This window comes from Paenibacillus sp. MMO-177, assembly GCF_037147795.1.
Taxonomy (GTDB): Bacteria; Bacillota; Bacilli; order Paenibacillales; family Paenibacillaceae; genus Pristimantibacillus.
Genome location: NZ_JBBCUR010000010.1, coordinates 114572 through 171233, shown reverse-complemented (window position 1 = coordinate 171233; position 56662 = coordinate 114572). Strand labels below are relative to the sequence as shown.

The following is a 56662-nucleotide window of genomic DNA, read 5'->3' as shown; positions in this document are numbered from 1 at the left end:
CGGAGGCCGAGGAGGCCCGCAAGAAGGAACAGAAGCGCCTGGAGAGCGATATGGGCTATCTGCTGGAGAACAGCAAGCTGGATTGGCGGAAATACAAATAAAAGCAGGATAAGGGCCTCTAAGCCGCGAGACATCGTGGTTTGGAGGCCTTTTCGTTTTTTGGGTAAGGCAGAATCGTGCTTGCCATCATATAACTATTAATAATAATATACAACTCCTTTCGCATAGGCATGGTATAGAAGAACGGATTTAGGCGATTGCTGAAAGAAAGGGCTGAAATGTACATTGTACAGGTGACGACGATGAAAAAAAATCCGGGTAACAAGCTCCTTCTACCGGAAGAGCTGAGGTTCCAGAACGTGACGGAGAGCAGGCTTACGATTCATGAGGTGTATGACCGCATATTGAATTTTATGGCAAGCGATCCAAGGGCGGCGTATCATTTTGTCATTGGGACGGACAGCCAAGGGTTTAACGGATATACGAAGTTCGTAACAGGCATCATTATCCGGCGGATGGGGAAAGGCGCATGGGCTTGCTACAGGCAGGTTGTTGTCCCGCGCGAGCTGACCTCCCTGAAGGAGAAGCTGACGATGGAAACGGCTTTGTCCCAGGAGGTTGCCTATTATTTCGTGGATGGCGCAATTCAACGGATGGAAGAGGTGCTGCTGCCATTTGTATACCAGGGAGCATCGCTTGATTTGTTTATCGATATCGACGCAGGTACGGAGCCAACGATTAATAAAACCTCGCTTTACGTAGAAGAGATGATCGACCGGGTAAAAGGAATGGGAACGTATGCGGCAAGGGTGAAGCCGGATTCGTATGCTGCTTCGGCTTATGCCAACCGCCATACGAAGAAGCCTGTACGTTTTAAAAAGCGCCAGGGCTTCGTGTAAGCAGACGGCTTTTCTTTTTTTGTTTAACATAAAGAGCTTGGTTTAGGTTATCCCAAAACAGGACAAGTTGCTTAATCAGCCACAGGCCTTACAGCCTGCGGCTTTTTTGCGGTTCGGAAGGTTTTTTTTCGATAGCTGTAGAATGAAATACGTATAGGGGAAGGATGGGATGTCATGGGAAAGGAAAGGACGCTAGTCATTAGCGATATTCATGGTTGTTATGATGCATTTAACCGGCTGCTTGAGCGGGTAAATTACGAGCCGGTTAAAGATCAGCTGATTTTGCTCGGGGATTTCGTCAGCAAAGGGCCGGACAGCAAACTTGTAGTGGAGCAAACGGTGAGCCTGGTCAGGGAGCATGGTGCCATCGCGGTTCAAGGCAATCACGACGAGCGCTTCGTTGATATTGTCCGTAACAAGACCAAAGAAGCAAGGGAGAAGTTCTTCCGTCATGGCGGCCGTCAGACCGTCTATAGCTATCTGAAGGGAGGCGACATGACAGGAAGCGAGGAGGATCTGTTGAACAGGCTTAGAATTACGGTCCTGGAACATCATCCTTATCATGCCGACTTTTTGGAGCAGCTTCCTTATTACTATGAGGACAAGCATTTTATCTATGTGCATGCGGGGCTTAATCCGAGATATCCGAATTGGAAGGAGCAGCCGAAAAGGGACTTCTTATACATCAAGGATTCGTTTCATAAAGCGGATACGGTCGTTGATAAAGTTGTCGTGTTTGGCCATACGAAGACCGTTGATCTGCACGGCAGAGCGGATGTTTGGTACGGCAAAGGCAAGATTGGAATCGACGGCGGCTGTGCCAGCGGTCTGCAGCTAAACGCGCTGGAGATTATTGGCGGCGAAGAGGTCCGGGCGATTTCGGTACCCTCAAGAAAAGCCGCAATCTGAGTAAAAAGAGCGGATGTTCCGCTCTTTTTTTATTTTAAGATTTTTAATATAAGAGAGAAAGGTGAAGGATATGATCGAAAAATGTCGAACCTATGAGTAATAAGAACTATTTTCCAATATTTGAGGTGTAAAGATGAAGGCGATTCTGAAGTATACGATTTATATTCTTTTATCTATAGCAGTCATGACTTCAATAAGCCCGACAATCACCTTTGCGAATACACTAGAGGCAGCTCCGAAGATACCGATTACAGAGTGGCAGATTCATCCGGGCAATGATGAGGATAGTAAGACACCGCCGGCCGACGGCTGGATTACCGTAAAAGAAAACGAGAAAGAGCCAATATTGCCGAAGGGGACAAGCTCGTTATGGGTTAAGATTGAATTGCCTGCAATCTCTTATTCCCATGCAGGGCTGCTTGTGAATAAAGCATACGCTCAGAATGTTATTGCATATATGGATGGAAAAAGCGTTTATGAGACGAGAAGAAATCATTCATATGATGTTAATCGATTTGTAATACCGATTGAGCATTCCTCTATTGATGAAACAATTTACATCCATTTGGTGAACCATACGGGTAATATAGGAATTGCAGCTATTACACTTGGTGATTATTCCAAGCTCTACAGAACGATGCTTATGGGTGATGTTGATAATATTATTCTTGGAACTGCGTTTATTTTCATAGCTGCTCTCATGTTTATTTGTATGATCTTTCTGAAAAAGATCCATGTATCCGGTTGGAAATCACTTAGTTTAATTATTTTCTCAATTGGTTGTATGTTGATTTTTTACTCTCCATTTTTGTATATGGTAAATGAAAATTATGGTTGGCTTTATGCCACAGGTTTTGACCTGTCGTCCAACCTCTTTCTACCGGCACTATTTTTCTTCCTGGAGACATTCTTTGGTAGAGGGAAGTTTGGAATTATTCGTATCTTCAAGATATATGCTTTAGGTTCGATGATATTATCCACGATTGGTTTACTTTTAAATATTATGACCAACAATGCTTTCTACTCTCTTTACTATTCCGTTGCAACAGTACTGTTTGTGTTGGGAGTCTTGGGCGGATGCAGCATAGTCATTGGCGTTCTAGTTGTTCATTGCTTCAAGAAGAATAGAGATGCAATTATTTTATCTGCAGGCTTGAGCTTTTTTATATTGTTTGCAGTAGCGGATATTATTCAATATTATTCCCTTTCAAAAAATTATGAGTTTGTATATTGGAAATGGGGAACGGTATGCTTCGTGTTCACCTTAGTGGTGATGCTTGGCAGGCAAATTGTAATCGGCTTCGAAAAAGTTGTAACGTATTCTCGTCAGCTTGAGATTTTTAATAATGAACTCCAGCGCTCTGAAAAGATGGATATGATTAGTCAACTTGCGGCTTCAGTTGCACATGAGGTGCGAAATCCGTTGCAGGTTACACGGGGATTCTTGCAGCTTCTTGAAGAGAAAAGCGGCAGCAATAAAGAAAAAAATTATATGCTTCTTGCAATTAACGAGCTGGACCGGGCTTCCGAAATAATTACAGACTTCCTGACCTTTGCCAAGCCGCAGTTGGAGCATGTTTCCGTATTGAATATAGCTAATGAGTTCAAACATATTGGTACCATTCTAATTCCGCTGGCGAATATGCAAGGCGGGCAAATCAGGTTGAATATACCCGACAATTTGCAAATAAATGGAAACTCATCAAAATTCAAACAAGCCTTTATAAATATGATTAAGAATAGTATTGAGGCTTTAAAAAACGAGGGCCGAATTGATATAACCGGATATATGGAGGGAAATAGAGTTGTTATCTGCATAAAGGATAATGGAGAAGGCATGACGGAAGCGGAAATCGCCAAACTTGGAGAGCCCTATTACTCCAACAAGTCTAAAGGTACAGGCCTCGGCCTTATGGTTACCTTCAGCATTATTGAAGTGATGCAAGGTGATATCGTATTTAACAGCATCAAAGGAATAGGGACGGAAGTTACGGTTACCTTTCCGACCGCGTAAAAAAGAAAAACCACTCCGTAAACTGGAGTGGTTTTTTGGATTTCGATTATTACCAAGATGGAAACTCTTCTGCAGATGCAGTTCTTAATGCGGAGGGCTTCGGCGGGATCACCAGGTAGGCGTGATCTGGCGTTTCTTCAACGGCTGTAACTTCGATATTGTCTGGAATGTCTACGCCAAATGCATCTTTGATAGCCGCTTTAGGATCATTCAATAACTGTTGCTTGAATGAATCGTCTTCCCAAGCCTTTTGAATAATTTGATCCTTAGTAATCTGATTCGACAAAATTACCCCTCCAATTATGCTAATAAATTACTACTCGAGTAATAGAATTATAGCATAACTATTGGTTATATTATACTATTTTATCTGAAAATTCGACAAAATATAATCAAATCCTCCTGATAATAAAGTCCTCTTTGTATTCTCTACTTGATTCGTAAAACCAACAATACCTTCATGAATCGAGCGGGAGAAGGAGAGCAGCGGCGCCATGCCGACTTCACTGTCGCCTAAGATGTCGAGAACCTGCTTACTACGGGCGCAATAGTCCGTCATGAGACCACGGTCATAGATATAAGACTCTACTTCTTTTGCATAAAGCGGGAGAGCCGGCTGGCGTTTGGCATGAATCATGGATAGCAGGCAATTATAATTCCCTTCCGAGAGATCATCCTCCCAATCGGTCAGGTCATCCGCCATTTGGAGAAGAACAAGGCTATAGTCAACCAGCTCCTCCATGGATGCAATTTTTTCCGGCTGATCGGCCAGCAGCAGAACCCCGGTACTTGCTAATTTAAGAGGGGAGGCTTTTTTCGCAACCTGCACAATATCCGTCATGAAATAATCATGCCGGTCCTCGCTTACAACGGCGGAGGCCCATTCGTTCACATAGTGCCGGCGATAATTCCAGAAAGGAGAGTCCGCGGCAAACAGCTCCCGCAGTATGTCTTCCATCTCGGAATGGCATAGATGCGCGAGCGCAAGCTGCTCCTTCCAGGCAGCAGGATTCTCGTCCATCACGTCGTCCTGCAGGAAGTAATAGAGCATGCTGAATACATTGGATAGAGAAAGCAAACGGCATTGGCTGGGTGGAATGGATACAGAATCACTTACCCAATAAGGCAGCAGATAACAAATATAGTTTTTGGAGCTTTCCCGTTCAAAAACATTGAATTTGCGAAGATAAGCTAATCCCGCCTCATTAAACGGCTCAGTGAAATTGGCGATTCGCCGCTCAGCTTCAGAGAATACAAGCTGCAGCTCTGCGCGATACGGATCGAAATAGTTCATTTGTTGTATGCTCCCTGATTGCCCACTCTATTCATCACGCTTCATAATTTCCATCAAAGCGACAATCTTGACGGAGTTAAACTCCTCGGGAGAAAGACGCGAGAGAAGAGTTTCTTTAATGGATTTCTTCTCTTCAGGCGACAAGCCATCCTTTGCTTTATCGGCAAGTTCGGTCAGTTCCTTCATGGAAAACTTGCTGAGCAGCAGCTGGGCAGCTTCATCCTTGTTCTTCACAACAAGCTGGCCGCCCGCGGAAGGCTTGTCCGCCGGCTTTGCGTCATCCTTTGTGCCGGTTGACGCGCTTCCGGAATTAGAGCTTGATTTATCCGGCTTTACAGCACTTGCATCTTCCGTTTTGCCGCCGGTACCGGCATTCGCAGGGATAGAGCCCTGAAGAGCCTCAACAGCTTTTTTATCGAAATATTTGGAGTTATCGGCAATGATCTGCTGAACGGCAGGATCCTTCTTGAATGCTTCGATTTCATCGGAGGTCAGAATTTGATCGGCCATCTCGTTCATCATTTTATTGGACAGGTAGTGGAGTCCGATCTTGTAACCGGCAAATCCGATGACACCAACGATTACGATAATGGTCAGCAGCCTTGTCCATATAATCGTGCTCTTCTTAATTGGCTTTCTGGAGCCGCCAGGATACTTGATCCAGGTTCTTCCGTCCTTGCTCCTGTACTTTTGAATACCTACGAGACGGAGGGGCGTATTCATCTTTTTGAATTCCATTAGTATCGAAATCTCCTTTATATCCCATCTGTAATGTGGCTTATTATACCATATAAAAGGAGATTACTAGAAACCGTTCTAGTACGAATTCCTCACCTGATCATTCGATAGAACTAGCCTTGAACTAATTTACACTTTTCCGCCTATTTGTTAAGTTTTGATTGAGAAATACTAATAATTCCATTAAGATAGAAGGAAGATTAGGTAAATTTTCCAAAACAGGACCAAGGTCGTGGAGAGGACTGTACCTCAGCAGGTTAATGAAGCCATGGCTCCTGCATTAAAGTTAGAGGAGAAGCGTTACTTCTTTAATGTGGAGGTTGTCGGGCATGACAAGAGAGTTGGAGGTTTATGTTGTTTTAACGGATACGGGAACTTTATTTACAAGAACGATTAAATGGTTTACGAAGGATCCGCTTAATCATGCGTCGATTGCGTTTGACAGCGGGTTAAACGAGGTGTACAGCTTTGGCCGGAAAAACCCGCAAAATCCGTTCTTCGCGGGCTTTGTAAGGGAGAACATGCGCGGACAGTTATTTGCCGAAGCCAGTTGTGCCTTGTACCGGTGCCGGATACAGCCGGCTGCTTACGCCAAGATGCGAGGCGTTATTGCGGAGATGGAACGGAACAGGGAGCTGTATCGATATAATCTGATCGGTGTTATTGGCCTGCTGTTTAACACAAGGCTCATGAAGCGAGATTACGCTTATTTCTGTTCGGAATTTGTGGCATCGGTATTCGAGAAGAGCGGAGTCCATCTTGTTAATAAATCTTCGTTTCTTGTGACGCCGGGCGATCTTGAAAATACACCAAAGCTGGAGCTTGTGTACGAGGGCAGGCTGCAGCACTTATTAGATAAATGCTTAAACGAGGAAGTTGGAAAACGCCTTGCGTAGTCGCCGCAAGGCGTTTTTGCTTTTCTTAACCGTTTACAACTTCGCCGCCGTTAATATGAATGAATTGGCCGGTTACATAGCTGGAATCCTGGGAAGCCAGGTATACATACGCCGGCGCAAGCTCATACGGCTGTCCGGCCCGTTTCATTGGCGTATCGGAGCCAAAGGTGGATACGGATTGCTCATCGAAAGTGGACGGGATCAGCGGAGTCCAAATTGGACCGGGGGCAATGCCGTTGATCCGAATGCCGCGTCCGGCTAGGTTGGTTGCAAGCGCTCTTGTAAAAGAAACGATAGCTCCTTTGGTAGCGGAATAATCAATAAGGGTCGGATTGCCTTTATAGGCGGTGATTGATGCCGTATTAATAACGGAAGCGCCCTGCTTCAAATGAGGGAGGGCGGCTCTTGTCAGAAAGAACATCCCGAAGACGTTGGTACGGAACGTCTTCTCAAGCTGCTTCGCCGTAATATCTTCAAGCCGCTGCTGCACATGCTGCTCGGCGGCGTTATTAACGAGAATATCCAGCTTCCCAAAGGTCATCACCGTCTGCTCAACGGCATTGCGGCAAAAGGCTTCATCCCCGATATCTCCGGGAATTAACAGGCAGCGTCTTCCGGCTTGCTCGATCTCCTGTTGAACAAGCTTGGCATCCTCATGCTCATTATAGTATACGATGCTTACGTCGCAGCCTTCACGAGCGAACGCCACCGCTACCGCACGGCCGATACCGCTGTCTCCTCCGGTGATTATGGCAGCTTTGTTCTCTAGCTTGTTTGCCGCTTTATATTGATCGGTTTTATAGACCGGAAGCGGATTCATCTCGGATTCGATACCTGGCTGCTGATTCTGATGCTGGGGCGGGAATACCGCGCTTTTATTGCTTGATGATTGTGACACAGGGTAAAGCCTCCTTTTTTGGGTATCCGTTCATGTCTAATAGTGTGGGATGTTTGGAGGTCTGCTATACACTATGCATCAGCGGAGGCGGGGGATTAGGCGAATGCCTGTCTGGATGGGAGAGGCAAGCGAAGAACGCAAAGCACTAAAAATCTAATTGACAATGATTATCATTATGAATATACTCATTGGTAGTTCATTGCGGAAATATATTAAATGGGTGAGGGGTTAAGGATTCATGAAAACCAAGTTAGCTGCCGTTATATTGGCAAGCGCGGTTGTATTTGCCGGATGCGGCTCGAACAATAACAAAGCGGATCATTCGAAAGAAACTTCCGTGAATACGACAAATACGGAGCAAGCGGCTCCAAAGGTTGAGAACTGGGATGAGATTACCGGCCAGTATCGTCAGTATGCTCTCGAGCAAACCGATAAGCTGGTTGCCGAAACGGATAAATTTGTTCAAGCGGTGAAATCCGGCGACGTAGAGACGGCAAAGTCGCTGTATGCGCCAACCCGGATGTATTACGAGAGAATTGAGCCTATAGCGGAAGCGCTTGGCGATCTGGATCCTAACATCGATGCCCGCGAGAATGATGTGGATGAAAAGGACTGGCGCGGCTTCCACCGCATCGAGCAGTCGCTTTGGGTGAACAACTCAACTGCCGGGGCGGAGGGCTATGCTTCCCAGCTTCTTGACGATACAAAGACTCTTCGCGCCTTGGTCGAAACGGTAGACGTAGAACCAAGCCTGCTCGTAACGGGAGCGGTGGAGCTGTTGAACGAAGTGTCCTCTTCGAAAGTAACCGGCGAGGAAGAACGTTACTCGCATACGGATCTTTATGATTTCGCGGCCAACGTGGAAGGCGCGAAAAAAATCTACGAGCTGCTGAAAACCGAGCTGAACAAACAGGATGCTGACTTGGAAGCCCAAATCGGCACAAGCTTTGACAACCTGGAGCAGGCTCTCGCAGCGTATAAGAGCGGGGACGGATACGTCTCTTATACCGATCTGAAAGAGGAAGACACCAAGAAGCTGAGCCAGCTGCTTGATGCATTAGCTGAACCGTTGTCGCAAATGGGAACGATTCTGGGAGCGTAATGAGATGACAGCAGACAATAAGAATAATCAAGCTGGAGACAGCATATTGGAGAAACCGATCAGCCGCCGGGATATTTTGCGGCTGGCCGGAGTTGGAGGCGCCGGGCTATTGCTTGGCGCTTCAGGCGTTGGAGCTATATTTGGAGCAAAAGGCAGCGCCGTCTCGGGTTCGGCAAAGCCGAATAGCGAGGACAGCATAGAATTTTACGGCAAGCATCAGGCAGGCATAACAACCCCTGCGCAGGATTTTTTGATGTTTGCCGCTTTCGATCTGACGACGAACTCGGTTGACGAAGTCCGCAAGCTGTTTAAGGCATGGACGGAAGCTTCCGCGTCCATGGCCAAAGGGGAAATGATCGGGGAGGTAAACGATAATCCGCATCTTCCTCCTGCCGACACGGGAGAAGCCGCAGGGCTAAATCCTTCGAAAACGACGATTACGTTTGGCGTGGGGCCTTCCTTTTTTGACTCAAGGTTTGGTCTTGCCTCCAAACGGCCGGCTGCGCTAGTGGATCTGCCGGCTTTTGGCGGCGACGAGCTTCGCGAAGAATGGTGCGGCGGCGACATCGGCGTTCAGGTCAATGCCGATGACATGCAGATCGCCTTTCATGCGATCCGTAATCTGGCCCGCATTGCAAGAGGCAAGGCGGTGCTGCGTTGGACGCAGGAAGGCTTCCAGCGTACCGGCGGAGCCGATCCGAAGGGAGCAACTCCCCGCAACCTGATGGGCTTTAAGGACGGTACCGGTAATCCCGATACGAAAGACGAAGCGATGATGAACGACGTCGTATGGGCGCAGAGCGGAGACGGCACGCCGTGGATGGCAGGCGGCAGCTATATGGTTGTTCGCCGTATCCGGATAAGGGTTGAAGTATGGGACCGATCTACCCTAGGCGATCAGGAGGCGACATTTGGCCGGCATCGCGACAGCGGCGCGCCTATCGGCTCGAAGAATGAGTTTGACCCGGTTGACCTCGGCAAGAAGAACGAGAAAGGGAAACCGCTTATCCCTGTAAATTCCCATGTCGCGCTGGCTCGCGGGAACGGCTCGGTCAAAATTTTGCGCCGGTCCTATTCCTATTCCAGCGGCATGGATAACCGGACAGGACAGTTTGACGCCGGACTCTTATTTATTTGTTATAACCGCGATACAAGAAAGCAATTTATACCGATGCAGCAGAAGCTTGGACAAATGGATGCCCTGAACGAATATATCGTTCACAACGGCAGCGCCGTATTTGCCTGTTTCCCCGGCGTACGCGAAGGCGGCTATATCGGCGATACGTTATTGTAGAAGGGAGAATGACTTGATATGGCTGGACAACATCAACCTAAAGCTATACTCTCCCGGGTATTGCTGCTTCTAATCGCGATATGGATCGGAACGTTTGCCGCTGCCTCAACGATTAGCCTCAGCAACACGGCTCATGCCGCAGGAGCCTCGTCGCAACAGTTCGACAAGCTGCTGCCGCTTGTAGGCGGCGCTCTTGCCGCGGCGGGCGAAGGAGACTGGCAGGATGCGAAGGATCATATCCGCCAGGCTAGCGAGAGCTGGGAGCAGCTGAAGACCGAGGCGAAGGCGGATTCTGCCGATGTATCCTCGGCCATTGCTCACGCTGCGGAAGCGTTGGATCAGGCCGCGCAAAAGCCGGATGAGGCGAAGGCGGCTTTATCGGCTTTAGCGAAAGCGATCAATACGTTTGTGAAAAGCGAGAAAGCAGCCGAGGTGCCGGGGCTGTCCGGGAAAGACGCTGCCGCAACCCTGCTGCCGCTGGCGGAGAAGCTGCTCAGCAGCATTGAGGCCGGACAATGGGAGCAGGCGAATGCCGCTTACAAGCAAATCAATGACGGCTGGCCGCCGATTGAGCAATCGATCCGGGGCGAGAATTTTATCGTCTATGGCAAGCTGGAGACGACTATGAGCATGATCCGGATTGCTCTGCAGGCGGAACCGCCTCGCGAAGATGATGCCAAGAGCTATACAACAAACCTGATTACTCTGATCAACGACTACAAAGACGGGAAGATCGCAGCGGCAAGCACGAATTCCGAAGGGCTGACCATCGCGGATTTAATCGCGATATTGAATCAGGCTTCGAAAGATATTGCAGCGAACCATTACGCGGAAGCAGACGGTCAGATGCAATCCTTCATCAGCAGCTGGCCTGCCGTTGAGGGGCAGGTGCAAATCCGGTCCGCCGCGGCCTATCAGAACATTGAGATCAAGATGACCGATGTGTCCAAATACCTGCTGGCAAGAGCTCCGTCGCCGGATAAGGCGGAAGCGGTTATCGAAGAGATCCGCAGCCAGCTTGAGCCGATGACGTCGGAGGCTAAATATACGGCATGGGATGCCGGCATGATTTTGCTGAGGGAAGGACTTGAAGCGATTCTTGTTCTGGCCGCATTGCTTGCTTATTTGAAACGCACGGACAATCAATCCAAAAATGTATGGGTGTGGTCGGGCGTATGGACAGGATTGCTCTTGAGCATTTTCTTGGCGGTTCTGCTAACAACGGTCATCGCGGAGGCAACCGCGGGCAGCGCGCGGGAAGCGATGGAGGGAATTACGGGACTTGTATCCGTGCTACTGATGCTTTCCGTAGGCAACTGGCTGCACAAGAAATCGAATCTGCAGGCCTGGAACAAATTTATCGACGACCGCATGGGCAACGCGCTTGCTAAGGGAAGCTTATGGTCCCTGTTTATCGTTTCGGGTCTCGCGATTTTGCGGGAAGGCGCGGAGACGACAATCTTCTACATCGGCATGGCGGGCTCCATCGATCCCGTTCAGATGATCCTCGGAATCGGAGTCACGTTCCTCCTGCTCTTAATTATCGGCTTTGCGATCATCCGTTTCAGCGCGAAGCTGCCGATCCGGCCGTTTTTCCTTACGGCTTCGGCTTTAATCTATTACCTGGTAGTCCGTTTCCTCGGGGAAAGCATTCATTCGCTTCAGGTAGCCTCATGGCTTCCGGCGCATTCCTCGGAATCGCTTGCTACCGTTGGTTTCCTGGGCGTCTACCCGACATGGGAGACAACGATTCCGCAGCTGTTCGTGCTTGCGGTCATCTTAACAAGAATCGGAATTGCGCAACTTCGCAAAGTCCCGGCCAGGGGGCTTGCCGATTGACGCTTCACTTGATATGCTGAGTACATTAAAGTGAGGTGATCATATGTCCGCCAATGAACATAACGAGGTTCAAGCTGAGGCGCCAGCGCAAGCTAAGCCGCTTACGCAAGCTGAACGCGCGAAGCAGCTTCTTGCTCAGAAGAAGCAAGGGCAAAACGGTGCAGCCGGTCAGAAGCATCAATCGACTTCTACGCAGGCTATGAAGAGCCAGAATACGAAGAAAGTAAACAACCAGCGCAAAAAAATGGGTGTTTAATAAAAACATGCAGGGGCTGTCTTTAGCTAGTCTAACCGGACTAGATAGAGGCGGCCTTTTTCAATAAGATAGTCTGATCCGCCAAAATACGTATAAATGCCTCGCCTTTGCCTCATCCTTGGAATAGAGAAGAGGAGGAGGTTCCCCTGCTGAGCTATTGGTTAACTCATCGCCGCAAGCTGCCCGGCTTGATGCTCGTTTGTGCTCTCATCGTCATGCTGGAAGGGGCGGAAAGCGCGGCTAGAAAACAGAATCCGCTTGCCAATCCCGGTGCGTATGAGGCTGCTGTTCATGGCGAAGAGGCGCGTTATTCGGATTGGACGATTCATGTCACATTCTCGCATCCCAATTACAAGCTGGGGAAAGCCGAGCCGGAGTCGGGAGCTTATTTAGGTGCCTACGTGCTTCAGAACTCAACCATCCATAACAGCATGGAGGAGTTTAATAACTTAGCGGGGAAGCGGCATGCCAGTTTCTTCAAATATGTCGGTTACGGAGAGCCATTCCCGTCCGAGTGGGTGTCGGAAGTGAAGGAAGCGGGCGCCTTTCCCCATATTGCCTGGGAGCCTAACGATGGGCTGGCCAAGGTGAAGGATGATTCTTACTTGAGGAGATTTGCCGAAGCGGCGCGCAAGGCCGATGTACCCATTTTCCTGCGTTTTGCATCCGAAATGAACGGAACCTGGACCAATTACAGCGGAGACCCGGATCTTTTTATAAAGACCTGGAGAATGGTTCATGATGCGTTCGAGAAAATCGCTCCCAAAACGGCAATGGTCTGGACCGTCCTGAACGTGCCGGAGCGTCCGATAGAGGCCTATTATCCGGGTGATGATTACGTAGATTGGGTAGGAATCAACGTCTATAACGTAAGATATCATAACGGGGATATCAAGCAGCCATCCGCTTTCGAGGATCCCCTTCAGATGATCGATTACGTATATAACCGATTCAGCAGGACAAAGCCGATTCAACTGTCGGAATATGGCGTGACCCATTATACGGTAACCGATGGAGTGAAGGATAACGCATTTGCCATTGCGAAAATCAATCGTCTGTATTCCAGCCTTCCCGAGCTTTATCCGAGGGTCAAGGCTGTATTTTATTTCGATGTGAACAATCTTGCAGAATATAACGAGGTACGACGTATTAATGATTATTCGATCACGGATGAATCTCAGATTGTTGAAGCTTATAGACAGGCAACGGCTAGTCCTTATTATTTAAGCCATCTAGAGGATAACGCAGCATCCGCAATCGTAAACCAGCCGTTCACCTACCGCGGTCATATCTTCGAACTTGACGGGGAGCTGTACGTGGACGAAGATTTCTTCAGCCGGATCCTTCAGGCGGATGCGGAGACGATGAAGGACGGGACCGTCCAGTTGATCCGGTGGGATAACGGAATACCAAGAGTGGCGCGGGTACCGTTCGTTTCGCATAAAATATGGAGCGGATACAAATTGAACGGGATCACCCCTTTATGGAGGGACATAAGGGCCCTGCCCCTTGTTCTGGCAGCGAAGGAGCTTGGCTACCGGATCAGCTGGAATGGAATTCACATCTACCTGGAGGAATGAAACCGCTTATCCCCCCGCATAATGAAAGTACACAATTCCAATACAACAGCATGAACGGAGGGATGAATCATGACAGCGATCAGCGGCTCACCGATACGGATTTACCTGCTTGCTGGCGTTGCTACTACCAAAGGCTACTTTGATGAATGCCGTAATCAGCTTGACCGGATGTTTCGGGCGGATGGCCGCGAGCCAATCATTCATATTTTGCACCCATACGGAGATGTCAGCCGCAATCTGTACCGGCAAATTGTTGAAGTCGGCACGGATCTGACCAACCGGTTGTCCATTGGCCGTATTGGCGGACGTGCGGCATTCCAGCAAGTGAAGGAAACGATGAAAAGCGAGGAGGAGCCAATCCTTTTTATCGGGCATAGCGGAGGAGGGGCAGCAGCCTATCAGGCGGGGAAAATGCTGCATCAGCAACGCCTGAATCGGAACTTCCGAATTGTGCAGGTGGGCTCGCCTCGTATTCCGATTCATCCGGAGCTGCGGGACAAAGTGTGCTTTCTCCATTCCGTTGACAAGGAAGGGAAACTCACCGATCCGATCAGCCGGATTGGCACCTGGGGAGGATGGTCGGCGCAAGGGGCATCCGTTCCCCGCTGGAACCGGTTCAAATATTCTCCGTCTATTGTGGAAGGGATTCCGTTAATCGGCGGACATGCTCATTATTTCTGTCATCAGACGCCATACGTGGATCAGGACTCGGTATGTAATCTGGATAAGACCATTAACCGGGTACGGAACTGGCTTCTTCAATCCTGGACCTGAAAAACGCAAAAAACTCCGCGGGTACGCGGAGTTTTTTGTTTACCATAATAGCAACGCGGTCGCCCATCTTCGAGAGGACGCGATAGAGTTTTTCTCAAGGTAACGGGCACCATCCCGGAGGCTCCGAGCATATCGCTTCGGCGAACTGCGGCTCCTCGCCGTACAAGTCGGCAAAATAGCTGCTCAATATATGATTGCCCGATACCGAGCCCATCCGGAAGGCGCGTTTAATCTCGCCTTTGACATGCATATAGAAATACGTCTTCTTCGTATCCGGAGACTGGTACACAAGCGGCGGCAGATGGGGAACGATATCGTATTCGTTCTGCAGACGCCAATGCGTCTCTACCGTATTGTTGTACAGCTTGACGAAACGCGTATCCCCGACCCTTGGGGCGCCAAAGGTATAGACGATTGGCGCGGTAAACGGCGTGTTGACGGCGATGTCGAGGGCGGCAAGGGTAGCCAACGCCCCGCCTAAACTATGGCCGGTAATAAATAACGGTTTTTCTACCGGCAGCTGCCCGATCAGATCAAGCACCTGCGAGCGGGTTGATGTATAAATGTCGGTAAAGCCTTTATGGGTTTGGCCGGCATTTTTAACAGGACGGTAAGTCGTCTGCTGGGCGATAAAGTCCGATACCCAGTCCACGGCTGAACCGGAGCCCCGGAAGGCCAGAACGGAGGAACGGTCCGATTGCAGAACAAAGCCAAAGCGTTCTTCGGTATCGTCATAAGCTTTGGCAGAGAAGGCCCCCACTAATTCATACCCTCGGGGGACAAGGAAAAGGCCGTCCTTATTCTCGAATTGCGAGTAAGTCTGTCCAGCGATACCGGCAAGAAACAGGGCGATTCGGAAATCAAAAGACTGCGGCTGACCTTGTCTCATAGGCCTTGGCAACGCGGTTGTTGTATTGGACCTTCTCGTTGTTTTTGCCATATACGGATCCCTCCGCTCTTATCTTGGGCTGGTTATGTATACTATGTATGGGCGCTTGTATGGGGAACCGATTCCTCTTGACTTTTTGAAATAAAACAATGTAACATAATAACAATTTCATACGAAGGCAATGACCAAAGACATGATCCCATTCCCTAGATCCGCCCAGAGAGAGAAGCCCCGGCTGAAAGCTTCTTCGGTGAATGAACGGGATTACCGCTTTGCAGCCGTCGCCTGGAACCCGCAAACGAATTGCGGCAGTACATGTAACCGACTGATCCCCGTTAACGGATTCCAATGAGCATCGTCGCGCCGGTAACGCGCGGGATGGAATTAGGGTGGAACCACGAGCAGAACGCACTCGTCCCTTGCAGGGAGAGCTGCGTTTTTTTGCGTTCGAAAAATAAGGAAGAATTGGAGGAGCAAAAATGGAGATTCAAGCTGTTTGGCCAGACGGAAGCATAAGGAGGGTATTGCAAGGCACGACCATTGCGCAGGTAGCGGAATCAATGGATGCCGATTGGAAGAAAACAATAATAGCGGGGGCAATCAACGGCACGACGGTCGATCTTGATGAGCCGTTTGGCGACGGCAGCCGAATCGACATGATTGCTCTGGACAGCCCGGAAGGGCTTTATATTTCCCGGCATAGTACCGCACATGTGCTTGCGCAGGCAATCAAACGGCTGTACGGCGGCGAAGCGGTGAAGCTGGGTATCGGACCGGTAATAGAAGACGGCTTTTATTACGATGTAGACCTTGCTCATACGCTTTCGACAAAGGATCTGGAAGCCATTGAGAAGGAAATGTGGAGCATCGTTAAGGAGAACTTGCCGATTAGGCGGAGGGTTGTATCGCGGGAGGAAGCGCTGGCTCTTTTCGAGGAAAGAGAAGAGCCGCTCAAGCTGGAGCTGATCCGGGATTTGCCGGAAGGAGAAGTGATCCGTATTTACGAGCAAGGGGAATTCTCGGATCTGTGCCGGGGACCGCACTTGCCTTCCACCGGCCGGATCAAAGCCTTCAAGCTGCTTCACGTGGCAGGTGCTTATTGGCGGGGCAATTCCGACAATAAGATGCTGCAGCGCATCTATGGTACAGCGTTCCTCAGCAAGACTGAGCTAGCCGACCATTTGTACCAGTTGGAGGAGGCAAAGAAGCGGGACCACCGCAAGCTGGGCAAGGAGCTGGAGCTGTTTATGTTCTCGGAGGAAGCTCCGGGAATGCCGTTTTACTTGCCCAAAGGAATGGCGATAAGGACTGCGCTGGAAAGCTTCTCCCGGGAGCTGCTTAACCAGAACGATTATGAAGAGGTCCGCACGCCGTTTATGATGAACAAGCGCATGTGGGAGCAGTCGGGACATTGGGACCATTACAAGGACAATATGTATTTCACCAAGGTTGACGAGGCCGAATTTGCGTTAAAGCCGATGAACTGCCCGGGGCATATGCTGATCTTCAAGAACAGCCTTCGCTCTTACAGGGAGCTCCCGGTACGTCTGGCGGAGTTCGGCCAGGTACACCGTCACGAGCTGTCGGGGGCACTAGGCGGCATGATGAGGGTGCGTACCTTCTGTCAGGATGACGCCCATCTCTTTGTCCGTCCGGATCAGATCGAAGAGGAGATCGGCAAGATAATGGGTTTGATCGGCCAGGTGTACAAAGTATTCGGATTCTCTTATACCGTCGAGCTGTCGACCCGGCCTGCCGATTATATGGGCTCGGATGAGCTGTGGGATGAAGCGGAGCAATCTCTTAAGAACGTATTGGATGCACTCGGTGTGAAATATCGCATTAATGAAGGAGACGGTGCCTTTTACGGGCCGAAAATCGACTTCCATATCGTTGATGCCCTGAAGAGAAGCTGGCAGTGCGGAACCATCCAGCTCGATTTTCAGATGCCGGAGAAATTTGATCTGTCCTATATCGGCGAAGACAATAAGAAGCAGCGGCCGGTTGTTATCCACCGCGCGGTTTACGGTTCTCTCGACCGGTTCATTGGTATTCTGATCGAGCATTACAGCGGGGCTTTCCCGATCTGGCTCGCCCCGGTGCAAGCCAAGGTCATACCGGTATCGGAGCATGAGCTCGATTACGCGCTTCAAATCAAATCGCGGCTCATTGAAGCGGGGATTAGGGTAGAAGTGGATGCCCGCAGCGAAAAGCTCGGCAATAAAATAAGGAAAGCCCAGCTCGAGAAGGTTCCTTATATGCTTGTGGTCGGAAAAAACGAGCGTCTAAGCGGCAGTGTGTCGGTCCGCAAACGAGGCGAGGCGGAAGGATCCGTGCAGCAGCCGGAAGAGATCGCCGCAGCAATTGCAGAGGAACTCCACAGACGGAAATAGAAATGAAAAAAAGGCGCTTCCCGACGATGTTAGATCGTCTTGGAGCGCCTTTTGCGCGACAGCTTGGACAGGTCCGGCTCCGTCGCAATGCTCTCGCTTCTCTCGGTCAATTGTTCTTCGGACATCGCAATTCGTGTCTGGTTTTTCTTGTTCTTGTTGGAATCCCGTCCCGTGAGCAGATCGCCGGTCCAGCCTTTTTGCCATAACCAGACATAAATCAGGATGGTAATAAACAGGATAACGACGCACATTCCCGCAAAGCCCAGCTGATGATTGTCCCAAGGAAGCGGTTTGAAGTTTGTTCCCCACAGGGCGCCTATAACGGTTGCGGGCGTAAAGATTACGGTGAAGATTGTCAGCGTCTTCATAATATCGTTGCCGCGGAAGCTGGATAGCGCGTCGTCCATTGAAATCAGCGTATCGATCTCGAGCGCGTAATGCTTCAGCAGGGAATCAATCCGGTCCAGCTTGTAGGTGGTTCGTTTGAATACTTCCGTTTCGGTCAGCGTGTCCATAAAAGCCTCTTGAGCAGCACCGTACAGTTCCCGAATAGGGATGAAAAGATGGCTCCAATGCAATAAATCATAGCGGCGTTCAAAGATGACGTCGAGGAGTCCCGTTCTGTTCGATATCCGCATAGCCTGCTCTAACTCGCCCAGCCTTTTTTCAAAGCCGTCGAGTCCCGCATGGAATGGTCCAAGCAGCTGCCCCAGCATAATAAAGAACGCTTCGGGAGCGGATGAGCAGTCCTTGAGCCGGGAAGTAACGGAATCATCCTGCAAACGAATCATGAGACGCAGGTCTGTGTGAAGCGTAACAAGCTTGCCGGCGGTAAGCCAGAAATGAAATGGCTGTACATCGGTCATTTCCTCTGAGGCTTGCAGCATCAAGGTGCCTGATACGATTGTGTCCTGATTGGCATAATGAGCGACGGTCACCTTATTGACCTGTCTGCCCCAGCACTCGTCCAGCCAGCCGGAACATTCGGGAAGGATACGCTTGCAGGCCAGTTGTTCTTCAAAGTCGTCGCCCGTAACAGGAGGTGCGGTAAATGTCATTGATGCCTTGGACGGGTCAGCTTTTTTTCGGTTTTCTTTGCGCTTTGGCAGCTCCTCGGTTGTCTCCAGCGGGGGGCGTTCGAGCTGGAGTACATGCCATTCCCAATCCGCGGGGTAGCGAAGCATCCGATGAATCATTCTGTACCTCCTGTTCGTTTCTGTCTAATTTCCGTTCTCCTTGTCGCTTACTCTTCATCATACCCTGAACCGCTTGCTGACACAACCTTCCATACTACTTCCTATAAGCGAGAATAACCGAGATTGATTGCGGGTGAAACAGGGTATAACTACCTTGAAGAAAGAAGAGGAGGATGATGAGACTATGGCTAAAATAATTGGATCATTTGCTACACAGCAGCAGGTAATCGATACCATTCATTCCCTTGAGCAGGCTGGTTTCGTCCAGGGGGAAATGAAGATCCTCGCGAAGGATAGCGAGCATTCCCGGCGTATTGAAGCCGAAAGCGACATCCATGTCGACGAATTAACGGAGCTGGCGCAAACGACCGACGACATCGAAGGCGATGAAAACCGCGGAAGGGCTTGGACGGGGGCGGCAATTATCCCTGCGATCGGTCTGACGGGAGGCGGCTCATGGAATCCGGGTTTCGCCGCTGCGGGGCTGGTAGCTATGGGAAATACGCTGACCGGAGATTATATTTTCGGCGACGAAGATCATATTGAAGGGGCTATGATGGCGCTTGGACTAGAGGAGCAGGAAGCCGCCGCCTGCCGTGATTCCATCCGCGAAGGCGCGACCTTAGTGATTATTGAGTCTGAAGAGAGCAAATCCTTGCTGGACAAGGATGGAGGCCCGGACTTGTCGCGACTTGGCATCGCAGAGGGCGTCTTTAGGCAGCACGGGGCGAAGCGAATTTTCCACGGCTCCTGATTTACGATACTGAAAAAGGGATTCGGCCCTCGGCTGAATCCCTTTTTGTGCGAGGAATCAAAAATCAAACTCATGCCTTATGCTTGAAGAGTCGGCCGCTTTAGCCCTACGACATCAACGAGCGGATGCTGCTCCCCTTTAATGAGAGTCAGCAATATACGAGAAGCCATCATGCTATATACCGTGCCGTTGCCGCCGTACCCCAGGCAATAATAAACTCCCGGCATAGCGGGGTCTTCTCCGATAAAAGGCAGATTATCGACGGATTCTCCGAAGGTCGCGCTCCATTCATACTCGAATGGGGCGTCCAGCATCGGAAAATGAGCAGTCAGCTTATCGTAAAGCTTGTCTATCCGTTTGCTCCGCGCTCGCTCGCCGTCAACGGGATGCTCGGTTGGTTCATCGAGTCCTCCGATGATCACGCGTCCGTCCATGGTTGTTCTCATGTATAAGTAGGGTCTGTCCGTTTCCCAGATCAGCATTTGTTTATGCCAATGAAGAAGCTTGTTCCTGTCTTGCGCTGCGGTTACGGCGGCAAAGGAGCGGTTCATGACCGGCTTGATTAACTGCCCCCGAAGCTCTTCGGGTTCATAGCCCACCGCGTATATGACCTTTTCCGCTTTAACGACATGCCCGCCGGCGGTTGCAAGCTGATGCTTGCCGTCCGTGGTGACCTCATGGGACACCACTTCCGTGTGCTCGAATATTCGCGCGCCGTTTGCCGTTGCGGCTTCGGCCAACCCGTGAACGAACCGGAACGGGTTTATTTCGGCATCGCCGTTCGTAATAAGAGCTCCGGAGCGGCGGAAGGGGAAATGCTGCGAGATGGTGTCCGCTTCCCAGAAATCGACATCAAAACCATGCTGTCGCAAGGTTTCGTATTCTTTCCGGAGCTTGGGGAGATCCTGCTCCGAACTGGCGTAATAAAGGCTGCTTCTCGGCACGAAATGGGAATTGGCTTCTAACCGGCCCGCAACCTTGCCAATCTGCGCAACCGCGTCTCTGCAGGCGGCATAGAAGCTTACGGCAGCCTGCCTTCCGATCTGCCCGATCAATTCGCAAAGCATAATATCATTGGAAAACTGCAATAATCCCGTATTGGCGGAAGTGCTCCCGCCCGCAATCGTCTCCCTCTCCATAATCGCGGCGGCGATACCGCTGTTCTGCAACGCATAAGCGCACATGGATCCGGACATCCCGCCTCCAATAATGGCCACCTGCACTTCTATATCTTCCGAAAGAGCGGAATATTTCTTGTAATGCTCCTCGGTAGAGGGCCAGAACAGGCTGCCGCTGTGCAGCTCCTTCATAACGATCACCTCGCCCGTTAATATGCCCCATTTATGGGCTAAGCTTGAATACCCGTTACGTCTTCATTTGACGCATGGATTCGCGGTAGGCGGAAGGGGATAAACCGTAGAAGCGGCGGAATTGCTTGGAGAAATACAAGGAGTCCTGAAGCCCGACAGACGCCGCTATCTGCTCTATAGTTAGTCCTTCGCGTTCCCGGATCATTTGCCGGGCCTTGTCGATCCGGAGCTTGAGCAGGAACGTGCTCGGCGATTCGCCTGTATATCGTTTGAATACCCGAGAAAGATAAGCGCGGTTGTAGCCGAAGGATTCGGCCATCTGCTCGATAGAGACCGGCTGGGCATATTGAGTTGATAAATAATGAATCATTTGCTGGATCAGTTTATCGGTGTCATCCATATTCGTCATAGCGGCATTGTCTTCCGACAACTGATGAACCGTGCAAAATTCAGCCAACAGCAACTGCAAATAACCGGCCGCCTTCAGATGGGCAGCGGGATCGCTTTTGCGAAAGACGCTGAAAATATGGTTGTACAGAACTCCGACGCGCCTGATTTGAGCGGTCTCGGCGACGGGATTGGCCACGGAGAAGCCTGCTGCCTGCACCAGCTCGGCTGCCTGCGGGCCATTAAAGGCCACCCAGCGGTACAGCCATGGCTCATCCGCGTCGGAGGCATAGCTGACAAGAGCTTCCGGCTCGATAAGGAAGGTATGGCCGGCATGAAGCGAATAGCTTTTTCCGCCGCAGGTGAATTCACCCCGGCCTTCAAGCACCGTATGCATGAGGTAAAAATCATATACTTTAGGTCCCCGCTGATGAGACGGTTTGGTTTGGCTCTCGCCTGCAAACAATACATTCATGTGCTCGTTGTACGTAATGACGGGATTTGAAGCCACCTTATAAGTATCTTGCCTCATCTTTGACGGCACCTGCCTTCCGGTGTTGGATTTACAATAATCCCATATTATCATGCCAAGAGGCTTCCTAAAAGTCACATAAATCCATGTGAAAAGCACTTTGCGCCATTTTGCTCGGGCAATCGCTTGCGTTATACTGAAAACAGAACAAAGGCTTCAAAAATTATACAAAAAAGGACTGTTGCAAGCATATGGCCTCTATCGAGCAGCTTACACAACAATTTATACAGCAATTCGGCGGAGAAGCCGCTGAGATCAAAGCTTTTCACGCACCAGGACGCGTTAATCTTATTGGCGAGCATACCGACTATAACGGCGGTTACGTATTCCCGGCAGCACTTACGTTTGGCACAACTTTGCTAATCCGCAAGCGCGATGACCGCCAGCTTGGACTCGCGACGACAAATTTCCCTTCCTCCAAATCGCTTGATATCGACAACATCGCATACGACGAAGCGGATGACTGGATGAACTATCCGAAAGGGATCGTTTACGAATTGGAGCAAAAGGGTATCAAATTCAGCAGCGGTTACGATCTGCTCTTCCATGGCGAAATTCCGAACGGCGCGGGCTTGTCCTCCTCCGCATCGATCGAAGTCGTAACTGCTTACGCTTTGCTTACGATGGAAGGCCAGCCTACGGACACGGTTCAAATTGCGCTCCTGTCCCAGAAGTCGGAGAACGAGTTCAACGGCGTGCAATGCGGCATCATGGATCAGTTCGCCGTGGCTAACGGCAAGAAGGATCATGCGATTCTGCTCATGTGCGATACGCTGGAATACGAACTCGTTCCATTCCAATCCGGCGCTTACAAGCTTGTCATCGGCAACACGAACAAACGCCGCGGCCTGGTAGACTCCGCGTATAACGAACGCCGCTCTCAATGCGAGCAGGCCGTTGTTGACCTCCAGGCGGCATTCCCTGAGCTGAAGCTTCTGGGTCAAATCAACCTGGAGCAGTTCAACGCAAACAAACATTTGATCAAGGATGAAGTTGTCCGCAACCGTGCGCAGCACGTAGTCGAAGAGATCGACCGCGTTCTTCGCTCGATGGATGCCCTGAAAGCAAATGATCTCGAAGCGTTTGGCCAATACATGAACGGCTCGCATGACTCGCTCCGCGATTTGTACGAAGTAACGGGTCCCGAGCTTGACGCGATGGTTGCGGCTGCACGCCAGGTTCCGGGTGTGCTTGGCTCCCGCATGACGGGCGCGGGCTTCGGCGGCTGTACCGTATCGCTTGTTCACGAAGACAGCATCGAACGCTTCAAGGAAGAAGTAGGACGTAAATATACGGAAGCAACGGGACTTACTCCGGACTTCTACGTTTGCAGCATCGGCAATGGTGTAGAACAGCTTCAATAATATAAAACATAGAGAAAGTGGGATGAGGAGTATGGCAGTATTGGTAACCGGAGGAGCGGGCTATATCGGTTCGCACGCCGTGGCTGCTCTTGCAGAACGCGGAGAAGAAATCGTGGTAGTCGATAATCTGCAGCAAGGTCACCGGGAGGCGGTTGTTGGAGGCAAGCTGTACGTAGGCGACCTTCGCGATGCGGAATTTATGGATACGGTGTTTAAAGAAAACAAGATTGACGCGGTTATTCACTTCGCGGCAAACTCGCTGGTTGGCGAGAGCATGACAAACCCTGCGAAATATTATCATAACAATGTGTACGGCACGCTCTGTCTGCTGGAGAAAATGATCGAGCATGACGTGAAAAAAATCGTGTTCTCTTCGACTGCCGCAACTTACGGAGAACCCGAGAACGTGCCGATTGACGAGTTCGACCGCACGCTTCCAACGAACACTTACGGCGAAACCAAGCTTGCGATGGAAAAAATGATGAAGTGGTTCGATGTGGCTCATGGCCTCAAGTATGTATCGCTCCGTTATTTCAACGCAGCCGGCGCTCATGCAAGCGGCAAAATCGGCGAAGATCATAGCCCGGAAACCCACCTGATCCCGATCGTGCTCCAGGCTGCGCTTGGTCAACGTCCACATATCTCGGTATTTGGCGATGATTACGCAACGCCGGACGGCACTTGCATCCGCGATTATATCCATGTGAGCGACCTCGCCGACGCCCATGTCCTTGCCGTAGATAAGCTTCGTCAAGGCTCGGACAGCGCGATTTACAACCTTGGCAACGGCCAAGGCTTCTCCGTCAAAGAAGTGATTGAGATTGCCCGCAAGGTAACGGAGCGCGAGATCAAAGCGGTTATCGAGCCTCGCCGCGCAGGCGACCCGGCTACGCTTGTTGCATCTTCCGCACGTGCCCGCAAGGAGCTGGGCTGGAACCCGTCCCGCGCAAATCTCGAGGACATTATTCGCAGCGCCTGGAACTGGCACGTCAATCACCCTAACGGCTACAGCAACTAAGCAGCCGCTTAGGAACGGAAAGGAGCTTTTTACATCATGACAGTCAAAGAAAACACGACCGTTACCGCATCGGAAGCGCTTGTCCTGATCGACAGGCTTGTCCAATTTGCCCTTCGCCAAGGGATGATTGAGCCGCTTGACGTGAACTACTCGCGCAATGCCTTGCTGGATCTGTTCAAGTTCACGGAGCCTCATGAAGGCGAAATTCCGGATGAAGAGCTGGACAGCCCGGTATCGCTGCTGGAGCCTTTGCTCGATTACGGTTACTCGATCGGCTTGATCGAAGACAACATTCTGACTTACCGCGATCTGCTGGATGCCCGCATTATGGGGCTGCTTATGCCGCGCCCTTCCGAGGCTGCCGCGGCGTTCCGCAGGACAACGGCTGAAGCCGGCATCAAGGCGGCAACGGACGCTTTTTACAAGCTGAGCATCGATTCCAACTACATCCGGATGGATCGCATCCGCAAAAATAAATACTGGGTTCACGAAACCGAATACGGCGAGCTGGAGATTACGATCAATCTGTCCAAGCCGGAGAAGGATCCGAAAGAAATTGCGCTGCTCAAGACGCTGCCGCAGGCGCATTACCCGAAATGTCTGCTCTGCGAGCAGAATGTCGGTTACGCCGGCCGCGCGGATCACCCGGCGCGCCAAAATCTGCGCGTATTGCCGCTGACGCTGGATAACCAGCAGTGGTACTTCCAATATTCGCCGTACGTGTACTATAACGAGCACAGCATCGTGTTTAAAGGCGTTCATGAACCTATGGTTATCTCGCATGGCACCTTCAAGCGTCTGCTCGACTTCGTGGAGCAGTTCTCGCATTATTTCATCGGTTCCAATGCCGATCTGCCGATCGTTGGCGGTTCGATCCTGAGCCATGACCACTTCCAGGCTGGACGCCATACCTTCCCGATGGAGAAGGCAAAGCCGGTAGCTTCGTTCACGGATCCTTCCTTGCCGGGCGTACGCTTCAGCATCGTGAACTGGCCGATGTCGGTAGTCCGCGTAAACGGCACTTCCAAGGACGATGTCCTGCAGGCAGCATGCCGGATGCTTGATGCGTGGCGCGGATACAGCGACGAAGCGGTTGACGTGCTCGCCTTTACGGCGAACGGTGACGGATCGCTTACACCGCATAATACCATTACTCCGATTGCAAGGCTGCTGGATGACGGTGCTTACGAGATTGATCTCGTTCTTCGCAACAACCGGACGAGCGAAGAGCATCCGATGGGCATTTTCCATCCGCATCAGCATCTGCATCATATCAAGAAAGAGAATATCGGCTTGATTGAGGTTATGGGACTGGCTGTGCTGCCGGGACGACTGAAGTCGGAACTCGAGCAGATTGCCGGTTATCTGACAGGGAAGACCGAAGCGCTTCATAACGAGCTGCACAGCCCGGATCATCCGCTTCATCTTCACGCCGAATGGATTGAATCGCTGGTAGCCCGCTATGGCGCATCCAATTCGGAAGAACAGGCTCAGGCTATTGTGGAGGGCGAGACAGGCGCCAAATTCTCCGAGGTATTGAAGGACGCGGGCGTGTTCAAGCAAACCGAAGAAGGCCACGCCGCATTCCAGCGTTTCCTGGCTGCATTCGGCCTGAAGCAAGCCTAATAGTATAGGTCTAAAGCCGTCGTATTGCCCTCGGGACATATACGACGGTTTTTTGGCATGAGGATTGTGCAATAATACAAATCTGTAAAGAAATTAATTTGTAAATCGAAAAAAATTATGGTATTTTTTATATGAAAATATAAACTATTCGCAATGTTATATTTTTGAGAAAAACTTTTATCGAAGTTCTTCGAAGATGAAAAGATATGTGTTCTTTTTTTTTGATAAAGGGGAAAGTCAACGCTTATCTAGAGCATTCCATTTAGGTTAACGGAGGGGTCAAGATGCCGGAAGCAATTATGCCTTTAGATGATTTTTTGCAGCTGAATGCCGAGGAGCAGATCGAAAAGCTGAAGCGCTGGAAGATGGATTACACGCTGAAGGATATTCGGGAAGCTTGGAATTTTAAGCATTCGGCGCAATATTATATGCTGCTGAAGAAGCTGCGGATTTATGAGCGCGTCGTGAATAAATCAGATAAGTTTTATCCGATGCAGGACCAGCTGCTCGTTCAGCAGGGCGGATCCAAGGAGCGCGCTTGGAGAGGCCGTGCGGCGTATGCCCAGCAAGATGAGCAGCCGGCGGACCGATTCAACTACCAGTTGAATACTACGCTTACGGGCTCGGAACTGGCGGAAAAGCTTGAGCGTCTGGCGTTCTTCCTGAAAGGGGAGCAAAAGCCGGTGCAGATCAGCTTGACCATTGAATCGGCGGAAGCTGGGGCTTCAGTCGAATCCGAGGGAACAGACGAATAAGACAGCAAAAGGGGAGCTCTGATTGGGATAGGAGCCCCCCTTTTTATGTATCCTCTGTTATTGAACATATGTCTATAAAATTCTAGTTAATGGCTGTTAGTGGTAAAGATTGTAATAAAGAATGTTACTTTAAGAGTGCTGCTAACATAAAGCTAGGACTTAAGACTTCGTGCTGAAGTCCGATACGCAAAAACGAAAGCACCGGGTGGCCTGAAGCCTGCCGGTGCTTTGCTGTGGACTCTTATTTGACGCGCAGTTTGCCAAGCTCGGATACAAGAGCTTCAACCTCGCTGATGCTGAATTTATCCTTGGATGCCACGACTTCGTATAAATCGCGGATATCCTCGTATTGGTTAACGTTGAAGTGGGAAGCCTGCATCGCTGCTGCTGTCGCCATTCTAAGCTTTGTCTTGATGGTCTCGATCATAAACTCGACGTTTTGCTGGGTTTGTTCTTCCAGATTTACCATGATTAGTCCCCTCTCCGTACTTTAGTTGGTCTTTTTCGTTATTCTCGCCATTGTAACATATTTCACTCATCCCATGCCCTGCAAATTGAACCGGACTGCGTAATTCGGGTACAATGAAAGAAACTACCATTTGAACGAACAACATAAAGCAGGTGTTTGCATGTTAGGGAAGACAAGCGATCAAACGGATAACGGAACGGAGGGACTTCGGGCGTTTTTGACCAAAGTTGCAGCGAGGCATCCTGATCGCAGCCGGATCGTATTCCTATGTATCGGCACGGACCGTTCTACGGGAGACAGCTTTGGCCCATTCGTAGGCACCAAGCTGGAAGAACGCGGCTGGCCTTATGTCTTTGGGACATTACGGCAGCCTTGCGACGCAAAGCGGTTTGCAGATGCGCTGGAACGGTCGGCGGAGCAGGAGAATGCCGTTATCATTGCGGTTGATGCCTGCCTTGGCAAACCGCAGTCCGTTGGAAAGTACGTTACCGCCGAAGGACCGCTTACACCAGGCCAGGCAACGGGCGCCCGCCTGCCGGCTGTCGGCGATTACAGCATTGCCGGTGTCGTGAATGCCAGCAGTCATAAGCCTTATATGACGCTTCAGACGACCTCGCTGTATACCGTCATTCAAATGGCTGAGACGGTTGCTGAGCTGGTCGATCAAGCCTGGAAGCAGGCTCCCGGCTGTGCCGGATAAATGACAGGATTATGCTTTCGAAGCAAGAATCATCACAAAGTGCGATAATTCTTTAAGCGAATGCTTACGAAGCAAGAATCATCACAAAGTGTGACAATTCTTTAAGCGAATGCTTTCGAAGCAAGAATCATCACAAATAGCATATAAATTACGCTATTTGTGTGATAATTCTTTTTAGGAGGTTTAAACAATGACTCAACTTACAATCGCCAATCACACGATTACGCTGCCAGGCGGTATCTCGTTAGCTTATTATGATTCCCAGACGGATCAAAAGCCGGTTGTCGTGCTCCTGCACGGCTATTGCGGAAGCTCCGCCTATTGGGAGCGGGTTGTGGAGCCGATTGCCCGCCAAGCCCGCATTATTGCGCTCGATCTTCGCGGACATGGGCGCTCTTCCGGAGAGACTGGACCGGAAGAGACGAATTCTATGGAATTGTATGCAGACGATCTGGCTGCCATGCTGGATCAGTTGAAAATAGACAAAGCATGCGTTCTCGGCCATTCGCTTGGAGGATATATTACGCTTGCGTTTGCCGAGCGCTATGCAGAGAAGCTGTCCGCTTTCGGGCTTGTTCATTCAACGCCGTTGCCGGACAGCGATGCGGCGAAGGAGAACCGGGATAATGCCGTAGCCGCGATCAAGAAGGACGGCGTAGACGCATTTGTCGAGGGGCTTGTTCCGAAGCTTTATTCCCCGGACAATAAATCGGCGATGCCGGATCAGGTAGAACGTTCGATTGCCATTGGCCGAGGGACAAGCGCGGCTGGTGCGATTGGCGCAGCAAAAGGGATGAAGGAACGTCCCGACCGTACGGAGGTGCTGAAGCAGACTTTGCTGCCGGTGCTGCTCCTTGCGGGCGTGCAGGATCAGATTATTCCCGTGGAACGCACCTTTGTTATCGAGGGGCCAAACGTTTCTCGCGAGAAGCTTGCGGCTGCAGGCCATATGGGCATGGTGGAGCGTCCCGAAGCTTTCGCGGAAGCCTTACTGCGATTCATTAATAAGCTTAATTAGCCATTAGGGGAGGGGAACAGGTTGTTTCGTCGCGACTACTTAATGAACATGATCGAACAGATGACGGAAGCCGTCGGGCAAATATTGCAGTTGAAGCGGGAGCTTAAGCATCAGGACGCCCTGCTCGTTATCGATGAGCTGCTGGATAAACGGTTTGGACTTAGCGGTAAGCTGATCCGTTCCTTGTCCGACAAAGATTTGATGGCGGTGCTGACGACAAACGGCGTGATGGAGACGGACAAAATACAGGCGATAGCCGTAACCTTGAAGCAGGAGTCGGAGCTGCATGCCGAGCTTGGCAACGAAGACGCCAGCTTTGCGTCCGGTTTAAAGGCGCTGCAGCTCTTTATGAGGCTGTCGTTAGTTGACGCCGAGCCTACGCTGGTAAACCCATCGAAGGAAGCGGGACTGCTGCTGGAGCAGTTAAAAGCGTACGAGCTGCCTGATCATGCGAAGCAGCTTCAGGCGGAATGGCTGGAAGGCGAAGGGCAGTTCGCAAGGGCGGAAGATGTCCTGTATGAGCTGATGGAAGATGAAGCGGTATCGGGAGAGGAAGTAGAAGCCTTCTACCGCCGCTTGTTATATTACGATGACGAGAAGCTGGAAGCCGGTTGCTTGCCGCGCGAGGAAGTCCAATACGGGCTGGATTCGTTAGCTTCAAATAAGTAAAAGCAACAGGAGTGACGATTGAATATGACACAGGATTGGCAGCAGTCTATACAAAATATCGTTGATGCGGGGGAACTGCTGCAGGGAACGCTAAGCCAGCTCCGCCGCAAGGATGGGGCGGCAGCTCCCAAAACAGTGGTGCGGCCGGTTCAATTGAAGAACGGGCTTCATTTGCAATTCGAATACCATTACAGCAATAAGGTAACCCATGATAACGTAAAGCCCGAGCTCGCCGGCGCCAGAATCATCGAGCTGCTCGAAGGCGATTACAAGCAGGCGCTGTTTAAGACGCCAGCGGCCGATCTTCAGCTGTTATTCAGCAAGAAAGGGAAGGCCACCATTCTCAGCAAGCCGCCGACCGGATCGGTAAAAGCTTCGGCAGAGCTGCAGCATAACCGCCAGAAAAACCGGATATTGGCCGAAGGAACCGCCGCGCCTTTTCTGGTGGAGCTGGGCATTATGTCGAAGGACGGAGCCGTGCACGCGAAGAAACAGGACAAATACAGGCAGATCAACCGATTCCTCGAGATGGTGACAGACGTGCTGCCGAGTCTTCCGGCGGACAAGCCGCTAACGATTGTTGATTTCGGCTGCGGCAAATCGTACCTGACCTTTGCCCTGTACCATCTGCTAGCTGTTGAACAGAAGCGGGAAATTTCGATAATCGGATTGGACTTGAAGGCGGACGTCATCGCTTTTTGCCAGGAGCTTGCGGACCGGCTTCATTATGACAAGCTGAAGTTCCTGGTGGGGGACATCGCCGATTACGAGGAGTTAAACGAGGCCGATATGGTCGTTACGCTTCACGCCTGCGACACGGCGACGGATGCCGCGCTTGCCAAAGCGGTTAAATGGGGAGCTTCGGTTATTATGTCCGTTCCATGCTGCCAGCACGAATTGTTCCGTCAGGTGGAAAGCGACGTGCTGTCGCCGATTCTGTCCCAGGGGCTGCTCAAGGAGCGCTTCTCCGCCCTTGCAACCGATGCGGCCCGCGGCACGCTGCTTGAGGTGCTTGGTTACAAAGTGCAGATGCTGGAGTTTGTCGATCCGGAGCATACGCCTAAAAACTTGCTGATTCGCGCTGTGCGCGGAGGACAGAAAGGGTCGAAGGAGAAGTGGGAGCAGTACGAGCAATTCCGCAGCTTCCTGCATATTTCCCCCTCTTTGGAGCACATGCTTGCGGACCTTTGGCCTACCCCGTCGAAAAAATAATACGCAGGAAGTCCTATGGAAAGAATTGTCGACTGATATAACATTTGTTACAATGGTAATAGATGGATAGACAATGGATGGGTGAACCGTATTGGAATCGATGATGTGGCTGGATTTTAGCATGTTCCTCGTACTGCTCGGTTTGTTTTTCTACGTGTTTGCAGTTGGTACCATTACCGTGCTGCACAAAATTTATTTTGCGCTGCATCTTGTGTTGATGGTTTGGCCGCTTACTCAATTTATAGCTCAATCGATGCCTGGTTCTCCATACAGGCTTTTTTATCTTTCGGGTTCCTACGCCGGACTGTCACTCGTTGGCGTAGGATGGTTTATCTTTGTTGTATTTATGACGGGACAAGCCCAATTGATACGTACGCGACGGCTTATCATGCTGTCGATCCCGGCGCTGATCTCCGTTGCGTTTGTCATCGTAAATCCGAATCAGCTTTTTCTCTCGATTAACGAAGACTTAGCGGCCAAGCAGCAGCAAAGCGGACCTTTATTCTGGTATATGATCGTTCAGCTGTTCTCGTATATTCTCGTTTCCCTGGTGGTTATGGGCTATACGATCCGCCGCGGCGTATCGGTCCGGCAGCAAATGCTCGTCCGAACAGCCATGAACGGATTATTTGTGCTTGTCTTGTTCGGATTGGGCGATTTTCTCGTCAATATTATTTTTATCAACTATGTGTCCTCCTATTTCTCTATCTTCTCGGTAGGGATTACTTTATCCGCAGTGTATCTTGTCCACGCTATTACCAGACACCGGGTATTCGATATCATTCAAATCGTGCAGCGCGATGTGATGAACACGATCTCGACAGGTATTATCGTCCTGGACGAGAGCGGGGTTGTCCTTGAACTCAACAAAGCAATGAAGCCGATCATGAAGCTTAAGATTGGCGAGCGGTTTACTCCGGAGGCGCTTGCCGTTCATCTATCTAAACCAATTCGGAAACAATTCCGGTTGTTCCTGGAGGAGCAGAAGCTGCGGCCGATGGAGCGGCAGGAGCTGGAGATTTCGCTGCATAGCAACGGCCATTACCGCTACGTCGTTGTGCAGTCCGCCCCCATTCTGAGCCAGAAGAAGAAGGAGCTGCTCGGCCGGCTTCTGACCTTCCACGACGTAACGGAACTGCGCCTCTTGGTGGATGAGACGAATACGCAGAACGAGCTGCTGCAGGACCGGAATCGCGAGCTGCTGGTCATGCAGGACGAGCTGTTCCAGGCCAACAAGAAGCTGGAGCATATGGCGATTACGGACGGATTAACCGGCTGCTATAACCGGAGGTATTTGCTGCAGCAGCTGGAGCATGAGCTTGCGGTTAATGTGCAATACGGCATTCCTTTTTCAATCTTCCTCTTTGATATCGATTTGTTCAAAGCCATTAACGATCAATATGGCCATCTTGTAGGAGACGAAGTGATCTGTTCGACGGTTGAAGCCGTAAAAAACACGCTTCGTTCAGCAGATATTCTCGCTAGGTACGGCGGGGAAGAATTTACGGTCTATTTGCCTCATACGACCCGGGATCAAGCGGATATTATCGCCGATATGGTCAAGGAGTCGGTTGAGCAGAATGTCGTCAGGACCGGACTTGGCAGTCAGTCGGTTAAAGTAACGATCAGCATGGGCGTGGTTTCGGTAGAGCAGTTCGACGAGCAGGCTTTGGACGATCCGAAAGCTTTCCTGAGAGAATTGCTTGCCCAGGCTGACGCGGCATTATACGAAGCGAAATACAGCGGTCGCAACCGTATCGTCAAGCGTAAGCTGGCTTGATGACAGACTCGGCAAACTAAGGGTTAACAGACCCGGTATGCCGAGTTTTTTATTTAATATTTTATTAATAAATGGTAGATATCCTTCCATGATAGTCAGCCCAACATATATCTGATAAAATAGCTTCGTACTGTTGATTGAAGTATGGATCGAAAGAGGTATGGGCGATGAGAAAAGTGCAAATTGGATCGGTCAAACCTGGGGACAAGCTTGCAAAACCGATATTTCAAGATAATGGACGGGTTCTGCTTGGTGAAGGCGTAGAGCTTAATGATCGTTATATAAATCGGCTTCAAAATTTAGGCGTTGACATTGTTTATATCGAAGACGGCATGACAGAGGATCTCATCCCCGAGGATACGCTCAGGGACGAGACTCGCCGGCAGGCAGTGGAAGCGATCTACAAGACGATGAGTTCCTTTAAGGACCAATCGGTTGTGATGAAAGGCCGGGCGATCGCTCCTGATTTAGGACGGACCTTCCGGAATGTGTTTGGCCAGATTATGACGGATTTGACGGCAAGACCAAACATGATGGTGAACCTGACGAATATTCACGTTGCCGACGCTTATTTGTTTCATCATTCGGTGAATGTCGCCATGCTTGCAGGGGTGTTGGGGATTGCAAAGGGCTATAACCGCAACCAGCTGGAGGAGCTTGGCATCGGAGCGTTGCTGTTCGATATCGGAATGACGAAGATTCCGCAAAAGCTGATTGAGAAGGTAGGGCCTCTGACAGCCGATGAACGGGTTATTATGGAGAGCCATACGAAGGAAGGCTTTGATATTTTGCGGAAATATCATGATATTTCCGTCGTGTCGGCGCATTGCGCGCTTCAGCATCATGAACGTTATGACGGCTCCGGTTATCCGCGCCGTCTGAAGCGGGACGAGATTCATATGTACGCCCAGATTGTAGGGATTGCGGATGTCTATGACGCGCTGACCTCTCCGAGGCCGCATCGCAAGCGGTATACGCCATCCGAAGCGATCGAATTCCTGTTTGCCGCAGGCAATACTTACTTTGATTTCGATTTGATCAAGCTCTTCTGCAAGCATATTTCGATATATCCGGTATCGACCACCGTATTGCTCAGCTCCGGCCAGGTCGGGGTAGTATCTCTTAACAGCGAGCTTGCTCTGCATCGGCCGAGGGTTCGGATTATCCGGGAAGCCGACGGCAAGGAGCCGGCTTCGCCGTATGATTTGGAATTGAAGGATGAATTGCACCTGACAATCGTCAAAGAATTGTAATTTTGGACGGACGCGCATAGGAATCTATCCATACCAAGCTATCACTCTCTGAATAACCTAATAAAGAATTAGGAGGGAGGGTGACAGTATGGCTGCCAGAATAAGACCGACTTTAAAAAGTCCTTCCAAAGGCAAAGGAAAAGTGATCAAAAGAACGGCCCAGTTAGCACCGCAGCAATTCGGCCCGATTCTTAGCAGATTGACAGTCGTGTGGGTGAACGAGGAAGGTATCCCGTTTAACACGACCGGTTTTTTTGCTAGATTATCCAGAGGGAACACCGTTGTTTCCACGGCGAACTTTGACCGGTTTGGCGTAGTGCGCTTCAATAATATTACAACTCTTACGACAGCGACGTTTACGCTTCGGATCTTCCGCAGCGCCGACGGAGCGTTGTTCCGTACAAGAACGATACCATCCGGCGTAGAGACGTTTGCCGTAATCGGCTGATTTATAAATAAGAGTGGCTGTGCTAGTTCGTGCACAGCCTTTTTTTTATGATTCAAAGGAATCACGGAGCAATGGCGATCGGAAGAACATTCAAACGCGTAGCTTGCTCATTAACCTGACATCCTATGGGACAAGTTTCGAGGCAGATTGCTATATTCTGCACAGGCTGGTCTTTGAATATCTTGTTTATTAAGGTAAAATAATCGTAATTAGCGTGTTCGGGGGGAGGAACAAGCTACATATGACGGGACATGCACAGCACTTGAAGCTGCCTAAGCTGGAGCTGCTTCGCAGGATCTTATTTATTACGCTGGGAGCGACTCTGGTTTCAGTGGGGTTGGAGATTTTTTTGGTCCCCAATCACATTATTGACGGCGGGATCGTCGGGATATCGATTATCGTATCCCATCTGACGGGACTGCCCCTGGGTATTTTCCTATTCCTTCTTAACCTGCCTTTTCTGGTGCTCGGCTACAAGCAGATCGGCAAAACGTTTGCGATGTCGACCTTGTACGGGGTAAGCGTGATGTCGCTCGGCACTTTCCTGCTTCATCCGGTTCCGCCTTTGACAGAAGAATATTTTCTGGCCTCGATATTTGGCGGCGTGATTCTGGGGGTTGGCGTCGGTATCGTTATCCGGTTCGGCGGATCTTTGGATGGCACGGAGATTATCGCCATTCTGTTTAACAAGCGTCTGCCATTTTCGGTTGGCGAGATTGTGATGTTTTTTAATTTGTTTATTCTCGGGAGCGCGGGCTTTGTGTTCGGCTGGGACCGTGCGATGTATTCGCTTGTCGCCTACTACATTGCCTACAAGATGATTGATATTACGATGGAAGGCTTTGAAGAATCAAAATCGGTCTGGATTATTAGCGATGAGGCCAAAGAGATCGGCGCGGCTATTATGGACCGGCTTGGGCGCGGCGTAACGTATCTGCATGGGGAAGGCGGCTTCTCCGGCGGACAGAAACGGATTATTTTCTGCGTCATTACCCGTCTGGAGGAAGCGAAGATGAAGTCCATCGTGCAAGAACTGGATCCTTCGGCGTTTCTTGCGGTTGGCAATATTCACGATGTGAAGGGCGGCAGATTCAAGAAGCGGGATATTCACTAAAAGAATAGTTAGGAGAAAAGGGCAGTGGACGAATTTGCAAGCATCCGCCATTGGACTTCGGGGCGGCAAAGCGAAAGCTGGCAGCGGGCACGCGGCGTCCGGCTTGGCATTGGAGACGATGCGGCGCTTGTTGACCCCACCGCTCCGATAGCCGGCGTAGCTTCGCCGTATGAATACATCATGGCGATGGATACGATGGTAGAGACGGTGCACTTTAACGAGGTGACGATGTCCTACGAGGATATCGGCTATAAAGCGCTCGCTTCCAACGTCAGCGATATAGCCGCGATGGGCGGCGTACCGCTGCAGGCGCTTGTTTCGGTAAGCGTGCCGAAACAGCTTGGGGGGGAGCCGATGCGCCGGCTCTATGATGGGTTGTACGCCTGCGCCGAGCAATATGGCGTAGCGGTAATTGGCGGCGACACCACCTCGTCGCCGCAGCATCTTGTTGTCGCGGTGACGGTGACAGGCGCCGTCGAAGCGGGCAAGGCGCTGCGCCGGTCGGGGGCGAAGCCCGGCGACGCGGTTGTATTGACCGGCCCCGTAGGCAAGTCGGCGGCCGGGCTGCATGTTCTGCTCGCGCAGCGGGAACGCGGCGCGGATGCGCTCGTGGGGGAACGCATGGCATTGCTTGTGCAGGCGCACCGCCGCCCGACTCCTTCGGTGCGGGCCGGACGCCTGCTGCTCGCGCGGGGAACCTGTCATTCGCTTAATGACGTAAGCGACGGTCTTGCCAGCGAAGCTTGGGAAATCGCTGAAGCATCGGGGCTGGCCGTATCTTTATTCGAGCAGCAGCTTCCGCGCAGCGGCAGTATGGCCGCCTATGCGGGTGCGGCTGGCATCGATCCTCTGGAGTGGATGTTGTACGGCGGAGAGGACTACGTGCTGCTCGGGACTATGGCACACGGCGATGCGGCAGCGGCACAGGCGGCTTTCCATGCGGAAGGGCTGCCCTTTTATATCATTGGGGAGACATCGGCCGGAGCGCCGGCTGTCGAATTAATCCGCGTCACGGACAGAGGCGAGCTGAGGCAGCCGCTGGCCAAACGGGGCTATAATCATTTTGAGTAATAAGCAGGTGAAGAAGATGACGATCAAAGGACAAGTTGTCCTTGCCGTTCGCAGCGAGCACGAAACGGCCTTGCTTGCGCAGCGGATTGCCGGGCTTGTCAAACCGGGCACGGTGCTGGCCTTAGACGGGGACCTTGGGGCCGGCAAGACAACCTTTTCGCAAAAATTCGCAAAAGCGATTGGCGTAACGGATATTGTAAACAGTCCGACGTTTACGATTATTAAAGAATACGAGGGGGCTTCCATGCCCTTTTATCATATGGATGTGTACCGTCTTTCCCTGGAAGAAGCCGACGAGCTGGGGCTGGACGATTATTTCTTCGGCGACGGGGTTACGATTGTGGAATGGGCAAGCCTGATTGAAGAGCTGCTGCCGCCGGAGCGGCTGGAAATGTATATTGCGCATGAAGGCGGCGAGGAGCGCCAGTTTCGGATCTCCGGAATCGGCGAGCCGTATGCCTCTTGGTGCGAGGCTTTGTTGAATGAGATGGGAGCAGGGAATAACGATGACTGAACGAATTGAAGGACCGGTATTGGCGTTTGATACTTCAACCGCTGCTTTTGCGGCGGCGATCTTGGATAAAGGCCGCATTCTGGGGGACATGCAGTCGCTTGCGGAAAGAAACCATTCCGTGCACGTCATTACCCATATCAAGCAGCTGATGGAGCAATGCGGCGTAACGTCAAGCGACGTAGGCGCTATTGCGGTTGGCAGCGGGCCGGGATCTTACACGGGCATGCGGATTGCGATTGCCGCAGCAAAAACGCTCGCTTGGGTATGGAACAAGCCTCTCGTGAGCGTATCCAGTCTTGAGGCGATCGCCTATGGAGGCTGGCATCATGCGGCAGGCGTTAAGCTTGGATCGGCTTCGGCTTCCGGGGCCGGCACAGGTGAGGACTGGGTGCTCCCGATTATGGATGCCCGGCGCGGACAGGTCTATACGGGCGGCTATGCGATGTCGGCAGGCGGCGAGTGGAGCGGCTTTGCGGCAGACGGCGTAAGGCTTATGCATGACTGGGTGGACCGGATTGCGGGAGAAGCGGCGCAGCAGCGGGGACAGGTAAAACGGATTTGGGTGATTGGCGATCTGGCGCTGCACCGGGAAGAAGCGGAACGGCTTCTAGCTTTATGCGATGAGAATCGGTCCGGTGCGGAAGTGCATCTGCTTTCTTATGAGCTGGAAGGCTGCGCGGTAGCCTGGCTTGGCCGCGAGCGTCTGCTTAAAGGCGAGGTCGCGGATACGCATGGACTGACGCCTAACTATACCCAGCTGGCAGAGGCGGAAGTGAATCTTCGCGCCAAGCAGCAGGGGGAGGCGAAGTCCTGATGCTGTCCGATCTTGTTTTTCGTTCCATGACGATGGCGGATATCCCGTTTATCGTTGCTATCGAGCATGAGGCGTTTGCCACTCCGTGGACGCCGGATGCGTTCAAAAACGAGCTGACGAGCAATATGTTTGCGCGTTATATGGTGATGGAGCACGACGGCCAAATTATTGGCTACGGCGGGATGTGGGTCATTGTAGACGAGGCTCATGTCACTAACATTGCCGTACGCGCCGATCATAGAGGCCGAGGGCTTGGAGAACGGCTGTTATCCGAGCTGCAACGGACGGCTGCATTTTTTGGCGCAAACAAAATGACGCTGGAAGTACGCGTGTCCAACGAGATTGCGCAGGGTTTGTACCGGAAGCTGGGCTTTAAGCCTTCCGGCATCCGTCCGGCTTATTATTCCGATAATAACGAAGACGCGTTAATAATGTGGGCGGATCTCAACTCCTATCAGCCTGCAACAGAGGAGCAAGAATGGTGAGCACAACAAATCAGGATGCCGTTATACTGGCGATCGAAACAAGCTGCGACGAAACTTCGGTCGCTGTCGTTCGCGGGGGCAAACATATACTATCCAACGTGATCTCGAGCCAGATCGAGGTCCATAAGCAATTCGGCGGTGTTGTCCCGGAGATCGCATCGCGCAAGCATGTCGAAGTCATTACGCTTATGATCGAGCAGGCTATAGAAGAGTCCGGCCTTACGCTGCAGGATATCTCCGCTGTAGCCGTCACGCAAGGCCCTGGGCTTGTAGGGGCCTTGCTGGTTGGCATCGTAGCGGCCAAAAGCCTCGCGATGGCGCTGGACGTGCCTTTTATCGGGACGCATCACATTGCGGGGCATATCTATGCCAATCAGCTTGTTCATGAGCTGGAATACCCGTGCATGGCGCTTGTCGTTTCCGGCGGGCATACGGAGCTTGTTCTGCTGGAGAGCGAAGGCAGCTTCCGCATGATTGGCCGTACCCGTGACGATGCGGTTGGCGAGGCTTATGACAAAGTAGCAAGAGCTTTGAAATTCCCGTATCCCGGCGGACCTCATATTGACCGGCTTGCATCGGAGGCAGAGGCAGTCATTGAGCTGCCGCGCGCTTGGCTGGAGCCGGATTCTTATGATTTCAGCTTCAGCGGCTTGAAGTCTGCCGTCCTTGCCGTCATCAATCAGACGAACATGAAGGGCGAAACGCTGGATGCCGGAGCTCTTGCCCGCGGATTCCAGGAGTCGGTGATCGAGGTGCTGGTCGAAAAAGCGCTTCGCGCTGTCCGAGCCTTTGGCGCCAAGCAGCTGCTCTTATGCGGCGGCGTAGCGGCGAATAAAGGCTTGCGCGCCGCTCTTGCGTCGCGCTGCGACAAGGAAGGCGTGCCGCTCTTGGTTCCGCCGCACAAGCTGTGCACGGACAATGCGGCCATGATTGGCGCGGCGGCCTTTTTGAAATGGCAGAAGCGCGAATTCACTTCGCTGGATATGAAGGCGGAGCCTAATTTCTCGCTGGAGGGCTGGGCCAAGCCTTCCGTCTCTTAACAAATATTTTCAACTCTTGGAATTGACAGAATATTTGTTGGAGAATATAATGAGTACCAATAGTTCAAACTTCATACTGTGCAAACGCTAAGAACAGGAGTAGTAAGGCTAATCCGGGTTTAGAGAGCTGCGGGAAGGTGCAACGCAGTCGAAGGATACCTGAAACTCGCCTGGGAGCGGAGCAGCGGATAAGCGCGGCTGGCCATGGATAGCCCGCAAGTACGTTGCTACGGATAACCCCCGTAACAGGGTGCGCATTCGTCAACATCCGGAGTTGGCAATGTGCCTAAGGTGGACATTCGAAGCTGATAACTTTACAGCGGTTGATGTCAACAAGGGTGGTACCGCGCAGGTTAATGATAGCCTGTCGTCTCTTGATTTCAAGAGGCGACAGGCTTTTTGGTGTTTTTGAACTAGGATTGGGAAGTTTCAGTTTCAAACATACGCAAATTCATATACAAAACGCTGGGAACAGGATCAGTAAAGCAATAAAGCGGGTAAACAGAGCAATTGAACAATCGGGCAGAGCCTGAACGGAGCAATTGCTGCTGCAGAGAGCTGCGGGGTGGTGCGACGCGGTCGAAGCTTAAGCTTGAACTCGCCTGGGAGCGGAATGATGGAAGCCGGCCGGCTGCTTAACAGCAGTAAAGCTTATGGCAAGTACATCGTTACGGTAAACCTCCGTCATCGGGTGTTCAAGCGGGTCGGACCCGCATGAAGCTTAAGGCTTAGCCATAGAAGTGGCTGCTTCATGAAGGTTCCGGCCAATGAGAGTGGTACCACGGCAGCTCATTTACGGGCCTGTCGTCTCTTACACAGAGACGACAGGCCTTTTTTGTTCCAAAAAAACACATAACGGAGGGTATTCCCATGAAAAAAATTCAAATCTTCGATACAACATTACGCGACGGCGAGCAATCGCCTGGAGCATCGATTGAGCCTGAACGCAAAATTATTATCGCCCGCCAGCTGGCGAAGCTGGGAGTTGATATTATCGAGCCGGGCTTTGCGATCTCCAGTCCAGGCGAATTTGCGGCTATCCAGCAAATCTCCCGCGAGCTGCAAAACGTTGAGATTTGCGGCTTTGCCCGCGCGGTAAAGGTCGACATTGATGCCGCCGTCAAAGCGACGCAGGATGCGGCCAAACGGCGCCTGCATCTGTTCATTTCCTCCTCGGATATTCATCTGAGCCATCAAATCCGCAAGACGCGGTCGGAAGTCATTCAGATTGCAAAGGATATGATTTCTTACGCCAAGCAGTTTGTTGACGAAATTCAATTTGCCGCTATGGACTCCACGCGTTCGGACCGCGATTTTGTGATCGAGCTGGTGGAAGCGGCAATCGAATCGGGAGCTACGATTATCAATCTGCCCGACACGCTCGGTTACGCGCTGCCAAATGAAATGGTGGATCTGTTCACGTCGGTACGCCAGCAGGCGCGGGGCGGAGACAAGGTTCGCTACAGCACGCATAACCATAACGATCTGGGCATGGCGGTCGCGAACAGTCTGGCAGCCGTGCAAGCGGGAGCAACGCAGGTTGAGGTCACCGTAAACGGCGTTGGCGAACGGGCAGGCAACTGCTCGCTCGAGGAGCTGGCGATGCTGATCGAGACGCGCAAATCGGCTCTGCAGATCGAGACCAATATCGAGCAAGGCGAGATCTATACAACCTCTCATATGGTCAGCCGCGCGATGCATTATCCGATCGCCTATAATAAACCGATTGTTGGCCGCAACGCCTTCCAGCATGAATCCGGCATTCACCAGGACGGCTTGCTGAAGGACCGCAGCACCTATGAGATTATGGATCCGGAAGCAATGGGGATTTCCCGCAGCATGATTATTCTGGGCCGCCATTCCGGCCGCCATGCGATCAAGCACCGTTTGTCGGAATACGGCATTGCGGTAGCGGACAACGAATTGAACGATGTGTATAACAAATTCAAACAGGTCGCCGACGAGAAAAAGATCGTAACCGATGACGAGTTGATCCGCATCGCCGGCGAAGCGACCGAGACGCAGCCGGATCCATACAAGCTGATGGATCTGCAGGTATTGGCCGGCAGCCAGAAGTCCCGCATTGCTTCGGTTACCATACGCGACGGCGAGGACGGCCAGGAGCGTTCCTACTCCGGAATGGGCGAAGGGCCATTGGAGGCGGTTATCCACTGCATCCAGCAGGCGATTCCGGTAGCCGCCCAATTCGAGGATCTGGAGCTGCATTCGTTATCGACGGGAGAGGATGCCCACGGCGAAGCGGTAGTCAGCATCATTATCGAAGGCGAGCGCTTCCGCGGCACTTCCATTCATAAGGACATCATTTACGCGGCTGCCCAAGCTTATGTCGCGGCTTGCAATCAGGCTGTTATGACAAGCAGAAAACAGGTCGTTGAAGAAAATGCCGGTTAACCGGAATAGTTATCCACAAAAACATGACTGCTGTGCATAAGAGGAAAAAAACGGATAAATACAGCCTTTTCCCTGTGTATAAAAATGCGTGCAAGTCGTGGATAGTTTTTACACAGCCTGCTTGTGGATAATGTGGATAACGTGGATATCGCTGCTGACAAGGAAGGTTTTGTAAGTAATTAGTGACATTAACCTTTACAAATCACGCTTTGTTATCGACAGAATTAACTAACAATTCACTTTTTGTTGTGGATAAACCTGTGGAAAAGGTGGACATTTACCCCGAAAGCACAACTTTTGCGCTTTCGGGGCTTTTTTTGCGGTTGCGCCCCGCAAACCATGCCGCAAAAAAATTGCGTGATTCTGCAGTATGGTTTTCGGTGAAAACATTTTCAGAATCAGGTAAGGTTAAATTACTAGATCACGTTCCGGCGAATAGGTATTCCGGCCTGAATGGAGGAGAGCTGCAGTGAACTTAGAGACGGTCATTCAAGTAAGCTCGATATGTAAATGCTATGGTCCGTACAACGCATTAAATGAAGTCTCCTTTGAAGTAAACAGAGGCGAGCTGTTTGGCATTATCGGGACAAGCGGGGCAGGCAAAACAACCCTGCTGGAGATGCTCATGGGACTTCGCAGACCTGATCAGGGAACGATAGAGGTACTTGGCATGGACGCCATTATGGAAGCCAAGCAGCTGAAGGAATATATCGGCATGCATATGTACAGCAATTCGCTCGTAGACAATTTAACGGTCCGTGAAGCGCTGGAATTGTTCCAATCGTTTTACATAAAACAAAATGATATCGATCGGATTATTGCGGATCTGGAGCTGGAGCCGTACGTGAACAAGCCGGTCAAACGGCTGTCAGGCGGCTGGCAGCAGCGCATCGCGCTTGCTTTTGCGCTGGTAAACGATCCTGAAATTATATTCTTGGATGAGCCGACAACCGGACTTGATAAGCAGGCGAGGGCGGATTATTGGGCCCTGCTTATGAAGCTGAAGAGTCAAGGCAAAACGATCGTTATGGCATCCCATGATATGGGGGAAATGCAGCGGAATTGCGATCGCATTGCGGTGCTGCGCAAAGGGGATATCGTCAGATGCGATTCTCCGCAGCAGCTCATCTCCCAAATTCCCGAGGGCTGTTTTTCGATGGAGGGCGTTTACGTTCATTTCGCTTACGCGGAAATGTAAAACCCTGCTTAGCGATCCGGTCTAGTTTGAAGGAGGACTTTTGTACAGATGAATCCGAGAAACGACACCAACGAAAGTCCGTCCGTTCATCGAAGCCAGGTGATAGAGAAGCGCATGGAGATGATTGCCGCGCTGCTCGATAAATTAAATGGGGAGGAGATCGTCCAACAATCCAAAACCAAACCACAATCTCAAAAGCGGAAGGGGCGAAATAATGACAAGCTGTTGCAAATAGTTGGCGGCATATTCTTCCATCGTATAAGATAAGGATGACACTACCATGACGGAGGTCAGAGGATGGAAGAACTAGTGCCTATGATCGGGCAGGAGATGCTGCGGATTTCCGATAAGTACTTCGCAACGGAGCCGCTTCGCGGATATGCCCATGCTTTTATACGGGAAAAGCAGGCCGAATCGCTGAGATTCGGCCTATTGACCGTGCTTCATTACAGAATGTTTGGAGGAGATTCCGGGCAGATCTATCAGGCTGCTGCTGCGGTTGAACTGTTTATTCTTGCAACCGATATTTTGGATGATCTGCAGGACGGAGACGCGCCGCATCAAGCCTGGTCCCAGGTGCCGCCGGCGGCTGCGATGCAGACGGCAGCCTCCTTTATGGTGCTTTCGCAGCAGGCCGTGCTGGAGCTGGAGTTCGATCAAGGCTTGCTGCTCCGGGTGGTCCGGATGATGAACGGCCAATTGCTGAAGGCGGCAAACGGACAGATGCTGGATTTAATGAACGCGGTGACGGACGAGGATTCCTATCTCGCCATGGTTCGGCATAAATCGGCCGCGCTTATCGTATTCGCCTGTATGGCGGGCGTCATGCTCGCTGGCCGGGAATGGCATCCGGTCGTTGCGGAATATGCTGAAGAGGTAGGAATGGCGGCCCAAATTAAAAATGATATTAAGGACCTGCTTCGATGGGATGACAAGAACGATTTTATTTCGCGCAAAAAGACCCTTCTTACCTTGTTCCTTTTGGAGGAATTGGCTGAGGAGGATCAATGGATTTTGGACTATTTCGAAGGCAGGCTGCAGGCGAAAGATGTCGCAGACAGGCAGCATATGCTGGAAGAAGCATGTGACCGGACGGGGGCGGCCTTATACGGCTCCGTGCGCATGAGGATGCATTTTAATCGGTTCCGGGAACTGCTGGAAGAGGTACCGGAGGCCGCTTCGGCTAAGGACAAGCTCCTAGAGATTTTCTCCAGCTAGGGCCTTTCTTCATAAACCGCAATGACGATTGCGGAAAATACGGGGCATGTTGGCGTTTGCTGTCGAAAGATTTCCTGCTATAGTAGAATCAGAATTTGATTCTACTATAGCAGAGGAGGAATTTTAAATGTTGAAAGATGCTATTCGTTCGCTTGCTGCAAGCAAAGAGAAAATGTCGATGGTGATGGGTGGACAGCTGCAATTGGCTGGCGTATCCGCAGCTGAGCACAAAGCACTCCAAGATGCGCTGAAGAATCAAGACGAGAAAAAAGGCAATTACACGCTGGCTGTTTGGGGCTAATATAGTCATAAAACGACTTCGTGCGAGTGCAGGAGGAGATTAGACGATGTTTAAACCAACTCTTAGAATTTCAGCACCTCTCTTCCTGATTACCTTTCTCGTCATTTTGCTCTATTTGACCCTTACGATCATCAAGGAGCCTTTTATAGGCGTCGAACTAGTGCAAGGTTCAAAGGGAGATTATTTCGTGAAAGCTCTCGAGCCTGCCGGACAAGCGATTAGCAAAGGCATCTTGGTCGGCGATAAAATTCTTTCCGTGAACGGAGAGCCGGCAGGTCAATATAGTAATGTCAAAAAGTTTTTCTCCATAGAGAAATCAGATTCCGTGCTGGTCGAGCACAGCAATAAGGATCAGCAGCTGATCGAGTTTAACCGGGGCTGGTATGGGGATCATTCCAGTTGGGAATTGTTCATTCAGCTGTATATACCGCTTATTTCGCTGATCTTGTTCGCAGGGTTTTCTTCTTTTCTATATTCGAAAAGGAAAAATGACAGCGCGGCATTGATGCTTATGCTGTTTTTTGCCACGATCGGGCTATGTTATTACTCGTCGGCAGCATCCTATCGGAGCGATCCTATCGGATTCTCGATCATTTATTTCGTATTGCCGTCAATACCGGCTATTTTTCTTCAGTTTATGAATCAGTACATGAAGCGGTATAATGTCGTCTTCATCAGCAAAGCCGGATTAATCGGGATGCTGAGCGCGTTTGGCGCGGTTGAGCTGGGCATGCTTATGTATGTCTGGACGGATCTGGTGTCCAACAGCGCGTTTGTATACATACGGATGCTGTATTACGGAACCTTGATTATCGGAAATTTCATCTGTATCTATCAGCTCGTCAGAAAGTATTTGCAATACCGCAAGACGAAGTTTAATTCGCTGTTCAAAATTACGCTGGTGTCGCATATCGTGGCTTTTACGCCGTTTACGGCAATGAACCTGCTGCCGCTCTTTATCGGCGGAGGACAGATTTTACCGGCTGCCTTTACTTCGTTATTTTTGTTCGTGCTGCCGATCGTTTATTTCTATCTCTTAACATCCAATCAGCTCTTTGACATCGACTTCATCCTGACAAGGTTTAAATATTATACGCTTCTGTCTGCCCTGCCGGCTCTACTGCTAACGCTTGCGATTATCGGAGTGCTGAAAGGAAAGGCGGACGTATCCTGGATTGGTTACGTTCAAATGTTCCTGACGTCTTACGTTGTAATGACTCTCTTCTTGTATGTGAAGGAGCAGATCGACCATAAATTCCGTCCGAAGCTGTTCAAAGCGATGTACAGCTATCAGGACAGCCTGGACCGTTTCTCCCGCAAGGTTGCCACCGTGATGAAGAGAGCGGATTTGGAGGCGGTTCTGAAGCAAGAGATCAGCGACCTGCTCCCGGTTAACCGGATTGATTTTGTCCTTGTGGATCAGGCGGACGGCTCCGTGCACAAGCTGGGTGAATCCGACGAGGAGAAAGGAACTTCCTTGTTCCTGCTTCAGGTCGCGGACTCGCTGCAGGTTGGCGAAATGGTGGAGCTGCCGCATGGCATCGGTCTTGTAATCGGCCGCCAGCGTTCCAAATACCATGTCGTATGGATCGGCTCGAAGACGAACCATACCCGGTTCAATTCGGACGAGCTGCGCTGGTTGAAGACGCTCGCGAACTATTCCAGTATTGTCTTTGAGAATCTATACCTGATCGAAGGTCTGATAGAGGACCTGGAGTCGGAGGTACGCAAGGAGCAGACTACCGCGCCTTGGGTTCTGCGGTTGTTGTTCTGCCTGTCGGAGAACGAACGAAGAAAGCTGGCTGCCGATCTTCACGACTCCGCGCTGCAGGACCAGTTAATCTGGTACCGCAAGCTGGAGGGATTGATGAACGATTATCCCATCTCGGACAATCTTAGCGAAGAGCTGAACGAGATCAAGGAAGGCCTGCTGGATGTCATTCATCAGATTCGGGAGACCTGCAATGAACTGCGGCCGCCGCTCCTGAAAGAGATGGGCGTTATCGAAGCGGTAGAATCCATAGTCGAGCACTCGCAGATGCGCGATAATTTCGCCGTTGATTTCAGACCGAAGCCGTTTGCCCATCCGCTTAACGAAGAGCAGATTACAGCCATTTACCGGATCGTACAGGAATTGCTCCGCAACGCGGCCAAGCACGCGCAGGCGAACCGGGTCACCCTGGAGCTTGAACAGCGGAAAGGAAGAATCTACTTCCGTTACAAGGATGACGGTATCGGAATGGATGTTGATTATATGAAAGCATCCTTTGAGCACATGGGGCTGTCCGGCATTAAAGAACGGGTAGCGAGTCTTGAAGGAGAGATTACGTTCCGGTCGAAGCGCGGAAGCGGGCTGGAGGTTGTAATCAACTTGCCGGAGACAATGACGACCGGTCGTTCGGAAAGGGGATTATTGCGTGATTCGTATCTTATTAGTTGATGATCATCCTTCCGTAGGCGAAGGAACGAAAACCATGATCGAACAGGATCCTGAGATGAAGGTAACGGTCGTGCTGTCCGCTATGGAAGCGCTCGATGCCGTCAATCACGACCCCTTTGATATTATATTGTGTGACCTGAATATGCCGGGAATCAGCGGTCTTGAGCTCACGAAACGACTTATTCAGCAAGACCCTGACCGCCGGGTTCTTATCTATACCGGTTATGAGATCAGCACCCATTACAATCTTCTGATTGAATGCGGAGTTTCCGGGTTTATTTCCAAGACGGTATCGCGGGAGCAGCTCCTTAACAACATCCGCTGCGCGATGCGCGGGGAAGCGGTTATTCCGATTACCCTGCTGAAACAGCTGCGGCGTAATGAAGTGAAGATTACCCGTGCGGAGAAAGCGATTGAAGAGGTTTCGATTAATGAGCGGGATCAGGATATTTTGCAGGAAGTGGCAAACGGCAGCAGCAATAAGGATATTGCGGCCAAGCTTCATATGAGCCAGCGGACGGTAGAGTATAACTTAACCCGCATTTTCGAGAAGCTGAGTGTCCGTTCAAGATCCGAAGCGATTGTAGAAGCCAAGCGGCTTGGACTTATTCGCATGGAGCAATTTTTAACCTAACGATGCTTACCCCGACTTCCCGCGATTCGCCAATGGCGAACGTGAAAGTCTTCCTATATGGGATAGCTGCCGCGAAAGCCGCAGAATCGTATCCCCATGTTTTGTCTATGTAAGACCACCCTAACTTTTGGTTTCCCTCTCAATGCTTACGCCTATATGGCGTAAGCATCTTTTTTTACCAAAACAAAGTATAATGGTACCGATATGCTCATCAGCAAATATGAGTTTGTGGCGGAGGCAAAGCAATGAAATATATATGGTTATGGGCGGTCTATATTATCCTATTTACTCTGGCCGCTATCGGTCTGGAATTGCTGGAAGGGAATAAGATTACGACTACGGAATACTACGGGCTGCGCAACATGGGCAGCATCTTCGTTATGTTTTGCTTGCTCAGCAGCGTTGTTATGTACGTAGTTACGTTCTTCCCCTTGACGTTGCTTCTTACGAGGTTAGTCAAGCTATGGCCGGCAAGGATCATCTTATATTCCATTGCCGGAGGCATAATAGGAATATGGGTATTCGATCAATTTTATGATTTGGGCGATGACTATTACGTGAAGGGGTATGGTCTTAACGTAAATAGTGCCCTTATTTTGTTTGGATTGGCAGGATTCATCTACGCGGTAATGGACAGGTTTTTGGATCGGAAAAAGAAATAAAAAGCCTCCCGGCGCAATCATAATGGATGCGCGGGGAGGTCTTTGTTTCTTATTCGCTTAGTTGTTCCCACTGCTCATAAGCGGCGTTAAGCGATGTTCGTTTCTCTTCAATCTTGGCTTGGATCTCTTGAATGGCCATATAATCGTTAAAAATAGCCGGATCGGTCAGTTGAACCTCGAATTCGGCAATTTGCTCCTCAAGAGAGGCGATTTCCTGCTCCAGCTGCTCCAGCTTGCGAAGGCGGCTCCGTTCTTCCCGTTTGGCTTGCTTATCCATTTCGTAAGAAGTTGGAGCCTCTGCAACGGGCTGATTGGATTTGTTAGCCAGCTTTGCCGCCGCTTCAAGGCGGGCTTCCTCGAGCTCGGCTTTCTTTTCCATCATATCATCATAATTTCCTAGGAAATGCTCGGTTCCTGTCGGAGTGAGCTCGACTACACGTTCCGCCATCTTGTTAAGGAAATATCGGTCATGGGAGATAAAGAGCAAGGTTCCTTCATATTCGAGCAGAGCGGACTCAAGCACCTCTTTGCTGAACAGGTCCAGATGGTTGGTAGGTTCGTCCAGAATAAGGACGTTTGCTTGCTCAAGCATCAGCTTGGCAAGCGAGACGCGCGCTTTTTCCCCGCCGCTGAGGGAGGAAATACGCTTCAAGACATCCTCGCCGCTGAACAGGAAGTTGCCAAGCACGGTACGCACGCGGGCTTCCTCCATATGCGGGTATGTGCCCCATACTTCTTCGAGCACCGTATTGGACGGAGTTAGTCCGGTCTGCTCCTGGTCATAATATCCAAGCTTGACGTTCGAGCCCCAACGGACGGTGCCGGTCTGCGGTTGTCTTTGTCCAACCAATACTTTTAACAGCGTTGACTTGCCAATCCCGTTTGGTCCGATGAGGGCAACGGTTTCACTGCGGGACAGCTTGAAGGATACGTGCTGGAACAGCTGGCGGTCCTTCTCCGGAAACTTGACGGACAGGTCGGCGACATCCAGCACGTCTTTGCCCGTCTGGCGCTCGATCTCGAAGGCAAAGCGGGCTTTCTTCAAGTCGCCAAGCGGCTTGTCGAGCACATCCATTTTCTCGAGCGCTTTACGCCGGCTTTGAGCCCGCTTGGTTGTGGAAGCACGGACGATATTGCGCTGGATGAACTGCTCCATCTTGGCGATTTCCTCCTGCTGCTTCTCGTATTGCTTCATGTCCGCTTCGTATTCGGCAGCCTTCAGCTCTATGTACCGGCTGTAGTTGCCCGTGTAGCGTCTGGCGGCATGCCGTTCGATTTCTACGATGGTTGTAACAAGCGCATCGAGGAAGTAACGGTCATGGGAGACGACCAGAATCGCGCCGGAATAGCTGCGAAGATAACCCTCTAGCCAGGTCAGCGTAGGAATGTCCAGATAGTTGGTAGGCTCGTCGAGCATGAGCAGATCCGGTGCCTGCAGCAGAATGCGGGCAAGCGCAAGGCGGGTCTTCTGACCGCCGCTTAACGTGCTGATCAGCGTGTCCGGCGGGAAGCTGCCGAAGCCCATGCCGTGAAGGACGCTGTTAATGCGGGTGTTGATCTCGAAGCCGCCTTGCTCTCGGAACCAGTCTGACTTGCGGGAATAACGGTTGAGCACATCCTCGTAACGCTTGGGATTGTCATGAAGAGCCGGGTCGGCGATTTGCTGCTCCAGCTCGCGAAGCTCTTGTTCGGCTTCGATCAGATGGGAGAATACGGCGCGCATTTCCTCTATGATCGTGCGGTTCGATTGAAGACCGCTGTTCTGGGCCAGATAGCCGATCCGTGTTTCCTTGGCTTTATGAATGGCTCCGGAGTCGTAAGAGAGCTCACCCGCGATAATTTTGAGCAAAGTCGATTTGCCGGCGCCGTTTACGCCTACAAGTCCTACCCGTTCGCGTTCCAAGACTTGCATCGATATATCGGATAAGATGACGTCTATGCCATAATTTTTACTGATATTGGATAATTGAAGCAGCATGAATAATACCTCCAACAAATAATGACAGGCTTTTCCGTTCCATTATATATTACCAGTCGCCATTGGCGAAAGTTGCATAACAATGGTAAACTACAATTAAACAAAAAGCATGTATGGGAAGGCTGAGCCGGGGAACGATGAATGAACAATCAAACGGGATGCCGCTGGACAAAGGGGCGCTGCGAAAGGCCATCACAAAGCTGCGTGACGGCATTCCCCTTGAAGAGCGCATCATCCGGTCGGAGGCGGCATGCCGGCATTTAGCGAATTGGATGATGGATCGCGGAGTGACAAGCTTTATGTGTTATGTGCCGTTCCGTTCCGAATTGAATACCCGTTCGTTGATTGAGTGGGGCTGGAGGACAGGAGCGGAGGTTGTTGTTCCGAAATGTTATCCGGCGGACCGGTCAATGACTTTGCATAAACTGGGCAGCTGGAGCGGACTCATGGCAGGAGCATACGGCATCCTGGAGCCCGACCCGGATCGATGTCCGGCGCTTCCGGATTCCTATCGGCCGGGTCTCGTCGTTACGCCGGGGATCGCTTTTGACCAAAAAGGCGGACGTCTCGGCTATGGGGGCGGATATTATGACCGCTTTGCGGAGCGTCTGGGGCGTGAACGGGCGGATGTGACCTGGCTTGGCCTCGCGTTTGAAGATCAGCTTGTGGAAGATATTCCAATGCAGGCCCATGACAGGCGAATGGACGGTATTGTAACGGAGCTATCAGCAAGAGTTTGGAGTGACGGCTAATGGAACTGACGCATTTTAACGAGCAAGGCCGGGCGCGGATGGTGGACGTCAGCGATAAGGAAATAACGGCGAGAACGGCAACCGCCCGTACTCAAGTGAAGATGAACCCAGGTACGCTGGCCCGCATTAAGGAGGGCAGCATCGGCAAAGGGGATGTGCTGGCCGTTTCGCAGGTAGCCGCGATTATGGCCGCGAAGAAAACATCGGATTGGATTCCGATGTGCCATCCGCTTCCGTTGACAGGCGTTAACGTAACCTTCGGGGATAACGGACAAGATGAACTGTATATTGAAGCAACGGTCAAGACAACCGGCAAGACAGGCGTGGAGATGGAAGCTTTAACGGCTGTATCTGCCGCTGCGCTTACCGTGTACGATATGTGCAAGGCGCTGCAGAAGGATATGGTCATCGGTCCTACGTACCTGATTGAGAAGACCGGGGGCAAAAACGGAAACTATCGGATTGACAACCCATGAACGGATAAGGGATGGGAGGGAATAATAGATGCGGTGGAAAGTAGCGATATTGACGGCAAGTGACAAAGGCTCGCGCGGGGAACGTGAAGATACTAGCGCACAGGTTATTCGCGAGCTGGTAGAGGAAGAACTGGGCGGAGAGATTGTCGATTACCGGATCGTGCCTGACGAACAGGATGAGATCATGGCGGCCATTATCGAGATGACCGGATATTATCAGGCAGATCTGGTCTTAACGACGGGCGGAACCGGTCTGGCGCAAAGGGATGTAACGCCTGAAGCAACTCTTAAGGTGGTTGACCGCCTTGTACCCGGTATTTCGGAAGCAATGCGGATGGGAGCCCTGCAGAAGACCCGCCGTGCCATGCTCTCCCGCGGAGTATGCGGTATTCGCGGACAAGCGCTGATTATTAATCTGCCCGGCAGCCCGAAGGGTGTCCATGAAAGCCTGATGGCGATTATGGATCAGCTGCCTCATGCCTTGGAGATTATCACCGGCACGCATGGAGATCACGAATGAGCGGAACGGACACGATACTGAAGGAAGTTCCGGTACGGGATGCGGTTGGTCTGCGGCTTGCCCATGATCTTACGCAGATCATACCCGGACAGTTCAAAGGACGTTTGTTCAAGAAGGGGCATGTCATTACGGAAGCGGATATTCCAAGCCTGCTGGATATCGGCAAGGAGCATATCTATATTATGGAGCTGGGCGAGAGCGAGCTTCACGAGGATGATGCGGCCAACCGGATGGCAAAGGCGCTTGCCGGAGAAGGAATTGGGCTGTCCGAGCCGCATGAAGGCAAGGTCAGCTTGAAAGCTTCTTTACAAGGACTTGCGGTAGTAGACCAGACTCTTGTGGAAGCGATTAATGAGCTTGGAGAGATTGCTCTCGCGACGGTAAAGACGAATAGCGTCGTACAGGAAGGGCGGCCGCTCGCCGCAACAAGGGCGATTCCCCTTACCGTGCCTAAGGCAAAGGTTGAAGAGGTAGAGAGACTTGCCGCCGAATATAGAGCCGCTCATGACGGACAAGCTCCTCTGCGGGTTGTTCCTTTCCGCAAGCTGCGGGCGGGCCTTCTAACAACCGGAGGCGAAGTGTTTTCCGGACGTATTCAGGATAAGTTCGGTCCGGCCGTCCGTTCCAAGCTGGAGGCATTTGGCTCGGAAGTTGCCGAGCAGCGTTTTGCGCCGGATGACCGACAAATAATTGTCAAGGAAATACACTATTTGCTAGAGCAGCGTTATGATATGATACTAGTGACCGGCGGAATGTCGGTTGATCCTGATGACCGGACACCAGGCGCAATCAAAGCGTCCGGGGCGGATATTGTCAGCTACGGCACGCCAATGCTGCCGGGCTCGATGCTGCTTATGGGTTATTTGAACGGCGTGCCGATTATGGGATTGCCGGGCTGCGTCATGCATGATCCGTATACTTCCTTCGATGTACTGCTGCCTCGTATATTAGCTGGTCAGACTATCGTGAGAGAAGACATTGTCCGTATGGGATATGGCGGTTTGAACAACGGTTAGTGGAATACATAAGCGTATAACGATGAGGAGGAAGATCGAGGATGTCGGGTATTGGCGCAACAGGATTTATTTTGCTCGCAATTGTCGCTTTGCTGCTGTTTGGACCAAACAAGCTGCCAGAGCTGGGACGCGCATTTGGACGCACGCTGAGGGAGTTTAAAGCAGGCGCAAGAGATATGATGGATGATGAGAAAGACAACAAACGGGTTGAAGTGAACCGTACGGAAAATATCGAAGTGGATAATAAGCGGCTTCCGGACTAACCGGGCCCGCTTTTTTGCTGAAAGGGGGCTATTAAAGATGAGTACATCACAAGACAAGGCTTCCGGACAGAGTTTTGACCGGGCCCGAATTCGCGAAGAAGGCTTGATGCCGCTGTTCGAGCATCTTGGCGAGCTGCGGAAGCGGATTATTTATATGCTGATTGTCATCGTTGCAGGCCTTATTATCGGACTCGTTATTGCCGAACCGGCCTATAACTTCCTGATGGAGCAGGAGCCGGCTAAAGGCTTGCAGCTGCATGCGTTCTCGTTGTGGGACGGCATCGGCATTTATATGAAATTTGCCTTTGTCATCGCACTTTTGCTTGCTATTCCGTTCACGGCCTATCAGCTGTGGGCTTTTGTGAAGCCTGCGCTTAAGCCAAATGAACAACGGGCAACGCTCAAATACATACCGTTTGCGCTGATTATGTTCCTGGTTGGACTGGCGTTCTCGTATTTTGTCGTTTTCCCGCTGGCCTTTCATTTTACGCGAAAAGTTTCGGCGAATCTTAATCTGGAAGAAACGATTGGGATTACGCAATACTTCTCCTTTATGTTTAATATTTTGATACCGATTTCACTCTTGTTCGAGCTGCCGCTAGTGATTATGTTCCTCACGGCAATCAAGATTCTTAATCCGGTAAGGCTCCGCAAGATGAGACGGATTGCTTATTTCCTTATGATCTTTATTGGCGTCGTTGTGACTCCGCCGGATTTCGTATCCGACAGCTTGGTCGCGATACCTCTCATTATCCTCTACGAGATAAGCGTATTGCTGTCCGCATCGGTATATAAAAAGCAGCTTGCCGCGGCCGAGAAACGCGAAACGGAGTGGGCAGCGGGGCAATAGGATTTGCCTAAGATAGCCTGTTATAGGCTGTGATGGATACTCCTTTCAAACAAGGCGGAAATGCTCACCAAGAGTGAGTGTTTCCGCCTTAATTATGCGCTTGGGGGAGTTGTAAAAACGAAATAGCGAGGATCCCCGCCTTATTTTACGCCCATCTTCATGGACTTTGAGTCTATACCTTTCCTATTTGGCGCGTCATAACGCCATTCCACTAATAGCTTAATGCGTTATCTTTGTAGAGCTCGCGTCCGGCCAGCAAAGCGGCAAGAGTCTCGCGGCTTGCTGAAGTGGCTGTCTTGCGTCCGGAAGCGACTCGCTCGCCCGGACCGATAACGGCAATTTGCTCCGTCTGAGGGGCGCCTATAACCGCGCCGTCTTCGATTACCGCGTTTTCTCCGATTATCGCCTTATGAATGCGGACATTTCTGCCGATCCGCGCGCCCGGCATGATAATGCTCTCGTAAATGATACTGCCTTTCCCAACATCGGTGCCTTCGCTGATAACGGATCGCTGCGCGCTGCCTTCCATTCGGCAATTGTCATGAACGATGCTGTCCCGCTCGGCGGATAGGCTTCGGAGATTAGGGCGTATGCGGCATGGGCGCTTTAGACTGCTGCCATATAGGGGCCAATGCGGCTCAGATAGGCGCAGCGTGCCGTCGATCAGCTCCATATGCGCTTCCCACAGGCTGTCGACGGTACCGACATCACGCCAGTAGCCTTCATAAGGGTAAGCCGTCAGGCTTGCTCCATCCTGCAGCAGCATCGGAATAATATCCTTGCCGAAGTCATGGCTGGAAGAGGTGTTACCGGCGTCTTTCAGCAACACCTCCTTCAGCTTGTCGGTACGGAACATATAAATGCCCATGGAAGCCAGGTTGCTTCTTGGACGGGCAGGCTTTTCTTCAAATTCAACCACGCTATAATCTTCGTTGGTATTCAAAATGCCAAAGCGGCTTGCTTCTTGCCAAGGGACGCGTTTGACCGCAATCGTAGCGGCTGCGCCGCTCTTGGCATGCGCCTCCAGCATCGGCCGGTAATCCATTTGATAGATATGGTCGCCGGATAGGATAAGAACATGCTCCGGATTGTGCTGCTCAATATAGCTTAAATTTCGATAAATGGCATCAGCCGTACCGGTATAACATCCGTTCGGGGAAGCGTCGGAAGCGGGCAGCAGCGCGATTTCGCCCGGTTGTCCAGGCTGCACGGCATACAGCCATGCCTCGCCGCCTCCGATATGACGGTGAACCGTGTCCGCGCAAAACTGGGTCAGCACGCCAATCCGGCGAATTCCCGAATTCATGCAATTGCTAAGCGGGAAATCAATCATACGATATTGTTCCCCGAACGGTACAACCGGCTTGGCCAGCGCCGATGTAAGTGGTGCAAGCCGTTTGCCTTCGCCGCCTGCCAGCAGCATCGCCATGCAATTCATCTGTGTCATTCTATATTCCTCCAAGCTTTCTCGTATTAGGATGGTATAATCGATAGTGTCCTTGTAACATCTGCTTACACCGGAGCCTCTGCCTTTGAAACAGCTGTTTCTATAAAGCTATTAGCGGGTATTAAACATTCTGAAATGTGTTTTTTGGCTTACGAAGCAAGAAATGCCACAAAAAGCATGTGACATTTCTAAGCACACGCTTACGAAGTAAAGAATTGCCGCCAAAAGCAGGCGTCAATTCTTTTTAGGAGGTTGGAAATATTGAAACGAAGCATCAAGCTTAGCGCAGACGATATTTATCAATTTCAAGAAGGAACATGGCTGAGCAGCTATCGGAAGATGGGCGCTCACTTAGCGGTGGAAAAAGGACGCAGCGGCGTTCGTTTCACGGTATGGGCACCAAACGCGAGACGTCTTGCCGTAGCTTCGGACCGCAATAGCTGGAACGGGTTCAAGGAAGCTGGCTACGAGCTTGAGAAAAACGGAGAGTCCGGGATATGGAGCGGGTTTATCGAAGGGTTTGGCGATGGAGATTTGTATAAATACGATATAGAGACAGAGGCGGGAGGCAGGCAGCTAAAGGCGGACCCTTATGCTTTTAAGGCTGAAGTGCGGCCGCGCACCGCGTCGGTCATCTACTCATTAGATGGCTATGAATGGCAGGACAAGAGCTGGCTTCGTGGACGCAAGCCGCTGTTTGGCCAGCCTATAAATATTTACGAGGTACATGCCGGTACTTGGAGGCAGCATAAGGATGGGCGGCTGTATACGTATGAAGAGCTGGCGGAAGAGCTGCCCGCTTATGCGGCGGAGATGGGATACACCCATATTGAGTTGATGCCCTTGGCGGAGCATCCGTACGACCGCTCCTGGGGTTATCAGGGGACAGGCTATTTCGCCGCAACAAGCCGTTATGGAGAGCCGCACCAGCTGATGGCTTTTGTAGACCGTTGTCATAGCCTGGGGCTTGGCGTCATTCTGGATTGGGTTCCGGGCCATTTTGCGAAGGATGCGCATGGACTTCGTCTTTTTGACGGCAGCCCCCTGTATGAGAATGCGGATCCGCTAATTGCCGAGAAAGAGCAATGGGGGACCCTTGCCTTTGATTACGAAAAGCCGGAAGTATGCGGTTTTCTCATCTCAAACGCATTGTTCTGGCTGGACGTATACCATATTGACGGTTTTCGGGTA

At 51.1% G+C, this 56662-nt stretch carries 59 protein-coding genes (2 of these 59 cut by a window edge); 48 read left to right on the top strand and 11 right to left on the bottom strand.

Annotated features, from left to right (window positions below):
• The 4 genes from WFK81_RS25205 to WFK81_RS25190 form a co-directional block, all read left to right on the top strand.
• A protein-coding gene (locus WFK81_RS25205; protein ID WP_336789472.1) for a YqkE family protein crosses the window boundary here: on the top strand, positions 1 to 101 show its end. 175 nt of this gene lie to the left of the window's left edge; 101 of the gene's 276 nt are visible here — the last part of the coding sequence; its start codon lies off the left edge, out of view; the stop codon is at positions 99 to 101.
• Between the two features lie 177 nt (positions 102 to 278).
• The gene (locus WFK81_RS25200; RefSeq protein ID WP_336789470.1) at positions 279 to 899 is read left to right on the top strand and encodes a ribonuclease H-like YkuK family protein; all 621 of its coding nucleotides are present in this window, start codon (positions 279 to 281) and stop codon (positions 897 to 899) included.
• A gap of 174 nt (positions 900 to 1073) precedes the next feature.
• Positions 1074 to 1808, top strand: coding sequence for a metallophosphoesterase (locus WFK81_RS25195; RefSeq protein WP_336789469.1), 735 nt, complete (start codon positions 1074 to 1076; stop codon positions 1806 to 1808).
• Between the two features lie 133 nt (positions 1809 to 1941).
• Positions 1942 to 3822 (top strand): ATP-binding protein, encoded by a 1881-nt coding sequence (locus WFK81_RS25190; RefSeq protein ID WP_336789467.1) that lies wholly within the window; start codon positions 1942 to 1944, stop codon positions 3820 to 3822.
• Positions 3823 to 3871: 49 nt separating this feature from the next.
• On the opposite strand, the gene WFK81_RS25185 is transcribed toward WFK81_RS25190, so the two are convergent.
• The 3 genes from WFK81_RS25185 to WFK81_RS25175 form a co-directional block, all read right to left on the bottom strand.
• On the bottom strand, positions 3872 to 4108 hold the full coding sequence (locus tag WFK81_RS25185) for an NHLP leader peptide family RiPP precursor (RefSeq protein WP_336789465.1): 237 nt from the start codon (positions 4106 to 4108) through the stop codon (positions 3872 to 3874).
• Positions 4109 to 4183: 75 nt separating this feature from the next.
• Positions 4184 to 5116 carry a hypothetical protein gene (locus tag WFK81_RS25180; RefSeq protein WP_336789463.1) on the bottom strand — a complete coding sequence of 311 codons (933 nt, stop codon included), beginning with the start codon at positions 5114 to 5116 and terminating at the stop codon, positions 4184 to 4186.
• A 27-nt stretch (positions 5117 to 5143) separates the two neighbouring features.
• Positions 5144 to 5854: a hypothetical protein gene (locus tag WFK81_RS25175; protein WP_336789461.1), complete on the bottom strand. Its 711-nt coding sequence runs from the start codon at positions 5852 to 5854 to the stop codon at positions 5144 to 5146.
• A 329-nt stretch (positions 5855 to 6183) separates the two neighbouring features.
• On the opposite strand from WFK81_RS25175, the gene WFK81_RS25170 reads away from it, so the two are divergent.
• The gene (locus WFK81_RS25170; protein ID WP_336789459.1) at positions 6184 to 6750 is read left to right on the top strand and encodes a hypothetical protein; all 567 of its coding nucleotides are present in this window, start codon (positions 6184 to 6186) and stop codon (positions 6748 to 6750) included.
• Positions 6751 to 6775: 25 nt separating this feature from the next.
• On the opposite strand, the gene WFK81_RS25165 is transcribed toward WFK81_RS25170, so the two are convergent.
• Complete coding sequence (locus WFK81_RS25165; protein ID WP_336789457.1) at positions 6776 to 7648, bottom strand: SDR family oxidoreductase; 873 nt, start codon at positions 7646 to 7648, stop codon at positions 6776 to 6778.
• Between the two features lie 238 nt (positions 7649 to 7886).
• Here WFK81_RS25165 and efeO point away from each other — a divergent pair, with 238 nt between their 5' ends.
• The 6 genes from efeO (at position 7887) to WFK81_RS25135 (ending at position 14493) form a co-directional block, all read left to right on the top strand.
• The gene (gene efeO / locus WFK81_RS25160; protein WP_336789455.1) at positions 7887 to 8750 is read left to right on the top strand and encodes an iron uptake system protein EfeO; all 864 of its coding nucleotides are present in this window, start codon (positions 7887 to 7889) and stop codon (positions 8748 to 8750) included.
• A 4-nt stretch (positions 8751 to 8754) separates the two neighbouring features.
• On the top strand, positions 8755 to 10044 hold the full coding sequence (efeB, locus tag WFK81_RS25155; protein WP_336789453.1) for an iron uptake transporter deferrochelatase/peroxidase subunit: 1290 nt from the start codon (positions 8755 to 8757) through the stop codon (positions 10042 to 10044).
• A gap of 18 nt (positions 10045 to 10062) precedes the next feature.
• Positions 10063 to 11883, top strand: a complete 1821-nt coding sequence (locus WFK81_RS25150) for an FTR1 family iron permease (RefSeq protein WP_336789451.1) — start codon at positions 10063 to 10065, stop codon at positions 11881 to 11883.
• A gap of 43 nt (positions 11884 to 11926) precedes the next feature.
• Positions 11927 to 12139, top strand: a complete 213-nt coding sequence (locus WFK81_RS25145) for a hypothetical protein (RefSeq protein ID WP_015842624.1) — start codon at positions 11927 to 11929, stop codon at positions 12137 to 12139.
• 191 nt (positions 12140 to 12330) lie between these two features.
• Positions 12331 to 13719, top strand: coding sequence for a glycoside hydrolase family 26 protein (locus WFK81_RS25140; RefSeq protein ID WP_336789449.1), 1389 nt, complete (start codon positions 12331 to 12333; stop codon positions 13717 to 13719).
• Positions 13720 to 13788: 69 nt separating this feature from the next.
• Positions 13789 to 14493 carry a hypothetical protein gene (locus WFK81_RS25135; RefSeq protein ID WP_336789447.1) on the top strand — a complete coding sequence of 235 codons (705 nt, stop codon included), beginning with the start codon at positions 13789 to 13791 and terminating at the stop codon, positions 14491 to 14493.
• 94 nt (positions 14494 to 14587) lie between these two features.
• On the opposite strand, the gene WFK81_RS25130 is transcribed toward WFK81_RS25135, so the two are convergent.
• Entirely contained in the window at positions 14588 to 15433 is an 846-nt protein-coding gene (locus tag WFK81_RS25130) for a lipase family protein (RefSeq protein ID WP_336789445.1), read from the bottom strand.
• Between the two features lie 297 nt (positions 15434 to 15730).
• Here WFK81_RS25130 and WFK81_RS25125 point away from each other — a divergent pair, with 297 nt between their 5' ends.
• Together WFK81_RS25125 and thrS are read left to right on the top strand one after the other, a co-directional pair.
• Positions 15731 to 15898 carry a hypothetical protein gene (locus WFK81_RS25125; RefSeq protein ID WP_336789443.1) on the top strand — a complete coding sequence of 56 codons (168 nt, stop codon included), beginning with the start codon at positions 15731 to 15733 and terminating at the stop codon, positions 15896 to 15898.
• Positions 15862 to 17775 (top strand): threonine--tRNA ligase, encoded by a 1914-nt coding sequence (thrS, locus tag WFK81_RS25120; RefSeq protein ID WP_336789441.1) that lies wholly within the window; start codon positions 15862 to 15864, stop codon positions 17773 to 17775. The genes WFK81_RS25125 and thrS overlap by 37 nt, the downstream gene beginning before the upstream one ends.
• A 29-nt stretch (positions 17776 to 17804) precedes the next feature.
• On the opposite strand, the gene WFK81_RS25115 is transcribed toward thrS, so the two are convergent.
• Complete coding sequence (locus tag WFK81_RS25115) at positions 17805 to 18971, bottom strand: magnesium transporter CorA family protein (protein ID WP_336789439.1); 1167 nt, start codon at positions 18969 to 18971, stop codon at positions 17805 to 17807.
• Positions 18972 to 19155: 184 nt separating this feature from the next.
• Between WFK81_RS25115 and WFK81_RS25110 the strand changes: the two genes are divergently transcribed.
• The gene (locus WFK81_RS25110; RefSeq protein WP_336789438.1) at positions 19156 to 19725 is read left to right on the top strand and encodes a hypothetical protein; all 570 of its coding nucleotides are present in this window, start codon (positions 19156 to 19158) and stop codon (positions 19723 to 19725) included.
• A gap of 77 nt (positions 19726 to 19802) precedes the next feature.
• Here the strand turns inward: WFK81_RS25110 and WFK81_RS25105 are convergent, their stop codons facing one another.
• Both WFK81_RS25105 and WFK81_RS25100 read right to left on the bottom strand, forming a co-directional pair.
• Positions 19803 to 21035 carry an NAD(P)/FAD-dependent oxidoreductase gene (locus WFK81_RS25105; protein ID WP_336789436.1) on the bottom strand — a complete coding sequence of 411 codons (1233 nt, stop codon included), beginning with the start codon at positions 21033 to 21035 and terminating at the stop codon, positions 19803 to 19805.
• 55 nt (positions 21036 to 21090) lie between these two features.
• Entirely contained in the window at positions 21091 to 21954 is an 864-nt protein-coding gene (locus WFK81_RS25100; protein WP_336789434.1) for an AraC family transcriptional regulator, read from the bottom strand.
• 191 nt (positions 21955 to 22145) lie between these two features.
• Between WFK81_RS25100 and WFK81_RS25095 the strand changes: the two genes are divergently transcribed.
• The 4 genes from WFK81_RS25095 to WFK81_RS25080 all read left to right on the top strand — a co-directional run bounded on the left by WFK81_RS25095 (position 22146) and on the right by WFK81_RS25080 (position 26717).
• Positions 22146 to 23318 carry a galactokinase gene (locus WFK81_RS25095; RefSeq protein WP_336789432.1) on the top strand — a complete coding sequence of 391 codons (1173 nt, stop codon included), beginning with the start codon at positions 22146 to 22148 and terminating at the stop codon, positions 23316 to 23318.
• Between the two features lie 31 nt (positions 23319 to 23349).
• Positions 23350 to 24336, top strand: coding sequence for a UDP-glucose 4-epimerase GalE (gene galE, locus WFK81_RS25090; RefSeq protein WP_116393637.1), 987 nt, complete (start codon positions 23350 to 23352; stop codon positions 24334 to 24336).
• Between the two features lie 36 nt (positions 24337 to 24372).
• Positions 24373 to 25962, top strand: a complete 1590-nt coding sequence (locus WFK81_RS25085) for a UDP-glucose--hexose-1-phosphate uridylyltransferase (protein WP_336789430.1) — start codon at positions 24373 to 24375, stop codon at positions 25960 to 25962.
• A 284-nt stretch (positions 25963 to 26246) separates the two neighbouring features.
• Positions 26247 to 26717: a hypothetical protein gene (locus tag WFK81_RS25080; RefSeq protein WP_336789428.1), complete on the top strand. Its 471-nt coding sequence runs from the start codon at positions 26247 to 26249 to the stop codon at positions 26715 to 26717.
• Between the two features lie 241 nt (positions 26718 to 26958).
• Here the strand turns inward: WFK81_RS25080 and WFK81_RS25075 are convergent, their stop codons facing one another.
• Positions 26959 to 27186 carry a DUF1128 domain-containing protein gene (locus tag WFK81_RS25075; protein ID WP_336789426.1) on the bottom strand — a complete coding sequence of 76 codons (228 nt, stop codon included), beginning with the start codon at positions 27184 to 27186 and terminating at the stop codon, positions 26959 to 26961.
• A gap of 160 nt (positions 27187 to 27346) precedes the next feature.
• Between WFK81_RS25075 and yyaC the strand changes: the two genes are divergently transcribed.
• From yyaC to WFK81_RS24960, 23 genes are all read left to right on the top strand, one after another.
• Positions 27347 to 27886: a spore protease YyaC gene (gene yyaC / locus WFK81_RS25070; RefSeq protein WP_336789424.1), complete on the top strand. Its 540-nt coding sequence runs from the start codon at positions 27347 to 27349 to the stop codon at positions 27884 to 27886.
• A gap of 190 nt (positions 27887 to 28076) precedes the next feature.
• Positions 28077 to 28904 (top strand): alpha/beta fold hydrolase, encoded by an 828-nt coding sequence (locus WFK81_RS25065; RefSeq protein ID WP_336789422.1) that lies wholly within the window; start codon positions 28077 to 28079, stop codon positions 28902 to 28904.
• Between the two features lie 21 nt (positions 28905 to 28925).
• A complete protein-coding gene (locus tag WFK81_RS25060) occupies positions 28926 to 29573 on the top strand; it encodes a DUF6483 family protein (RefSeq protein WP_336789420.1) in 648 nt (215 codons plus the stop codon).
• Positions 29574 to 29597: 24 nt separating this feature from the next.
• Entirely contained in the window at positions 29598 to 30785 is a 1188-nt protein-coding gene (locus WFK81_RS25055) for a class I SAM-dependent methyltransferase (protein WP_336789418.1), read from the top strand.
• A gap of 103 nt (positions 30786 to 30888) precedes the next feature.
• Complete coding sequence (locus WFK81_RS25050; protein ID WP_336789416.1) at positions 30889 to 32565, top strand: histidine kinase N-terminal 7TM domain-containing diguanylate cyclase; 1677 nt, start codon at positions 30889 to 30891, stop codon at positions 32563 to 32565.
• A gap of 167 nt (positions 32566 to 32732) precedes the next feature.
• Positions 32733 to 33818 carry an HD-GYP domain-containing protein gene (locus WFK81_RS25045; RefSeq protein ID WP_336789415.1) on the top strand — a complete coding sequence of 362 codons (1086 nt, stop codon included), beginning with the start codon at positions 32733 to 32735 and terminating at the stop codon, positions 33816 to 33818.
• A gap of 88 nt (positions 33819 to 33906) precedes the next feature.
• The gene (locus WFK81_RS25040; protein WP_336789414.1) at positions 33907 to 34266 is read left to right on the top strand and encodes a hypothetical protein; all 360 of its coding nucleotides are present in this window, start codon (positions 33907 to 33909) and stop codon (positions 34264 to 34266) included.
• A 241-nt stretch (positions 34267 to 34507) separates the two neighbouring features.
• Positions 34508 to 35380: a YitT family protein gene (locus WFK81_RS25035; RefSeq protein WP_336789412.1), complete on the top strand. Its 873-nt coding sequence runs from the start codon at positions 34508 to 34510 to the stop codon at positions 35378 to 35380.
• A 24-nt stretch (positions 35381 to 35404) separates the two neighbouring features.
• Positions 35405 to 36451: a thiamine-phosphate kinase gene (thiL, locus tag WFK81_RS25030; protein WP_336789410.1), complete on the top strand. Its 1047-nt coding sequence runs from the start codon at positions 35405 to 35407 to the stop codon at positions 36449 to 36451.
• A 16-nt stretch (positions 36452 to 36467) separates the two neighbouring features.
• Positions 36468 to 36965: a tRNA (adenosine(37)-N6)-threonylcarbamoyltransferase complex ATPase subunit type 1 TsaE gene (gene tsaE / locus WFK81_RS25025; RefSeq protein WP_336789484.1), complete on the top strand. Its 498-nt coding sequence runs from the start codon at positions 36468 to 36470 to the stop codon at positions 36963 to 36965.
• Positions 36958 to 37779, top strand: a complete 822-nt coding sequence (gene tsaB / locus WFK81_RS25020) for a tRNA (adenosine(37)-N6)-threonylcarbamoyltransferase complex dimerization subunit type 1 TsaB (RefSeq protein WP_336789409.1) — start codon at positions 36958 to 36960, stop codon at positions 37777 to 37779. Before tsaE ends, tsaB begins: the two co-directional genes overlap by 8 nt.
• Positions 37779 to 38264 (top strand): ribosomal protein S18-alanine N-acetyltransferase, encoded by a 486-nt coding sequence (gene rimI, locus WFK81_RS25015; RefSeq protein WP_336789407.1) that lies wholly within the window; start codon positions 37779 to 37781, stop codon positions 38262 to 38264. Before tsaB ends, rimI begins: the two co-directional genes overlap by 1 nt.
• A complete protein-coding gene (gene tsaD / locus WFK81_RS25010) occupies positions 38258 to 39304 on the top strand; it encodes a tRNA (adenosine(37)-N6)-threonylcarbamoyltransferase complex transferase subunit TsaD (protein WP_336789406.1) in 1047 nt (348 codons plus the stop codon). The genes rimI and tsaD overlap by 7 nt, the downstream gene beginning before the upstream one ends.
• Before the next feature lie 568 nt (positions 39305 to 39872).
• A complete protein-coding gene (locus tag WFK81_RS25005) occupies positions 39873 to 40022 on the top strand; it encodes a hypothetical protein (RefSeq protein WP_336789405.1) in 150 nt (49 codons plus the stop codon).
• Between the two features lie 152 nt (positions 40023 to 40174).
• Complete coding sequence (locus WFK81_RS25000) at positions 40175 to 41716, top strand: 2-isopropylmalate synthase (protein ID WP_336789403.1); 1542 nt, start codon at positions 40175 to 40177, stop codon at positions 41714 to 41716.
• Between the two features lie 182 nt (positions 41717 to 41898).
• The gene (locus WFK81_RS24995; protein WP_336789401.1) at positions 41899 to 42189 is read left to right on the top strand and encodes a hypothetical protein; all 291 of its coding nucleotides are present in this window, start codon (positions 41899 to 41901) and stop codon (positions 42187 to 42189) included.
• On the top strand, positions 42186 to 42914 hold the full coding sequence (locus WFK81_RS24990) for an ABC transporter ATP-binding protein (RefSeq protein WP_336789399.1): 729 nt from the start codon (positions 42186 to 42188) through the stop codon (positions 42912 to 42914). Before WFK81_RS24995 ends, WFK81_RS24990 begins: the two co-directional genes overlap by 4 nt.
• Positions 42915 to 42962: 48 nt before the next feature.
• Positions 42963 to 43181 carry a hypothetical protein gene (locus WFK81_RS24985; RefSeq protein WP_336789397.1) on the top strand — a complete coding sequence of 73 codons (219 nt, stop codon included), beginning with the start codon at positions 42963 to 42965 and terminating at the stop codon, positions 43179 to 43181.
• A gap of 30 nt (positions 43182 to 43211) precedes the next feature.
• Complete coding sequence (locus WFK81_RS24980; protein WP_336789395.1) at positions 43212 to 44132, top strand: polyprenyl synthetase family protein; 921 nt, start codon at positions 43212 to 43214, stop codon at positions 44130 to 44132.
• 127 nt (positions 44133 to 44259) lie between these two features.
• Positions 44260 to 44433, top strand: coding sequence for a competence pheromone ComX (comX, locus tag WFK81_RS24975; protein WP_015842656.1), 174 nt, complete (start codon positions 44260 to 44262; stop codon positions 44431 to 44433).
• Between the two features lie 46 nt (positions 44434 to 44479).
• Entirely contained in the window at positions 44480 to 46873 is a 2394-nt protein-coding gene (locus WFK81_RS24970; RefSeq protein WP_336789393.1) for an ATP-binding protein, read from the top strand.
• The gene (locus WFK81_RS24965; RefSeq protein WP_336789392.1) at positions 46851 to 47507 is read left to right on the top strand and encodes a response regulator transcription factor; all 657 of its coding nucleotides are present in this window, start codon (positions 46851 to 46853) and stop codon (positions 47505 to 47507) included. Before WFK81_RS24970 ends, WFK81_RS24965 begins: the two co-directional genes overlap by 23 nt.
• Before the next feature lie 245 nt (positions 47508 to 47752).
• Positions 47753 to 48169 (top strand): hypothetical protein, encoded by a 417-nt coding sequence (locus WFK81_RS24960; RefSeq protein WP_336789390.1) that lies wholly within the window; start codon positions 47753 to 47755, stop codon positions 48167 to 48169.
• A gap of 49 nt (positions 48170 to 48218) precedes the next feature.
• Here WFK81_RS24960 and WFK81_RS24955 read toward each other — a convergent pair whose 3' ends face one another.
• Positions 48219 to 50147: an ABC-F family ATP-binding cassette domain-containing protein gene (locus WFK81_RS24955; RefSeq protein WP_336789388.1), complete on the bottom strand. Its 1929-nt coding sequence runs from the start codon at positions 50145 to 50147 to the stop codon at positions 48219 to 48221.
• 113 nt (positions 50148 to 50260) lie between these two features.
• On the opposite strand from WFK81_RS24955, the gene WFK81_RS24950 reads away from it, so the two are divergent.
• From WFK81_RS24950 to tatC, 6 genes are read left to right on the top strand one after another with little or no spacing between them, the layout of a single operon-like run.
• Entirely contained in the window at positions 50261 to 50899 is a 639-nt protein-coding gene (locus tag WFK81_RS24950; RefSeq protein ID WP_336789387.1) for a 5-formyltetrahydrofolate cyclo-ligase, read from the top strand.
• On the top strand, positions 50899 to 51375 hold the full coding sequence (gene moaC, locus WFK81_RS24945; protein ID WP_336789385.1) for a cyclic pyranopterin monophosphate synthase MoaC: 477 nt from the start codon (positions 50899 to 50901) through the stop codon (positions 51373 to 51375). The genes WFK81_RS24950 and moaC overlap by 1 nt, the downstream gene beginning before the upstream one ends.
• Positions 51376 to 51403: 28 nt before the next feature.
• Positions 51404 to 51895: a MogA/MoaB family molybdenum cofactor biosynthesis protein gene (locus WFK81_RS24940; RefSeq protein WP_336789383.1), complete on the top strand. Its 492-nt coding sequence runs from the start codon at positions 51404 to 51406 to the stop codon at positions 51893 to 51895.
• The gene (locus WFK81_RS24935; RefSeq protein WP_336789381.1) at positions 51892 to 52911 is read left to right on the top strand and encodes a molybdopterin-binding protein; all 1020 of its coding nucleotides are present in this window, start codon (positions 51892 to 51894) and stop codon (positions 52909 to 52911) included. The genes WFK81_RS24940 and WFK81_RS24935 overlap by 4 nt, the downstream gene beginning before the upstream one ends.
• A gap of 41 nt (positions 52912 to 52952) precedes the next feature.
• The gene (locus tag WFK81_RS24930; protein ID WP_336789380.1) at positions 52953 to 53174 is read left to right on the top strand and encodes a twin-arginine translocase TatA/TatE family subunit; all 222 of its coding nucleotides are present in this window, start codon (positions 52953 to 52955) and stop codon (positions 53172 to 53174) included.
• 37 nt (positions 53175 to 53211) lie between these two features.
• The gene (gene tatC / locus WFK81_RS24925) at positions 53212 to 54024 is read left to right on the top strand and encodes a twin-arginine translocase subunit TatC (protein ID WP_336789378.1); all 813 of its coding nucleotides are present in this window, start codon (positions 53212 to 53214) and stop codon (positions 54022 to 54024) included.
• Positions 54025 to 54235: 211 nt separating this feature from the next.
• On the opposite strand, the gene WFK81_RS24920 is transcribed toward tatC, so the two are convergent.
• Positions 54236 to 55471, bottom strand: coding sequence for a sugar phosphate nucleotidyltransferase (locus tag WFK81_RS24920; RefSeq protein ID WP_336789376.1), 1236 nt, complete (start codon positions 55469 to 55471; stop codon positions 54236 to 54238).
• Positions 55472 to 55732: 261 nt separating this feature from the next.
• Here WFK81_RS24920 and glgB point away from each other — a divergent pair, with 261 nt between their 5' ends.
• Positions 55733 to 56662, top strand: partial view of a 1,4-alpha-glucan branching protein GlgB gene (gene glgB / locus WFK81_RS24915; protein ID WP_336789374.1) — the beginning only. Its footprint extends 1101 nt past the window's final position; only the first 930 of its 2031 coding nucleotides appear in the window; the start codon lies at positions 55733 to 55735; the stop codon falls past the right edge of the window.

What these genes read in the sequence shown, in the direction of transcription:
- WFK81_RS25170 (WP_336789459.1), top strand. Translation starts at nt 6,184, where the DNA reads ATGACAAGAGAGTTGGAGGTTTATGTTGTTTTAACGGATACGGGAACT.
- WFK81_RS24970 (WP_336789393.1), top strand. Translation starts at nt 44,480, where the DNA reads ATGTTTAAACCAACTCTTAGAATTTCAGCACCTCTCTTCCTGATTACC.
- WFK81_RS25100 (WP_336789434.1), bottom strand. Translation starts at nt 21,954, where the DNA reads ATGAGGCAAGATACTTATAAGGTGGCTTCAAATCCCGTCATTACGTAC.
- thrS (WP_336789441.1), top strand. Translation starts at nt 15,862, where the DNA reads ATGGAGATTCAAGCTGTTTGGCCAGACGGAAGCATAAGGAGGGTATTG.
- WFK81_RS25035 (WP_336789412.1), top strand. Translation starts at nt 34,508, where the DNA reads ATGACGGGACATGCACAGCACTTGAAGCTGCCTAAGCTGGAGCTGCTT.
- WFK81_RS25115 (WP_336789439.1), bottom strand. Translation starts at nt 18,971, where the DNA reads ATGATTCATCGGATGCTTCGCTACCCCGCGGATTGGGAATGGCATGTA.
- WFK81_RS25065 (WP_336789422.1), top strand. Translation starts at nt 28,077, where the DNA reads ATGACTCAACTTACAATCGCCAATCACACGATTACGCTGCCAGGCGGT.
- tsaD (WP_336789406.1), top strand. Translation starts at nt 38,258, where the DNA reads ATGGTGAGCACAACAAATCAGGATGCCGTTATACTGGCGATCGAAACA.
- WFK81_RS25105 (WP_336789436.1), bottom strand. Translation starts at nt 21,035, where the DNA reads ATGAAGGAGCTGCACAGCGGCAGCCTGTTCTGGCCCTCTACCGAGGAG.
- WFK81_RS25195 (WP_336789469.1), top strand. Translation starts at nt 1,074, where the DNA reads ATGGGAAAGGAAAGGACGCTAGTCATTAGCGATATTCATGGTTGTTAT.
- WFK81_RS25150 (WP_336789451.1), top strand. Translation starts at nt 10,063, where the DNA reads ATGGCTGGACAACATCAACCTAAAGCTATACTCTCCCGGGTATTGCTG.
- WFK81_RS24920 (WP_336789376.1), bottom strand. Translation starts at nt 55,471, where the DNA reads ATGACACAGATGAATTGCATGGCGATGCTGCTGGCAGGCGGCGAAGGC.
- WFK81_RS24960 (WP_336789390.1), top strand. Translation starts at nt 47,753, where the DNA reads ATGAAATATATATGGTTATGGGCGGTCTATATTATCCTATTTACTCTG.
- WFK81_RS24950 (WP_336789387.1), top strand. Translation starts at nt 50,261, where the DNA reads ATGGGAAGGCTGAGCCGGGGAACGATGAATGAACAATCAAACGGGATG.
- moaC (WP_336789385.1), top strand. Translation starts at nt 50,899, where the DNA reads ATGGAACTGACGCATTTTAACGAGCAAGGCCGGGCGCGGATGGTGGAC.
- WFK81_RS25085 (WP_336789430.1), top strand. Translation starts at nt 24,373, where the DNA reads ATGACAGTCAAAGAAAACACGACCGTTACCGCATCGGAAGCGCTTGTC.
- WFK81_RS25040 (WP_336789414.1), top strand. Translation starts at nt 33,907, where the DNA reads ATGGCTGCCAGAATAAGACCGACTTTAAAAAGTCCTTCCAAAGGCAAA.
- WFK81_RS24935 (WP_336789381.1), top strand. Translation starts at nt 51,892, where the DNA reads ATGAGCGGAACGGACACGATACTGAAGGAAGTTCCGGTACGGGATGCG.
- WFK81_RS25080 (WP_336789428.1), top strand. Translation starts at nt 26,247, where the DNA reads ATGCCGGAAGCAATTATGCCTTTAGATGATTTTTTGCAGCTGAATGCC.
- galE (WP_116393637.1), top strand. Translation starts at nt 23,350, where the DNA reads ATGGCAGTATTGGTAACCGGAGGAGCGGGCTATATCGGTTCGCACGCC.
- tsaE (WP_336789484.1), top strand. Translation starts at nt 36,468, where the DNA reads ATGACGATCAAAGGACAAGTTGTCCTTGCCGTTCGCAGCGAGCACGAA.
- comX (WP_015842656.1), top strand. Translation starts at nt 44,260, where the DNA reads ATGTTGAAAGATGCTATTCGTTCGCTTGCTGCAAGCAAAGAGAAAATG.
- WFK81_RS25050 (WP_336789416.1), top strand. Translation starts at nt 30,889, where the DNA reads ATGTGGCTGGATTTTAGCATGTTCCTCGTACTGCTCGGTTTGTTTTTC.
- WFK81_RS25000 (WP_336789403.1), top strand. Translation starts at nt 40,175, where the DNA reads ATGAAAAAAATTCAAATCTTCGATACAACATTACGCGACGGCGAGCAA.
- WFK81_RS25140 (WP_336789449.1), top strand. Translation starts at nt 12,331, where the DNA reads ATGCTCGTTTGTGCTCTCATCGTCATGCTGGAAGGGGCGGAAAGCGCG.
- WFK81_RS25095 (WP_336789432.1), top strand. Translation starts at nt 22,146, where the DNA reads ATGGCCTCTATCGAGCAGCTTACACAACAATTTATACAGCAATTCGGC.
- WFK81_RS25135 (WP_336789447.1), top strand. Translation starts at nt 13,789, where the DNA reads ATGACAGCGATCAGCGGCTCACCGATACGGATTTACCTGCTTGCTGGC.
- yyaC (WP_336789424.1), top strand. Translation starts at nt 27,347, where the DNA reads ATGTTAGGGAAGACAAGCGATCAAACGGATAACGGAACGGAGGGACTT.
- WFK81_RS24940 (WP_336789383.1), top strand. Translation starts at nt 51,404, where the DNA reads ATGCGGTGGAAAGTAGCGATATTGACGGCAAGTGACAAAGGCTCGCGC.
- tsaB (WP_336789409.1), top strand. Translation starts at nt 36,958, where the DNA reads ATGACTGAACGAATTGAAGGACCGGTATTGGCGTTTGATACTTCAACC.
- WFK81_RS24930 (WP_336789380.1), top strand. Translation starts at nt 52,953, where the DNA reads ATGTCGGGTATTGGCGCAACAGGATTTATTTTGCTCGCAATTGTCGCT.
- WFK81_RS25200 (WP_336789470.1), top strand. Translation starts at nt 279, where the DNA reads ATGTACATTGTACAGGTGACGACGATGAAAAAAAATCCGGGTAACAAG.
- WFK81_RS25110 (WP_336789438.1), top strand. Translation starts at nt 19,156, where the DNA reads ATGGCTAAAATAATTGGATCATTTGCTACACAGCAGCAGGTAATCGAT.
- WFK81_RS25145 (WP_015842624.1), top strand. Translation starts at nt 11,927, where the DNA reads ATGTCCGCCAATGAACATAACGAGGTTCAAGCTGAGGCGCCAGCGCAA.
- WFK81_RS25045 (WP_336789415.1), top strand. Translation starts at nt 32,733, where the DNA reads ATGAGAAAAGTGCAAATTGGATCGGTCAAACCTGGGGACAAGCTTGCA.
- WFK81_RS24985 (WP_336789397.1), top strand. Translation starts at nt 42,963, where the DNA reads ATGAATCCGAGAAACGACACCAACGAAAGTCCGTCCGTTCATCGAAGC.
- WFK81_RS25190 (WP_336789467.1), top strand. Translation starts at nt 1,942, where the DNA reads ATGAAGGCGATTCTGAAGTATACGATTTATATTCTTTTATCTATAGCA.
- tatC (WP_336789378.1), top strand. Translation starts at nt 53,212, where the DNA reads ATGAGTACATCACAAGACAAGGCTTCCGGACAGAGTTTTGACCGGGCC.
- WFK81_RS25075 (WP_336789426.1), bottom strand. Translation starts at nt 27,186, where the DNA reads ATGGTAAATCTGGAAGAACAAACCCAGCAAAACGTCGAGTTTATGATC.
- WFK81_RS24980 (WP_336789395.1), top strand. Translation starts at nt 43,212, where the DNA reads ATGGAAGAACTAGTGCCTATGATCGGGCAGGAGATGCTGCGGATTTCC.
- WFK81_RS25180 (WP_336789463.1), bottom strand. Translation starts at nt 5,116, where the DNA reads ATGAACTATTTCGATCCGTATCGCGCAGAGCTGCAGCTTGTATTCTCT.
- rimI (WP_336789407.1), top strand. Translation starts at nt 37,779, where the DNA reads ATGCTGTCCGATCTTGTTTTTCGTTCCATGACGATGGCGGATATCCCG.
- efeO (WP_336789455.1), top strand. Translation starts at nt 7,887, where the DNA reads ATGAAAACCAAGTTAGCTGCCGTTATATTGGCAAGCGCGGTTGTATTT.
- WFK81_RS25055 (WP_336789418.1), top strand. Translation starts at nt 29,598, where the DNA reads ATGACACAGGATTGGCAGCAGTCTATACAAAATATCGTTGATGCGGGG.
- WFK81_RS25130 (WP_336789445.1), bottom strand. Translation starts at nt 15,433, where the DNA reads ATGGCAAAAACAACGAGAAGGTCCAATACAACAACCGCGTTGCCAAGG.
- WFK81_RS25125 (WP_336789443.1), top strand. Translation starts at nt 15,731, where the DNA reads ATGAGCATCGTCGCGCCGGTAACGCGCGGGATGGAATTAGGGTGGAAC.
- efeB (WP_336789453.1), top strand. Translation starts at nt 8,755, where the DNA reads ATGACAGCAGACAATAAGAATAATCAAGCTGGAGACAGCATATTGGAG.
- WFK81_RS25175 (WP_336789461.1), bottom strand. Translation starts at nt 5,854, where the DNA reads ATGGAATTCAAAAAGATGAATACGCCCCTCCGTCTCGTAGGTATTCAA.
- WFK81_RS24955 (WP_336789388.1), bottom strand. Translation starts at nt 50,147, where the DNA reads ATGCTGCTTCAATTATCCAATATCAGTAAAAATTATGGCATAGACGTC.